The following is a 56,336-nucleotide window of genomic DNA, read 5'->3' as shown; positions in this document are numbered from 1 at the left end:
GGCAAGGGCATCACCTTCGACACCGGCGGCATCTCGATCAAGCCGGCAGCGAACATGGACCACATGACCTCGGACATGGGCGGCGCGGCCGCGGTCATCGCGGCCACCATCCTCGCCGCGCGACTCGAGCTCGACGTCTCGGTGACGGCCACCGTGCCGATGGCGGAGAACATGCCGTCGGCGACCGCGCAGCGACCGGGCGACGTGCTCACCCAGTACGGCGGCACCACCGTCGAGGTCCTCAACACCGACGCCGAAGGCCGGCTCATCCTGGCCGATGCGATCGTGCGGGCCTGCGAGGACGAACCGGACTACCTCATCGACACCGCCACGCTGACCGGGGCGCAGATGGTGGCCCTGGGGGCGCGCACCCCGGGTGTGATGGGCACCGACGACTTCCGCGATCGCGTCGCGGCCTTGTCGCGCGAGGTCGGCGAGAACGGTTGGGCCATGCCACTGCCCACCGAGTTGCGCGGTGACCTCAAGTCGCGGGTGGCCGACCTGGCGAACGTGACGAACCACCGGAACGGCGGCATGTTGTCGGCCGGACTGTTCCTCAAGGAGTTCGTCGCCGAGTCCGTCGGGTGGGCTCACATCGACATCGCGGGTCCGGCGTTCAACACGTCCGGCCCCTGGGGCTACACGACCAAGGGCGGGACCGGCGTGCCGGTCCGCACCATCGCCCGGGTGCTCGAGGACATCGCCGAGCACGGCTGAGCACGCCGCGCGTCGGCGAGTCGATCAGGGTTGCAGACCCTCGACCATGCGCTGGGTGCCGAGGACTATCGCGAGCGCGAGCCGTTCGGCGTCCTCGGTGCCGGGCTCCGCGGTGTAGATCATGATCCGGATGTCGTCGGCGGCGACGATCATGGTGTCGCAGTCGAGTGTGATCAAGCCGACGTCGGGGTGATCGATCGTCTTTCGCCTCCCTGGATCCGCTTGCCGCCCGACCTCGCCCGATTCCCAGAGGTCGACGAAACGCGGGCCCAGCACCGACAGCTCGGCGACGAGGTCGCGCAACCGGTGATCGGCCGGATAGCGAGCGGCGGTCAGACGCAGATCGCCGATCAGGCCGGCCTCGAATTCCGCCTGCTCGTCGGGCGAGTGGACCGCTCGTGTTCCCGGCCCGACGAGGTTGCGCCAGACACTGTTGCGTTCGATCCCCCGCAAGTCCGTCGTGGCACCCATCAATGCGTCATACGGCGCATTGGCGACGATGAGTGTCCAGGTCGCGTCGTAGACGGCGACGGGGGTGTTGGCCAGCCGGTCGAGCAGTCGTTGCACACTCGGCGTGATGCGCGCCGACACCACGTCCCGACCCGGCGTGGCATGCCCGGCCAGGCGGAACAGGAGATCCCGTTCGGCATCGCCGAGGCGCAGCGAACGGGCGAGACTCTCCACGACCTGCACCGAGGGTGATGTCGATCGACCTTGCTCGAGTCGCGTGAGGTAGTCCACGGAGATACCGGCCAGCCAGGCGAGTTCCTCTCGCCGCAGCCCGGCCGCACGTCGGCGGCCGGCCACCGGGACGCCCACGGCCGACGGCTCGAGCCGGTCGCGCCACTGACGGACCATCCGGCCGAACTCCCACGATTGCACCCTTCGAGTGTGCACATCCGCGACGGTCGTTGTCCTGGCCCTGGCAGTCCTACGAAAAGTCGACGACTGCCTGTCCGCCACCGCGTGGGTGAGTCTCGATCTCGGGACTCACCCACGACGAACGGAGACGACAATGACCACGACAACACCGGGCACCGTGTTGATCACCGGCCCGACCGGCGGTCTCGGACGAGCCACCACGATGGCGATCGCGAACCGCCCGGCGGCCGGCCGCCCGGATCTGCTGCTGGTCGGGAGACCTGGTCGGGCACTCGGCGAGATCGCCGATGCCGCCCGCGCGACCGGGACGAACGTCCATGAGATCGGTGCCGACCTCGCACGCCTGGCCGACGTGCGGGATGCAGCGAGGACGGCCCGGCAGCTGATCGACGACGGCGCAGTACACCCGCTGCACGCCCTGGTGGCCAATGCCGGGATATCGGTGGTCGACACCCGCGTCGCCTCCGCCGACGGGTTCGAGATGACCTTCGCCGTGAATCACCTCGCGCATGCACAACTGATCGGCGACCTCCTCGAGACCTTCGCACCACCTGCGCGCATCGTTTTGCTGGGATCGAACACATACCACCAGAACATCTTCCGCCGAGTTCTCCACGTCCCGGCCGCAGCATGGCGTGATCCGGTCGAGCTCGCCCGCGCCGCCACGCCCGGGACGTCGGCGTCCCTCGAGGCAGGTGGCGTCGCCTACTCCGACTCCAAACTCGCGATCCTCTACTACGCACACGAACTGCAGCGGCGTGTGCGGCCCGGGATCTCGGTGATGGTGTTCGAGCCGGGATTCATGCCCGGCACCGGTTTGTCGCGGCAGCACGGACCGCGCACGCAGCAGATCGGCCGCGCGATCGAACGGATCCCGGGGGTTTCATCGCCCACGAAATCCGGTCCCGCACTCGCGTCGATCGTCCTCGATGACCGCTGGGCGCACCTGAAGGACGGCGCGTTCGTGGTCGTCGACGCCGAATGCGACGTGAAACCCTTCGCGACCGATCCGGCCCGCGAGGCGAGGTTGTGGGAGGCCACAACAGAACTCCTGAACGCCGCTGAGCGGGCCGGCGCGTGACGCGCGGCAAATGTCCGGGCACACCCGGTCCGTGTGACGCGTGCCGGGTAGGGTAGCTCAGGGACGGACGGCTCACCCGCCACAGCCCGTCCCCGTGCACCGACGGCGCACACACCGCGGCGCGCAGACCTAGTGACCACACGTCGAGTTCAGGAGTCAACAACGATGGCCTTCTCCGTCCAGATGCCCGCCCTGGGTGAAAGCGTCACCGAAGGGACAGTCACCCGGTGGCTGAAGGAGGAGGGCGACACCGTCGAGGCCGACGAGGCATTGCTCGAGGTGTCCACCGACAAAGTCGACACCGAGATCCCCGCCCCCACTTCGGGAGTGCTGACGAAGATCGTCGCCCAGGAAGACGACGTCGTCGAGGTCGGCGGCGAACTCGCGCTCATCGGTGAGGCCGGCGAGCAGTCCGGTGGCGACGATGCCGCCGACTCGAGCGGCGACGAACCCGCCGAGCCGGAAGCCGCAGCCGCGCCGTCCGAAGCTCCGTCGACCGACACCGAGGCGCCCGCCGAGAAGCCTTCTGCGGAGTCGACGTCGGGCGGTGGATCCGCCGAGGGCACCGATGTGGTGATGCCCGAACTCGGCGAGTCGGTCACCGAGGGAACAGTCACCAACTGGCTCAAGTCCGTCGGTGACGAGGTCGCCGCCGACGAGCCGCTCCTCGAGGTGTCGACGGACAAGGTCGACACCGAGATCCCGTCGCCGGTCGCCGGCACATTGCTCGAGATCGTCGCCGAAGAGGACGACGTCATCGAGGTCGGTGGCAAGCTCGCCGTGATCGGGGACGCGTCGGCCGCGCCGAGCAAGAAGCCTGCCCCGCAACCAGAGGCCGAGAAGGCACCTGAGCCGGAGCCCGAACCAGAACCTGAGCCAGAGCCAGAGCCGGCAAAGCCTGCGTCCGCCCCCGAGCCCGCACCGGCCGCGAAGTCAGAGAAGCCGACCGCGGCCGAGCCGAAGACGGTCGAGTCGACCCCGTACGTGACGCCGCTGGTCCGAAAGCTGGCCGCGGAGAACGACATCGACCTGAACAGCATCAAGGGCACCGGCGTCGGTGGCCGCATCCGCAAGCAGGACGTGCTGGCCGCGGCAGATGCCGCGAAGGCACCCGCCGAGACAGCTGCGCCCGCGGCGTCGGCTCCCGCTGCACCGCAGGCACCCGCCGCATCGGCGGCACCGGAGGTCAATCCCGAGTTGGCCGCGCTGCGTGGGACCACGCAGAAGATCAATCGGATCCGGCAGATCACCGCCAAGAAGACCCGGGAATCGCTGCAGACCAGCGCACAGCTCACCCAGGTGTTCGAGGTCGACATGACCAAGATCGTGACGCTGCGCAAGCAGGCGAAGGAGTCGTTCAAGGCGTCCGAGGGCGTCAATCTGACCTTCCTTCCGTTCATCGCGAAGGCCGTCGTCGAGGCACTCAAGGCACACCCGAATGTCAACGCGTCGATCGACGAGGACAAGAAAGAGATCACCTACTACGACAAGGTGCATCTCGGCATCGCGGTCGACACCGAGCAGGGCCTGCTGTCGCCGGTGATCCACAACGCCGACGACCTGTCGATCGCGGGGCTCGCCCGCGCGATCACCGACATCGCGGGCCGTGCCCGGACCAACAAGCTCAAGCCCGACGAGCTGGCCGGCGGTACGTTCACCATCACCAACATCGGCAGCCAGGGTGCGCTGTTCGACACTCCGATCCTGGTGCCGCCGCAGGCGGCGATGCTCGGGACGGGCGCCATCGTGAAGCGTCCCGTGGTCATCTCCGGTGACGACGGTTCGGAGTCGATCGCGGTGCGTTCGATGTCGTACCTGCCGCTCACCTACGATCACCGCCTGATCGACGGCGCCGACGCGGGCCGGTTCCTCACCACTGTGAAGAAGCGCCTCGAGCAGGCCGCGTTCGCCGCCGATCTCGGCCTCTAGGACGCGATGCGGGTAGCCGTTGCCGGCTCGCAGGGGTTGATCGGCTCCGCGGTGGTCTCCGCGTTACGCAACGCCGGCCACACCGTGGTCCGGCTGGTTCGCCGCGAGGCCCTCTCCGATGACGAGTTCTCCTGGGACCCCGAGACCTTCGGGGTCCCAGAGGAGAGTCTGCGGGGTGTGGACGCGGTGATCGGCCTCGGCGGGGTCGGCGTCGGCGACCACCGCTGGACCGGGCGTTTCAAACAGGAACTCCGGGATTCCCGCATCACCCCGACCGAGGTGCTCGCCGACGCGGTCTCCGGGGCCGGTGTGCCGACCTTCATCAGCGCCTCGGCGAGCGGTTTCTACGGCGACACCGGCGACCGGGCGGCCGACGAATCCGCTGCGGCCGGAGAAGGATTCCTCGCCGGTCTGGTCACCGACTGGGAGCACGCGGCGACCGCGAACGCCGGCGACGACACCCGCGTGGTGTTGTTGCGCACCGCGCCGGTGCTGTCGCGCAGGGGCGGGTTGTTGTCCCGCCTGCAGCCGGTCTTCTGGCTCGGCCTGGGCGGGGCCATCGGTGACGGCGAACAGTACTTCTCCTGGATCACCCTGCCGGACGAGGTCCGCGCCATCGCGTTCCTGCTGGAGTCGACGATCAGCGGGCCGGTCAATCTGTCCGCGCCCGGAGCCGTGCCGTTTGCCGAGTTCGCGTCCGCTCTCGGCCGCGCGATGCATCGGCCGGCGATGCTCAAGGTGCCGGCGTTCGCGGCCAAACGGGTCGGCGGCGAGATGGCCGAGGAAATGATTCTGTTCAGTCAGAGCGTTGTACCCGGTGTGCTGACCGACAACGGCTTCTCGTTCACCTATCCACAGATCGACGACGCATTGGGGTACACCCGTGCGTGACCGATCCATCCGCAGCTCCGCCGCGCCGATCGAGGTGCGCCGTCTGGGCACGCTCGACTACCCGGCGGCCTACGACCTGCAGCACCGGCTCGCTGCCGAACGCGCTGACGGCACGCTCGACCACGACGTCCTGTTGCTGCTCGAACATCCGTCCACGTACACCGCGGGCAAACGCACCGAGGACTCCGACCGGCCCACCGACGGCTCACTGGTGATCGACGTGGACCGCGGTGGGCGCATCACCTGGCACGGGCCGGGACAGCTGGTGGGGTATCCGATCATCCGTCTCGCCGAACCGCTCGACGTGGTCGAGTACGTCCGACGACTCGAAGAAGCGCTGATCACGGTGTGCGCCGACCTCGGCGTGGCCACGAGGCGGGTCGAGGGCCGGTCGGGTGTCTGGGTGACCGACCAGAGCGGAGAACGCAAACTCGGTCAGATCGGGATCCGGGTGGCGCGCGGCGTCGCGCTGCACGGCTTCGCCCTGAACATCGACCCGGACATGTCGGCATTCGAGGCGATCGTGCCGTGCGGCATCGCCGATGCCGGCGTGACGTCGCTGAGCCGCGAGCTCCAGCGGCCGATCGCCGTCGGCGACACACTCGCACCGGTCGCCGCGGCCGTGGAGTCGGCACTCGACGACGACCACCGCGCACTCGGTGCGCCAACGACCGCAAGCGTAGGATCTGTGCAGTGACCGCGTCTCCCATCACCCCCTCAGACCCCGCTCCCAACGGCCGCAAACTGCTGCGCCTCGAGGTACGGAACGCGCAGACCCCCATCGAGCGCAAGCCGAAATGGATCAAGACGCGCGCGACGATGGGACCCGAGTACACCGAACTCAAAGGCCTCGTGAAGCGCGAGGGCCTGCACACGGTGTGCGAGGAAGCGGGCTGCCCCAACATCTACGAATGCTGGGAGGATCGCGAGGCCACATTCTTGATCGGCGGCGAACAGTGCACGCGCCGTTGCGATTTCTGCCAGATCGACACCGGCAAGCCGGCCGAACTGGACCGCGACGAGCCGCGGCGGGTCGCCGAGAGTGTGCAGGCGATGGGCTTGCGCTACTCCACCATCACTGGTGTCGCCCGCGACGACCTGCCCGATGAGGGCGCCTGGCTCTACGCCGAGACCGTCCGCGCCATCCACCGGCTCAACCCGGGTACCGGTGTGGAAAATCTCATCCCTGATTTCCACGCCAAACCGGATCTGTTGGCCGAGGTCTTCGAGGCCCGTCCCGAGGTGCTGGCCCACAACCTGGAAACGGTTCCGCGGATCTTCAAGCGCATCCGGCCGGCGTTCCGCTACGAGCGATCGCTCGACGTGATCACCCAGGCCCGTGACTTCGGTCTGGTGACCAAGTCGAACCTGATCCTCGGCATGGGTGAGACACCCGAAGAAGTGCAGAGCGCCATCGTCGATCTGCACGAGGCCGGCTGCGACATCCTCACCATCACCCAGTACCTGCGGCCCTCGCCGCGTCACCACCCCGTCGAGCGGTGGGTCAAGCCCGAAGAGTTCGTCGACCACTCCGAGTTCGCGACGGAGATCGGGTTCGCGGGCGTCATGGCAGGACCGCTGGTGCGCTCGTCGTACCGCGCCGGACGTCTGTACGCCCAGGCCATGGCTCGTCACGGTCGAGAGCTCGCCCCGGCGATGGCGCACCTGGCTGACGGCGGCTCGGCCAGCCAGGAGGCCACGAGCCTGCTGGAACGACTCGCACGATAGAGATCGACCGCCGGGTCCGACCTCCGAAACCTGCGACGTAAACTGGTCAGCATGGCAAAGGCGCAAGACAAAGAGGCGAAGGCCGAAGCGAAGAAGGCCCGCAGGCAGGCGTCACGGGAACGCTACAAGCAGCTGTGGCAGGCCTTCCAGATGCAGCGCAAGGAAGACAAACGGCTGATCCCGTACATGGTCGGGCTGTTCGTCCTGATCGTCGCGGTCTTCGTCGTCCTCGGCCTCGTCTTCGGTTCGGTCTGGCTACTGCTTCCGCTGGGCATCGTGCTCGGCCTGCTCGCCGCGTTCATCCTGTTCGGGCGGCGCGTACAGCGCACCGTCTACACCAAGGCCGAGGGCCAGGCGGGTGCTGCCGGCTGGGCGCTGGGCAACATGCGTGGTCAATGGCGGGTCAAGCAGGCGGTCTCGGGCAACGCCCACCTCGACGCGGTCCATCGGGTGATCGGAAAACCCGGTGTGATCCTCGTCGGCGAAGGTTCACCGACTCGCGTCAAAACCCTGCTCGCGCAGGAGAAGAAGAAGGTCGCCCGAGTGGTCGGCGACACACCGATCTACGAGATCGTGGTGGGCAACGACGACGGTCTGGTCCCGTTGAGCAAGCTGGAGAAGCACATCAACAAACTCCCGCGGAACATCGATGGCAAGCGGATCGATGCCCTCGAGGGTCGTCTCGCCGCGCTGGGCGGTCGCAACCAGCAGGGCCCGGGCATGCCGAAGGGACCGGTCCCCGGCAACGCCAAGGTCCGCGGGATGCAACGCACAGCCCGACGTCGCGGCTGAGAGCCCGACCCGCACGGGGTGCCGGCGGTCAGTCCAGAAACCCGTGCAGCAGGGTCGCCGTGCCCTCGATGTGAGCGCGCATCGCTTCTGCCGCACCGTCCGGATTACCCGTCAGGATGGCGATCACGATCGCCTCGTGTTGCTCGTCGGAATGCGCGATGTTCGGTTCGAGTTGCGGGATGCGATCGAGTAGCCGATTGATCCGCATCCGGTTGTCGGCGACCAGGCTCACCAGCGACGGCGCACCCGCCGCCTCCGCGATCGCGAGGTGCAGTCGGGAGTCGAGTCGGCGGTAGTCGTCGCCGGTGGTGTCCCGGATGTCGCTCAGGCGGGTCCACAACGCCTCGCGTTCGGTGGCCGAGAAGGTGCGGCCGGCGGCCACCCGGGCGGCTCCCTCCTCGAGGATCTCGCGGAGCCGGAGTACATCGTCGAGTTCGGCGCCGGTGATCGGCTCGTCGTCGTCCCCCGCCGGACCGACGGTGTGATCGGCCACCCCGGGCGCAGGCAACACGTCAGTGAGGAATGTGCCGCCGTATCGCCCCCGCTTGGACACCAGGAATCCGGCGTCGGCCAGCGCCTTGATCGCCTCTCGGACGGTGTCCCGACTGACCCCCAGACGCACGGCCAGCTCTCGCTCCGGCGGGATCGACTCCCCCGGCTCGAACACCCCGAGCCGGATCAGCTGTAACAACCGCCCGACAGTCTCTTCGAAGGCGTTGGCCGGGCGCACCGGTGCCAGGAGCGTATCCGCGAGTTGTTCGGAACGGGCCGGAATCGTCATCGCATACCTACAGTCGTCATCGCAAACCTATAGGGGTGTCACATACGCCGAGCTGATTCCGCCATCGACCAGGAACGACGACGCCGTGATGAACGACGCGTCGTCGCTGGCGAGGAACGCGACCGCGGCGGCGAGTTCCTCGGGTTCGGCGAACCGCCCGACCGGGACGTGGATCAAACGTCGCGCCGCGCGTTCGGGATCCTTCGCGAACAGTTCCTTGAGCAGCGGGGTGTTCACCGGACCGGGGCACAGCGCATTGACCCTGATGCCCTGCCGGGCGTACTGCACACCGAGTTCGCGCGACATCGCCAGCACGCCACCCTTGGAGGCGGTGTAGGAGATCTGTGAGGTGGCCGACCCCATCACGGCGACGAACGATGCGGTGTTGATGATCGATCCACGGCCGACCGGACCCATGTGGCGCAGTGCCGCGCGGCAGGAGAAGTAGACCGACGTCAGGTTCACCTGCTGGACCCGATCCCAGGCATCGATTTCGGTCGTCTCGATGAGATCGTCTTCGGGTGGCGAGATCCCCGCGTTGTTGAAGGCGATGTCGACCGAGCCGTAACGCTGTGCCGCCGTGTCGAACAGCGCGTCCACCTGTCCCTGATCGGCGACGTCGACGTCGACGAACAGACCGTCGACCTCGTCCGCCGCCCGTCGGCCGGCGTCGCGGTCCAGATCTCCGATGACGATCTTCGCCCCCTCCGCCCGCATCCGGCGGGCCGAGGCCAGGCCGATCCCACCGGCTCCGCCGGTGACCACGGCGACCTTGCCGGACAGACGCTGGGTCAGATCGACTGTGCTGCTCATGATGTCCCTTCTGCCTGCGGGTCGGGGTCGACCGCGATGAAGACGTTCTTGGTCTCAGTGAAGGCCGACGGCGCATCGGGCCCGAGTTCCCGTCCGATCCCCGACTGCTTGTAGCCGCCGAACGGCGTCGAATACCGCACCGCCGAATGCGAATTCACAGACAGATTCCCGGCGGCCACCGCCCGTGAGACCCGCATCGCCCGCGACAGGTTCTCGGTCCAGATCGACCCGGACAGTCCGTACGGCGAATCGTTCGCCATCGCGACGGCCTGGGCCTCGTCATCGAACGCCTGGACCGTGACCACCGGACCGAAGATCTCCTCGCGCACACTGCGATCGTCCGGTTGCGGCGTCAGCACCGTCGGCGGGAACCAGAACCCGGGCCCGTCGGGGGCGCTGCCACGGAAAGCGACCGGCGCGCCGTCCGGCACGTAGGACGCGACCTTCTCCCAATGCGGCCGCGACACGAGGGGGCCCATCTCGGTGCCGTCGTCGCGTGGATCTCCCACCCGCACCGCGGACACGGCCGGCTCGAGCCGCTCCATGAACTCGTCGTAGACACTGCGCTGCACCAGGATTCGACTCCGCGCACAGCAGTCCTGGCCGGCGTTGTCGAAGACCCCGTACGGCGCGGTCGCCGCGGCGCGAGCCAGATCGGAGTCGGCGAACACGATGTTGGCGCTCTTGCCGCCGAGTTCCAGGGTGACCGGTTTGACCGACTGCGCAGCCTGTTCCATCACTCGCCTGCCGGTACGCGTGGACCCGGTGAAGACGACCTTGCCGATGCCCGGATGGCCGATGATGGCCTCTCCGACCACATCACCGCGCCCGGGCAGCACCTGCAGCAGGCCTTCGGGCAGACCGGATTCGACCGCGATTTCGGCGAGGCGGATCGAGGTCAGCGGCGTCCACTCGGCCGGTTTGACGATCACCGCGTTCCCGGCCGCCAGCGCCGGCCCGAATCCCCAGGAGGCGATCGTCATCGGAAAGTTCCACGGCGTGATCACACCGACCACGCCGATGGGCTCGGCAAACGTGATGTCGATCCCACCCGAGACCGGGATCTGGCTGCCGGCCGATCGTTCTGGTGCCGCCGAGTAGTAGGTCAGGACGTCGCGCACATGTTCGGCCTCCCACATCGCCTGTCCGAGCGGATGACCGGAGTTGGCGACCTCGAGATCGGCGAGCTCCCGGCGGTGCGCGTCGACACGAGCTGCGAATTCACGCAGGGCCATGCCGCGCGAGGCCGGCGTCGCCTCGGCCCAGGACCGCTGCGCTCGCCGGGCATCCGTCACCGCCCGGTCGACCGCTGCCGCGTCGAGCATCTCGACGTCGGCGAACACCTCGGCGGTCGCCGGGTTCACGAGTTCCATCACCGTCATGTATCCGCCTCCGATCGTCGTGTCATCCACACACGCCCCGCGTCGACGATCGCCGCGAACAGACGCAGATCGTCGAGGCGCTCCTCCGGATGCCACTGCACGGCGAGGACAAACGGCTCCCCCGGGCCTTCCACCGCCTCGATCACCCCCTCGTCGTCGCGCGCGCACACGACGAGACCCTCACCCACACGGTCGATCGCCTGATGGTGATAGCACTCCGCCGACGTCTGTTCGCCCATCAGGGATGCGAGGCGCGTTCCCGGCGTCACCGAGATCCGGGTCGTGGTGAACACCGCATTGCCTGCCTGGTGCCGCGAATGCCCGACGACATCGGGCAGGTGCTGATGCAACGTCCCGCCGAAGGCCACGTTGACCACCTGCGCTCCGCGACAGATGCCGAGCACCGGCACGCCGGCCCGCAGTGCGGCATCGAGCAGGGCGAACTCCCAGGCATCCCGGTCCACCCGGGGTTCATCGGTCGACGGATGCGGTTGCCGGCCATAGGAACCCGGATCGAGGTCCTTGCCCCCGGTCAGCACCAGCGCATCCAGGCCGTCGACGACCCGATCAGCCACCGCCTCGTCCACCGGTTGCGGGGGCAACAGCGTGGCGATACCACCACACCGGGTCACCCCGTCGAAATAGACCCGGGGCAAGAAGCTCGCCTGCACATCCCAGACCCCGGTCCGCGACGGTTCGAGGTATGTCGTCATCCCGATGATCGGCCCGGCCGCCCCAACTCCACGAGCCGAGGTCTCACAGTCGCTCAAAGCCACGCACCCTCTCCCAATCGGTCACGGCCGCACCGTACGCCGCCAGCTCGACCCTTGCGTTGTTGAGGTAGTGCTCGACCACGTCCGCACCGAACGCACGCACAGCCAGGGCAGAGCCGGCGAACAGCTCGGCGGCCTCGGCCAACGACGTCGGCAGCCGCTGCGCCGACCCCAGATAGGCGTTACCCGTGGCGATCTCCGGCAGCGGTAGCTCGCGGTCGATGCCGTCGAGACCGCCCGCGATGAGGGCGGCGACCGCCAGATACTGGTTGACGTCGCCGCCGGGCGCCCGGCATTCGACCCGCATCCCCCGGCCGTGCCCGACCACCCGCAGCGCGCAGGTGCGGTTGTCGAGACCCCAAGCGATCGCCGTGGGGGCGAAACTTCCGTCGACAAAGCGCTTGTAGGAGTTGATGTTCGGGGCATAAAGCAGCGTCAGCTCCCGCAGCGAGGCGATGATGCCCGCGATGAAGTGCCCGAACATCGGCGACATTCCGTTCGCGGCGTCGGCGTCGGCGAAGACCGGGGTGCCGTCCGGCTCCCGCAGCGAGATGTGGATGTGACAGCTGTTGCCCTCGCGCTCGTCGAACTTGGCCATGAAGGTGAGGCTCTGGCCATGCTGGTCGGCGATCTCCTTGGCGCCGTTGCGATAGATCGTGTGGTTGTCACAGGTGACCAGCGCATGGCCGTAGCGGAACGCGATCTCCTGCTGACCGAGATTGCATTCGCCCTTGACGCCCTCGCAGTACATCCCGGCACCGCTCATCCCCCGCCGAATGTCACGCAGCAGCGGCTCCATCCGGGTCGATGCGAGCATGGCGTAGTCGACGTTGTAGTCGGTCGCAGGCGTCAGCTCGTGATAGCGCTTCGCCCACGCCTCCCGATAGGTGTTGTCGAACACCATGAACTCCAGCTCGGTTCCGACGAAAGGCACCAGTCCGCGCTCGTCGAGCCGATCGAGCTGTCGGCGGAGGACGTTGCGTGGAGCCACGGTCACCGGCGAACCGGAGGTCGTGTTCAGATCCGCCAGCACCAGTGCCGTTCCCGGGAGCCACGGCACCCGACGCAACGTCGAGGGGTCGGGGGTCATCACCATGTCGCCGTACCCGGTGTCCCAGCTCGACGTGGCGTAACCGGCGACGGTGTTCATCTCGACGTCGACGGCCAGCAGATAGTCACAGCATTCCGACCCGTGTGCGGCGACATCGTCGAGAAACAGGCGCGCGGAGATCCGCTTACCGGTGAGTCGTCCCTGCATGTCCGGGAACGCCACGATCACGGTATCGATCTCATCGGCCGCGACGAGCTCCTGCAGATCGGTCAGGTCCAGCATGCCGTCGGTCATCCCGTACTCCTCTGTGCGCGCTCGTGACCGGACTCTCCGCACCGGTCTGCCACAGTCAACCATTGGACGATTGCCCAACTCTCGGTCACCGCCTGATTTAACCCGATTGTTTCGTTTAAAGGTGGGTGAGCCGACCATTGAGGTCATATTCTGCCTTATCAGTTGCTCGGGCGTCCCGCCCCGCACACGATCCGGTCCGAGTGAGAGCGAGCACCGCGATGGCAGATGTCCCGAACCCGGCGATGAAATCGGCGGGCGCCACCTACACCCACGCCGAGGACGGCTACTTCGAGAAGCGCCAACTCAAGCGCAGTGCCGGCTTCTGGGGCATCTGGGGTATCGGGATCGCCGCGGTGATCTCGGGCGACTTCTCCGGCTGGAACTACGGCATCGGCCAGGCGGGCTGGGGCGGGCTGGGCATCGCCGCGCTGATCATCATCGTCATGTACTTCGGCATGCTGTTCTCGATCGGCGAGATGTCGGCGGCCATGCCCCACACCGGTGGTGCGTATTCGTTCGCGCGTGCGGCGATGGGCCCGTGGGGCGGCTTCGTCACCGGCTTCGCCGAGACCATCGAGTATGTGTTCACCACCGGCGTCGTGGTCTATTTCTCCGCTTCCTATGCCGATGCCATCACCGACGACATGTTCGGCCTGAGCATGCCCGCATGGGTCTGGTGGATCATTCTCTACGCGATCTTCATCGCGCTGAACTCCTGGGGCGCCGAGGCGTCGTTCAAGTTCGCGATCGTGGTGGCGGTCGTGTCCATCGGCATCCTGGTGCTCTTCGCCATCCTGGCGTTCGTCAACGGTGCCGTCGATTTCGGCAAACTCCTCGACATCGATCCGGACAGCTCCAAGGCGGGTTCGAGCGACTTCCTGCCGTTCGGCGTGATGGGCATCCTCTACGCGCTGCCGTTCGCGATGTGGTTCTTCCTGGGCATCGAAGAACTCCCGCTGGCGGCCGAGGAGGCCCACGAACCGACCCGCGACATCCCGCGTGCGGGCCTCTGGGGCATGGTCACCCTCGTCGGGTGCGCGGCCATCGTGTTCTTCCTCAACCCGGCCGTCACCGGATCCGCCGCCCTGGGCGACTCCGGGGAGCCATTGCTCGACGGATTCCGTGCCTTCCTGCCGTCGGGCTGGGCGTCAGTGTTGTCAGCGTTCGCGCTGATCGGATTGCTGGCGAGCCTGCAGGGCATCATGTACGCGTACGGCCGCAACCTCTACTCGCTGAGTCGGGCCGGCTACTACCCGAAGATGCTCTCGCTCACCGGGTCCCGCCAGACTCCGTACATCGCCCTGGTCGCAGGGGCCGTCGTCGGCTTCATCGCACTGCTGGTCATCGAATACTGGATCTCGGGCGCGGGCGCGATCGTGCTGAACATCGCGGTGTGGGGCGCCGTGCTCGCCTACATGCTGCAGATGATCTCGTTCGTACTGCTGCGCCGGAAGTTCCCGAACGCCCGCCGCCCCTACCAGAGCCCGACAGGGATCACCGGCGCGGTGATCGCGTTCGTCATCGCGGCCATCACCTTCATCGGCGTCCTGATCAACCCGGATTACCGGGACGCGGTGATCGCGATCGTGGTGTTCTACGCGATCGGGCTGCTCATCTTCGGGCTGTACGGGCGGCACCGACTGGTGCTCTCACCCGAGGAGGAGTACGCGGTGAGTGGTGGCCTGCACGGATTCGACCCGGAAGCCGAGGGCCTCGGCGGGACCATCGAGGACGAGATCCTCAAGGGGCACACCGACTGAGCAGGAACACCCCGACACTCGTGGACGCCCGGCACCGCGCCCCGTCAGCGGGTGCGGACCAACGCCGTCCCGGTGGCCCGATCGTGTAAGGCCCGGCCGTTGTAGTCGTTGATCACCGCCGGGACCAGGAACACGATGAGCACCTGCCGGCCGAGGGTCCGCAGGATGCCGACGGCCGCGAACGGGACCTCGCCGGTCGCTTCCGCCTCTCCGCGGTCGGGACCGAGGTCGACCCGGGCAACCCGCAATCCGAGGGCGAACTGGCCCGGGGTGAAACCGAAGAAGGTGACCGCGACCACCCCGAGGACGAACCAGACGCCGAGCACGGTCGTCCCCAGCGTCGGCGAACCGAAGGACACGAAGAGCAATGAGATCCCGCCGGCGAGCAACCAGTCGACGAGGAGGGCTGCGGTGCGCTGCCAGCCGCCCGCGAGCGCGCCCGGGCCGGATTCGGGGAGACCGAGGTCTTGGCCTCGATACTCGACGTCGGCGCCGCTGGGCCCGACTGGCGGGCCGGACAGCCAGGAGCCGGTTGCCCTGCCCATCATCGGACCCCCGGCTCGCCGCGCTGCGTGCTGCCTCTACTCGCCTGACCCATGACCGCCATGGTAGTCGTGGCAGTTCACCGGCCCACCATCGTCCACCCCGGGCCGATGTTTCCGGGGTATCGATGGTGCTCCGTCGGCGGACATGGCATCGTTGCGATCCGGGACGATAGTGCGTCGCCCGAGCATCGACCGCGTGTAACACAGGAGAAACACGGCCTTGACGCGCGGGCAACTTCGCGTCCATACGGTTCTGCAGAGATCCGCTGCTGCAACTCGGTGGCGGGTGAGGCGGGCCAGGTGATCTGGCCACCCGAACAAGTTAAGGAGTCACCGCACGGTGTACAGCAGCAAAGAAGAACTTCTCGAGGGCATCAAGAAAGAGGGCGTCGAGTACGTCGACATCCGTTTCTGCGATCTGCCCGGCGTGATGCAGCACTTCTCGATCCCGGCCTCCGCGTTCAACGAGGACGTGTTCGAGGACGGGCTGGCGTTCGACGGGTCGTCCGTTCGCGGCTTCCAGTCGATCGACGAGTCCGACATGATGCTGCTGCCCGACCCGGCCACCGCACGGATCGATCCCTTCCGCAAGGCGAAGACGATGAACATCAGCTTCTTCGTCCATGACCCGTTCACCCGCGAGGCCTACAGCCGCGACCCGCGCAACGTCGCCCGCAAGGCCGAGGACTACCTGGCCTCCACCGGCATCGCCGACACCTGCTTCTTCGGCGCCGAGGCCGAGTTCTACATCTTCGACGGGGTCTCGTTCGACTCCCAGATGAACGGCACCTTCTACGAGGTCGAGTCGGAGTCGGGCTGGTGGAACACCGGTTCGCCCACCGATCCGGACGGCAGCCCGAACCTCGGCTACAAGGTCCGTCCGAAGGGTGGCTACTTCCCCGTCGCGCCATACGACCACTACGTCGACCTGCGCGACGAGATGTCGACCAACCTCACCAACGCCGGGTTCGAACTCGAGCGCGGGCACCACGAGGTGGGCACCGGCGGTCAGGCCGAGATCAACTACAAATACAACACCCTCCTGCACGCGGCCGACGACGTACTGCTGTTCAAGTACATCATCAAGAACACCGCGTACGGGAACGGCAAGACTGTCACCTTCATGCCGAAGCCCCTCTTCGGCGACAACGGCTCGGGCATGCACGCCCATCAGTCGCTGTGGAAGGACGGCAAGCCACTGTTCCACGACGAGGCCGGCTACGCGGGCCTGTCGGACCTGGCGCGCTACTACATCGGCGGCATCCTGCACCACGCGCCGTCGCTGCTGGCGTTCACCAACCCGACGGTGAACTCCTACAAGCGTCTGGTCCCGGGCTACGAGGCACCGATCAACCTGGTCTACAGCCAGCGCAACCGCAGCGCCTGCGTGCGTATCCCGATCACCGGCAACAACCCGAAGGCCAAGCGCCTCGAGTTCCGTTGCCCGGACAGCTCGGGCAACCCGTACCTCGCGTTCGCCGCGATGATGATGGCCGGACTCGACGGCATCAAGAACAAGATCGAGCCGCACGAGCCCGTCGACAAGGACCTTTACGAACTCCCGCCGGAGGAGGCCAAGGGCATCCCGCAGGCCCCGACCTCGCTGTCGGCGGTCATCGACAAGCTCGAAGAGGATCACGAATACCTCACCGCCGGTGGCGTGTTCACCGAGGACCTCATCGAGACCTGGATCGCGCTCAAGCGTGAGAACGAGATCGAGCCGGTGCAGATCCGTCCGCACCCGTACGAGTTCGCGCTCTACTACGACTGCTGAGCGGATCTCGAACCGAACAGGCAACCGAAGGGCGGCCGGGACATCCCGGCCGCCCTTCGGCGTCTGTCGGTGGCAGTGTTCACATCGGTGATTGGTGTCACGTCTGGGCCTTTGTACCCTGCCGTTTCACATCATTTGCCTTTATTTTGAGAGCATGACTCGCACCAGATTTGTCGAAGACCTCGCCCCCGGGGACCGCATCAGTGTCGACGGCCTCCGCGCCGTGGTCCGGACCACCACCCCGACGGGCACCGATCAGCACCTCGTGGAACTCGTGAACAGTTCGGACGACCGTGACGCCATCGTCCTCGGACTGGGCACGAAGGTCGAGATCCTCTAGAAGCATCCCCGAGGCGTCCCATCCCGGACTAGTCTGCGGACAGGAGGTCGCCATGGACATCGGAAGCCTGATCGCGGCGTTGCTGCTCGGATTCGTCTGCGGGGCCATCGCCCGGGCGCTCGTGCCGAACGACGCCTTCAAGAGCATGAGCGGATGGCAGTCGTGGCTCGCCTCGACGGTCCTCGGCCTGCTCGGTGCGCTGCTCGGCTATTGGGTCTTCACCGGCCTGTTCGGTATCGGCGACGACGACAAGTTCGACTGGGGCGGCATCATCGGCGCCCTGATCGGCTCGATCATCGTCGTCGCGATCGGCTCGGCCATCATCAAGCGGTCCCGCGCTCCGCGCGCCTGACGTACCGCCCGTCGCCTCGAGGGTTCGCTCGCCCGAGCGTGCCCGCAGTCCCCAGCCGGCCAGTACCGCCGAGCACACCAAGATCGCCGCACCCGTCCACGCGGCCACCACGAGACCGTCGACAAACGCTCGCCGCGCCGCATCGAGCACCGTCGCCGCCTGCCCCGCCGGCAGGTGCGGCACCGCCGCCACCGCGCCCGCAAGACTCCGCGATGCCTCTCCCCCAGCCAGGTCCGCCGGGAATCCCAACCGGAACACCGCGTTCACCACACTGCCGAGGACCGCGATACCCAGCGCGCCCCCGAGCTCGCTCGAGGTCTCGAGCAGTCCGGAAGTGGCACCCGCACGATCGGCCGGTGCCACCCCCACCACGTAGTCGGCGATCATCGACGTGGCCGCGACGACCCCCGATGCCAGCAGCGTGGCGCCGATCAGCACCATGGCCAGCGAGTGAATCCCGGTGAAGGCGCCCAGGACTGCGAAACCCGCGGCACCCGTGCCCAATCCGCCGACGATCACCGCAGGCCGACCGATGCGCGCGGCGATGACCGCGGTCAGCGGCGCGACGGCTCCGACCGCCACCGAGGGCGCGAGACTCCAGAGGGCAGCGCGCAGCGGCGAGTACCCCAGGACCGATTGCAGATATTGCGTCATCAGGATGGAGTTGCCCAGCAGGGCGAACATGCAGATGAGGTTCGTCCAGATCGACGTCGCGAACCGGCGCTCGCCGAGGAGCCCGAGATCGACCATGGGATCGTCGATGCGGCGTTGCCGCATCACGAAGATCATGCCCACCAGCAGACCTGCCGCCAGCATCGCGGCCCGGGATATCGACCATCCGTCGGCAGCCAGATTCTTGATCGCCGCGACGCCGGGCAGCATCGCCCCGAGCACCAGAAAGCCGCTGACGACATCGACCCGCCGGCTCGGCGTCGCGGTGTCGCCGGGCAGCACCAGCGGCGCCGCCAGCATCAGCACCACCATGATGGGCACGTTGATCAGGAAGACCGACCCCCACCAGACGTGTTCGAGCAGCAGACCGCTGACGATCGGACCGACCGCCACCCCGCCGGCGAGCACCGCGTTCCAGGTGGCCACCGCCTTGGCACGCTGGGCGGCGTCCTCGAAGATGTGGCGGATCATCGCGAGGGTCGACGGCATCAGCGTCGCGCCCGCCACGGCCAGCAGGGCGCGTGCACCGATGAGCATCTCCGCCGACGTCGCGAACGCCGCGGCCAACGAGGCCGCACTGAAGCCCGCGGCACCGATCATCAACAAGCGACGATGGCCGATCCGGTCGGCCAGCGAGCCCATCGACAACAGCAGCCCGGCCAGCACGAATCCGTAGATGTCGAAGATCCACAGCTGCTGTTCCGGGGTCGGCGACAGATCGGCCGCGATATACGGGACGGCGAAGAACAGGACCGAGACATCCATCGACACGATGAGCATCGGCAGACACAGGACGAGCAGGCCGAGCCAGGGGGATCGCCGGTTCATGACGACACCACCACCTTTCTGTGTACAACATCGACTGTTTATTTGGTACACAGATATTAAAGCCGTAACTGTGTATATGGCAAGCAATTAGTACGATGTCGGAATGACCTCGACGGACGACACCGCGCAACCCGCGATCCCGCGCTACCTGGCACTCCTCTGGGGACGCGAGGATCCCACGCCGCGGCGTGGTCCGCGCCCGACGCTGACCGTGCACGACATCGGCACCGCTGCCGTCGCGATCGCCGACGAACACGGGGTCGAGGCGGCGTCGATGAAGGCCATCGCGGCCGCCCTCGGACTCACGACGATGTCGCTGTACCGGTACGTCGACAGCAAGGACGATGTCATCGAGGTGATGGTCGACACCGCCTTCGGGCCGGCGGACCCGGACCTGACGTCGACCGGCAGCTGGCGCGAGCGATTGACCGCGTGGGCGCTCGCGGCTTCGGCACGACTCCGGCACCGGCCATGGCTCGCGGCGATCCCGCTCCGCAGGCCACCGGTGGGACCGAATGTGTTGTCCTGGACCGATTCCGGGGTGCGGGCGTTCGCCGAGACCGGCCTCACAAGCCAACAAAAGCTCAGCGCATTGCTGCTGGTGGACGGCTTCGTCCGACAACATGTGCGCCAGGCGAGTCAGATGGGGATGCTCGACGCAGCCGACGTCGCGACCGGTAGCAGTTATGAGGCGATGGTCGCCGAGTTCGTCGACCACGACCGATTGCCGTACCTGGCTGCCGTCATCGCCGGCGAAGGCCATGACGACGACGACTTCTTCACCGCCGAACTCACCTTCGGGCTCGGAGTCATCCTCGACGGCCTCGACGCGCTCATCGGCTCGGTCTGAATGCCGACACCGACCGTCGACACGACGCAACCACCCTCGGGATCCGGCACCGGGAGCTTACGATTAGCTCATGATCCGCATAATCATCCGTACGCTCGTCTACTTGATCTCCGCCGCCCTCGGGCTGCTGGTGGCGACGTGGATTCTCGATGACATGCACGTCCACGCAGGCGGATTCCTCCTCGCGGTGGTCATCTTCGCGGCTGCGCAACTCATCCTCAGCCCGTTCATCGTGAAGTTCGTCCGGCGCAACGCCGAGGCCTTCCTCGGCGGGGTCGGGCTGGTGTCGACCTTCGTGGCCCTGCTGCTCGCGAATCTGCTCGGCAGCGACGGCATCGAGATCCACGGCATCCCGACCTGGATCGGGGCCACGGTCATCACCTGGCTGGTGACCGCGGTCGGCACGCTGCTCGTGCCGTTCTTCCTCGCGAAGGCGGGCGTCGAGCGTGCACGCGAGAACCGGGCGGATTCCGCCCGCTAGCACGTCCGTCCGGGAAGCGGTTCCGGCCGGGGTCAGCCGGCGAGTTCGGCGAACAGCCGTTCGTTGTGCCCGAACGCGGCAACCGCCTCGTCGATGAGCGACACGATCTGCTCATCGTCGAGCGGTAGGCCGTCGAGCGTGTCGCGGTAGGAGTCCTTGTAGCGCTTGAGCTTCCCGATCTCGTCGAATGTGTAGAAACTCAGTGCGGCCTCGGTGAGCCCGTAATGCAGCTTCATGCGGCTGCGGATGACCTGGCCGCCACTCAGATCCCCGAGATAGCGCGTGTAGTGGTGAGCCACGAATCGAGGCGGGTCGTCGCGGGTGGCCTCGATCGCGTCCACGTACGCGGACACTCCGGGCAGCGGCGTGAGGGTCGCCGGATCGACACCGAGCATCGCGAGGTCGGCGGCGAGCCGAGGAAGACGGCGTAGTCGTTCGTCGACGAGGGGCCCCGCCACCGTGTCGCCGGACAGGGTGTCCCCGACGGATTCCAGCGCCCGGTAGACGAAATAGAGCTGAGAGGCCATCCGCCGATATCCCCCCGCGTCGAGCCGGCCCGACATCAGGTCGTCGACAAAGGTGGCTCCCTCGGCACGGTCGTGTGCGTCCGAGGTGGCCGCACGGAGGCTCTCGGACAGCAACCGCCGGGGTTCGGCCTGCACGGCGTGGCCGGTCTCTTCGAATGGAATCGTCATGTTGGCACCAGTGTTACCACCACTCCGCGATGATCGGAACCCGGCAGGTCGAAGGTCCGCAACGACGTCGCGACGAATCCGCGACTGATGACATGATCGATGGCGATCACCGGGCGTCCACCGAAGCGGTCCGTCGGATACGTCGGCCGGAACCCGGCACCCGCCTGATCCGTCGCATCGACGATCCCGCCCTGCAACAGGTTGCGGTAACCGGCGTGGTCCCAGGTCGCGTTGAAGTCGCCCGCCGCGATCATCCGGCCCGGCGGCAGTGCTCGCAGGTACGTCCCGAGTAGGTCGAGGTCGCTGCGCCAAATGTTCGTGCGTCCCGGCAAGGGTGCGCCGGGGTGCACGGCGAGGACGTGTGTGCCTGATGCGCCCGGTAGATCGGTCACCCCCGCGAGGTTGTGCAGCGCAGTGCCCTCGAGGTCGACCTGACCGGACAGCGGTGTGCGACTGAACATCGCGGTGCCGATCGCGGTGGACCCCGGCAGCGCGAAGGAGAACGGCAGCCGACGACCGATCGGGCTCGCCCGCAGTCGCGTCAACGCGTCCGGCGTCACCTCCTGCACCGACAAAAAGTCCGCGTCGGCCGCGCCGACCTCGCGGGCCAGCGCGTCGACATCGGCACCACCGAACAGCATGTTCGCGGTGACGACGGTGACCGGTTGACCCGCCGGCGCATCCTGCGCCCGCGCCAACGGCACCTGTGTGTAGCAGAGCGCCGCCGACACCAGGATCGCGAGCGTCAGCAGAATCCATCGCCGGGTAGCCGCGAAGATCACCAGTGCCGATACCGCGGCAACCAGCGCGAAGGGGACGGCGCTCGTCAGGTACAGGCTGAGTTCCCCTCGTGACGGGAAGTGGTGCAACCAGACCGCTACCGCGGCGGCGGCGAGCAGAACCCATCCGGCGAGCATCAGGACGAACCGGATGAGTCGGCCGATCACGCCCCGAACACCTTGCGCACCACGGCCTTTGCCCGGCGAGTGACGCGCAGATAGTTCTCCAGGAACTCCGCCGCCTGATCTTCGGGCCAGCCGGCGGCATAGGCGACGGCCCGCAACTGCCTGCCCGGTGCGGGGAGCTGATCGATCGGCTTGCCGCGGACCAGCACCAGGGCATTGCGCGCATTGGTCGCGGTCAGCCAGGCTTCCTTCAGGAGCGTTACGTCGTTCTCCCCCAACAACTCCGCGGCACCGATGGCGTCGAGGGACTGTAGGGTCGACGTGTTGTGCAACGACGGGTAACTGTGGGCATACCGCAGCTGGATGAGCTGCACGGTCCATTCGATGTCCGCGAGCCCGCCACGACCCAGTTTGGTGTGGGTCGCCGGATCAGCGCCGCGCGGCAGCCGCTCGGAATCGACGCGGGCCTTGATCCGGCGGATATCCTTGACCGCCTCAGCCGACACCCCGCCCTCGGGGTAGCGGATACGATCGGCCATGTGCAGGAAGTCGATTCCGAGCTGATCGTCGCCGGCGACCTGATGTGCCCTGAGCAACGCCTGGATCTCCCACGGCTGCGCCCACTGGTCGTAGTAGGCCGCGTACGCGGCGAGCGTCCGCACCACCGGGCCGTTGCGGCCCTCCGGGCGCAGTCCGGTATCCACCTCGAGCGGCGGATCCTCGCTGGGTGATCCCAGCATCGAGCGGACCTTCTCCGCGATCGTCTGCGACCAGCGGACCGCGAGCGCCTCGTCGACATCCGGCTCCGGTTCGCAGACGAAGAGCACGTCCGCGTCGGACCCGTAACCGAGTTCACCGCCGCCCAATCGGCCCATGCCGATCACCGCGATGCGGGCGGGGGCCGGGAGCCCGCGGTCACGCTCGGACTCGGCGATGACGACGGTGAGGGCGGCGTTGAGCACCGATGCCCACACCGACGACAAGGCTGCGCACACCGCCGGTACGTCCATCATGCCGAGGATGTCGGCAGAGGCCACCCGCGCGAGTTCGAAGCGTCGGTGCGACCGGGCCGCGGCCACCGCACGTTTGAGATCCGGTTGGCGCACCGTCGACGCGATGAGCCCGCGGGCGACATCCTCGGGCTGCACCTCACACAGTTTGGGGCCGTTGGCACCATCCGAATAGAGGTGGATCACCTCCGGTGACCGCATCAGCAGGTTGGCGATGTATTCCGACGTGCCCAGGACGTGCATCAGCCGCTCGGCGACCACACCGTCGTCGCGCAACAGCCGGATGAACCACTCCTCTTTGTCCATCACATCGCACAGTCGGCGATAGTTCAGCAGGCCGGCGTCGGGGTCCGGGGTGTTCCCGATCCACTCGAGGAGCGATGGCAGGATCAACAGCTGGATCTGTCCCCGACGACCCGGCGAGGATGCCAGTGCGCGGATATGATTCAGTGCGCGTTCGGGTTTCGCATAACCGAGCGCCGACAGTCGACGTTCGGCCGACTTGTCGGAGAGCGTGAGCTCGTCGGTGTTGAAGCGCGTGGCCGCATCGAGCAGCGGACGATAGAAGAGCTTCTCGTGCAGCCTGCGGATACGTGACTTGTGGCGCTTGAGTTGGTCCCGCAGCACACCCGTCGCATCGCGGTCGCCCTCCTGACGAATATGCGCGGCCCGGGCGAGCCAGCGCATGTTCCCCTCGTCCTCGAAGGCCGGCAGCAGATGGGTCCGCGACAGTCGCTGCAGCTGCAGCCGATGTTCCAACGCACGCAGGAACTGATAGGAGGCGGTGAGATTCGCACCGTCGTCGCGACCGACATAGCCGCCGGCGGTCAGCGCACTCAGTGCATCGACGGTCGCCTTGACACGGATCTCCTCGTCGACGCGGCCGTGCACCATCTGTAGGAGCTGGACCGCGAACTCGACGTCGCGCAGGCTCCCGCTGCCGAGCTTGAGGTTGCGCTCACGCAGTTCCTCCGGGACGAGTGACTCGACGCGGCGGCGCATCGCCTGGGTCTCCGGCACGAAGTCCTCGCGTTCGGCCGCCGTCCACACCATCGGACTGAGCGCGGCGAGGTAGTCGTCGGCGAGGCCCATGTCGCCGGTCATCGCGCGAGCCTTGAGCAAGGCCTGGAACTCCCAGGTCTTGGCCCAGCGGCGGTAATACGCGACATGCGAGTCGAGGGTGCGGGTCAGCGCGCCGGCCTTCCCTTCCGGCCGCAGCGCGGCGTCGACCTCGAAGAAGGCCAACGACCCGACCCGCATCACCTCGCCGGCGATCCGGGCGGCCACTCCGTCCGCGGGCTCACTGACGAACACGACGTCGACGTCGCTGACGTAGTTCAGCTCACGCGCACCGCATTTGCCCATCGCGATGATCGCGAGCCGCACCGAGAGCGGATGGTCGCCGCACACCTCGGCGACGGCCACCGCCAGTGCGGCGGTGAGGGCCGCATCCGCGAGATCCGAGAGGAACCCGCCGACCTCGGGCAGATAGATCACCGGCTCGTCCTGCACGGTCGGCGCGACGTCGTGGGCCGCCAACTGCAGCAGCAGATTCCGATAGGCGGTGCGCAACGCGACCACCGACTTGGGTCCGGTGACCGTCGCACGGTAGACCTTGTTGCCCGCCTCGAGCGCGCCCGGTTCCGGGGCGGCCCCCACCGACGCCAGCATGCGCTCGTTCATCTCGTCGACGGACGGCAGGGTCGAACCGATCAGCAGACGCCAGGTCGACGGTTCGGCCACCATGTGATCGCCGAGGGCATCGGAGGCGCCGAGTACCGCGAACAGCCGGCCGCGAAATCCGGTGTCGGTGCGGACCCGGTCGTCGGCCTCGGCCCACTCGTCCACACCGGCCGCACCCTTGAGACGGATCAGCGCCCGGAGGGCCAGATCGGCGTCGGGCGCACGGGACAGGGCCCACAGCACGTCGACCGAATCGTCGTTGTCCCACTCCAGTTCGGCGAGGTGACCCGGGGCGGTGGTCTCGAGCAGCCCGAGGCGCCCGGCACTGGGAACGCGGCCGCGGCCGCGGCCGCGAAGTGAAGTCACACTCCAAAAGGTAGCGGTCGCGAGCGGTCAGGTGTGCACCAGGGCACAGCTACAGCGGCAGGTAACTCTTCAGCTCGTACGGCGTGACCAGGCTGCGGTAGCTCGTCCACTCAGCCCACTTGTTGCGGAGGAAGTAATCGAAGACGTGTTCGCCGAGCGCCTCGGCCACCAACTCCGACTTCTCCATCTCCACGAGCGCATCGGCGAGGCTGCCCGGCAGCTCCCGATAGCCCATCGCCCGTCGCTCCGCCGGCGTCAGCGCCCACACGTCGTCCTCGGCCTCGTCGGGCAGCTCGTAACCCTCGCTGATGCCCTTCAGCCCGGCGGCCAGCAGCACCGCGAAGGTCAGGTACGGGTTGCAGGCGGAGTCCGGGCTGCGGACCTCGATGCGCCGCGATGACGCCTTGTTCGGCGTGTACAGCGGCAGGCGGATCAGCGCCGACCGATTGGCACCGCCCCAGGTGGCCGCGGTGGGCGCCTCGCCGCCGTGGATCAGGCGTTTGTAGGAGTTCACCCACTGGTTGGTGACCGCGCTGATCTCACTGGCGTGGTGCAGGATCCCGGCGATGAAGCTCTTTCCGGTGCTCGACAGCTGCATCGGGTCGTCGGGGTTGTGGAACGCGTTGGTGTCGCCCTCGAAGAGGCTCATGTGGGTGTGCATCGCCGAACCGGGATGCTCGCTGAACGGCTTCGGCATGAAGGTCGCCCAGGTGCCCTCGTCGATGGCCACCTCTTTGACGACGTAGCGGAAGGTCATCACGTTGTCGGCCATGGACAGCGCATCCGCGTACCGCAGGTCGATCTCCTGCTGACCGGGCGCGCCCTCGTGATGGGAGAACTCGACCGAGATCCCCATCGACTCCAGGGCCTCGATGGCGTGGCGACGGAAGTTGGGCGCCGAGTCGTGTACGGCCTGGTCGAAGTAGCCGCCCGAGTCGGCCGGGGTCGGCACCGTGCCGTCGAGCGGCGCGTCCTTGAGGAGGAAGAACTCGATCTCCGGATGGACGTAGCAGCTGAAGCCCTGATCGGCGGCCTTGTTGAGCTGGCGCCGCAGGACATGTCGAGAATCCGCCCAGCTCGGGGTGCCGTCGGGCATCGCGATGTCGCAGAACATCCGAGCCGAGTGATGACGACCCGTCGAGGTCGTCCACGGCAGGATCTGGAAGGTCGACGGATCGGGCTTGGCGACCGTGTCCGCCTCGGACACGCGCGAGAATCCCTCGATGGCCGAGCCGTCGAAACCGATACCCTCGGCGAAGGCTCCCTCGAGTTCGGCGGGTGCGATCGCCACGGATTTGAGGTAGCCGAGAACGTCGGTGAACCACAGCCTCACGAATCGGATGTCGCGCTCTTCGAGGGTCCGCAGCACGAATTCCTTTTGGCGATCCATGCCCCGGACATTAGAAGTAGCCTGTTAAATCCGTGTTACATGTTCAAGTCGAACTCAGCATCCTGCGGTTTTACGGAACAAATCTCAGCATCCGAGAGTGGCATGCGGCACTGTGGGATCGCTGAGATACCGGGTCACCGTCCTGTCGACGCACTCGTCGCCCCGGAACACCGCGGTGTGCCCGGGCCGGTCGACGCTGATGCGCCCGGCACCGATCCGTCGCGCGACCGCCATCGCCGTGGGGTACGGAGTGGCCGGGTCCCCGGTGGACGCCACCACGAGGGCGGGTGGAGTCCCCACGCCCGGCGTGCCGTCGACCGGCGGACCGCCCGCGGGGTGAACCGCAGGCGTCCAGAACTCGCAGATCCCCAGCGGCCCCCGTCCGGTGCCGCGCCCGTCGTCCCGAAACGGTGCGGCGCTACGCGCGCGGAGCTCCGACTCGTCGTATCGCGCACGGTCGGGCACTCTCCGATCGTCGGCACAGCTGATCGCGACGAAGGCGTCCTGCGACGCGTCGTAACGGCCGTCGACGTCCCGTCCCTCGAAGGCGTCGGCGAGCCGCGTCATCCCGGTGCCGTCACCCGCCGCGAGCGCGATCAACGCCGCCCGCAGGTCGTCCCATCCCGATCGCTGATACAGCGCGGCCACCGTGGCGATCTCGGCATCCTCGACCGACAGGGTCCGTCCACCCGCAGGCGCCGGATCGGCGAGCAGCGGATCGACCATCGCCCGATAGCGCGCGACCGCGTCCTCGACACGATCACCCAACGGGCAGCCCGGCCGCTGCACACAGTCCTCGGCGAAGGCGTCGAAGGCCTGCTGGAATCCCCTTTGCTGATCGATCGATGCGTCGATCGGGTCCTCGACGGGATCGACCACGCCGTCGAGGACGAGCCCTTCGAGCCGGGACGGATACCGCGCCGCGTACTCGAGGCCGAGGCGGGTGCCGTAGGAGTATCCGAGAAAGGCGATCGCGTCCTCATCGAGCGCGGCACGGAACCGGTCGAGGTCGCCCGCCACGAAGTCGGTACCGACCCGCGACAGGACGTCCGCACCGACGCGCGCGCGGCACTCGTGCGCCATCGCTTCCCGGTATCGCTCGACACGCCCGATGCCTGCCGCCGATCGGTCGCCCAGGTCCATCGCACGTTCGGTGTCGCGTTCGGCGTCGGTGCGGCATCGGATGGCCGGCCGTGATGCGCCCACGCCACGCGGATCGAAGGAGACGATGTCATGGGTGTCCGCGATCGCCGACTGGGCCAGATTCGCGGCCGAGCCGACGAGATGGCCCACGCCGGAGCCGCCGGGACCGCCCGGATTGATCACCAGCGTCCCGGTCGCGGGGCCCGCGGCGCCCAGTCGCGCGACCGCGAGCGAGATCGTGCCCAGGCCGGGATCTCGGGGATCGAGGGGAACCGACAACCGTCCACACGACACCCGGCCGGCGACCGACCCGGGAATCGCGGCGCTCACCACCCCGTCGTCGGAACCGCAGGAATGCCAATCGATCCCGGATCCGGACGACAGGAGACGGCACCCGTCCAGCACCGCGAGGACCGCGACCAACGCGACGACGACAACCCGTCGCACCACGGTCCGGCCGATGATCGCCATGCGGTGATCGTACGGTCCGAAGGATGCGTCCCCGTGTTGCCCATGTGAGCAAAGCCACAGGTCATGGGCGTTCAACCGTGCGCGCACCGGTGACACAATGGATGGCGTCCAGCCCAACCCGGGTACCTGCTTGGCAGGACTCGAGGCAGAAAAGAGACAACGATGTCCGATTCCTCGGTGTATGGCGCGTCCGAATCCACTGTTGCGTCTGATTCCTCCGCATCCGCTCCCCGTCGCCGCGCCACCCGCGTGCACCATCTGGCCCAGATGAAGGCCGATGGCGAGAAGTGGTCCATGCTGACCTGCTACGACTACTCCACCGCCCGCATTTTCGACGCGGCCGAGATCCCGGTGCTACTCGTCGGCGACTCGGCGGCGAACGTCGTGCTCGGCTACGACACCACCATCCCGGTCACCGTCGACGAACTCATCCCGCTCATCCGGGCGGTGGTCCGTGGTGCACCGCACGCGCTCGTCGTCGCCGACCTGCCGTTCGGCAGCTACGAGGCGAGCCCCCAGCAGGCCCTCGAATCGGCCGTGAAGGTGTTCAAGGAGACCGGCGCACACGCCATCAAGATCGAGGGTGGTGAGCGCGTCGCCGATCAGATCGCCGCGCTGACCGCAGCGGGGATCCCGGTGATGGCACACATCGGCTTCACCCCGCAGAGCGTGAACGGCCTCGGCGGTTACCGGGTCCAGGGCCGCGGCGACGCGGGCGACCAACTCGTCGAGGATGCGATCGCGGTTCAGGAGGCCGGCGCGTTCGCCGTGGTGATGGAGATGGTGCCCGCCGATCTGGCAGGCCAGATCACCCGCAAGCTCACCATCCCGACCGTGGGCATCGGCGCGGGCAACGAGACCGACGCCCAAGTGCTCGTCTGGCAGGACATGGCCGGGCTCACGCACGGCAAGACCGCCAAGTTCGTCAAGCGCTTCGGTGATGTCGGAACCGAACTACGTTCCGCGGCAGAGCAATACGCCGACCAGGTCCGGCGCGGAACCTTCCCCGCCCCCGAACACAGCTACTGACGGGAGCGCTCGCGCATAGGGTTGTGACCATGCGCGACTTCTACCCCAGCATCGAACCGTACGACCAGGGCCACCTCGACGTCGGGGACGGCCAGCAGATCTATTGGGAGACCTCCGGCAACGCCGACGGCAAGCCCGTCGTGTTCGTGCACGGCGGCCCCGGAGGTGGCACCGCCCCGGATCAGCGTCGGTTCTTCGACCCGGCGCGGTACCGGATCGTGCTCTTCGACCAACGCGGATGCGGTAGGTCGCGCCCGCACATCGCCGACGGCGCCGAGCTGTCGACGAACACCACCGGACACCTGATCGCGGACATGGAATTGCTGCGCACCCACCTCGGTATCGACCGGTGGCAGGTATTCGGCGGCTCATGGGGGTCGACGCTCGGCCTCGCCTACGCGCAGGCACATCCCGAGCGGGTCACCGAACTGGTCCTGCGCGGGATCTTCCTGCTACGACGCAGCGAGATCGACTGGTACTACAACGGCGGTGCGGCGCACATCTACCCCGACCTCTGGGAGTCCTATCTGGCGCCTATTCCCGACGGAGAGCGCGACGGTGACCTGGTCGCCGCCTACCACCGCCTGCTCACCTCCCCCGATCGATCCGTCGCCCAGGCCGCCGCGAGCGCATGGACCGGCTGGGAACAGGCGACCAGCCACCTGCTGCCCCGCCCACCCGGCGACGACCGGGACGGCGCCGACAAACCCCGTTTCGACCTCGCGTTCGCGACCATCGAGAACCACTACTTCGTCAACCACGGATTTCTCGAGGACGGACAGCTACTGGCCCGGATCGACCGCCTCGCCGACATCCCGGGCGTGATCGTCCAGGGGCGCTACGACGTCGTCTGTCCCACGCGCAGCGCATGGGATCTCCACCGAGCGTGGCCGAGCGCGGAGTTGCACATCGTCGACGACGCGGGGCACGCATCGTTCGAACCGGGCATCAAACATCATTTGATCACCGCGACGGACGGTTTCGCGGATCGGGCATTCTGAGACCGGCCTAGAATGCACAGACACAGCACACGTCGGGCGCGTGCATCGACCCGCGCCCAGGGACACAGGAGGACCGGGTGCCGGCATCCGAGCAGCTCGAAGTGGAACTGAAGTTCGATGTGGATGCGGGGCACACCGCACCCGACCTCCGAGTCCTGCCCGGCGTCATCGGTGCGACGGAACCCGAGACGTTCAGTCTCGATGCCACCTACTTCGACACCGAGAACCTCGACCTGGCCGGTAACCGGATCACCTTGCGCCGCCGCACCGGTGGCCACGACGCCGGATGGCATCTCAAGCGCCCCGCCGCCGCGCGCGGCGCGCGGCGGGAGCTCCAGCTCGGCTTCGACGAGGCGCCGGCCGATGGCGAGGTCCCGACCGACCTGATCTCCCCCGTGGTGGCACTGACCCGGACCCGCAGGCTCATCCCGGTCGCGGCCGTGTCCACGACACGGACCGTGACGACGCTGCTCGGGGCCGATGGGCAGCCCGTCGCCGAGTTCGCCGAGGATCTGGTCACCGCGCAATCGCTGCTGCCCGGTGGACATTTCCAGGAGTGGGCCGAGTGGGAGTTCGAACTCCTGGGCAACGACCCGCACCCGCGCCTGCTCAAGACCGCGGAGAAGACCCTGCGTGGTGCGGGCGGTCGCGAACCGTCGTCGGCATCCAAACTCGCACGTGCGATCGGTTCCACTCCGACCGTGGTCGAACCGCACCTCGGCAAGCGGCCGACCGCGCTGGAACTCGTGGTCACCGACATCGCCATCCACCGCAACTCGCTCATCACCCAGGATCCGCTCGTGCGCACCGACGCCGACGACGCGGTGCACCAGATGCGGGTGGCCTGCCGACGGCTCCGCAGCGTGTTCTCCGGATTCCCGACCGTTCTCGACGCCGAGCGCACCGATCACATCGGTGGCGAGCTGAAGCTCCTCGCGAGGATCCTCGGTGATGCCCGCGATTCGGAAGTCCAGCTGGCACTCGACGAGAACCTCCTGAAGGCCGAGAACGCCTCGCAGTCGCTGATCGCCGAGCTCGCCGGCACGGAGATCGCGATCCACGACCGGGCGATCAAGGCCGCGCATGCCGCGATCGACTCCGACAGGTACTTCGCCCTACTCGACGCGATCGACGAGCTCATCGCGTCACCACCGCCCGGACCCGACGCCGATCTCGACGCGACGATCGCCGTGGACCGCGCCATTGCCAAGAGCCGCAAGAAGATCCGCAACGAGCAAAGCGTGTTGTCGAGCCTGACGGAGGGCTCCGAGGAATGGGCAGAACAACTGCACACCATTCGTAAACGCGCGAAGCGGCTGCGTTACAGCACCGACGCCGCCGAGCCTCTCGACAGGAAGCGGTACCGCAAGGTCGCCACGATCGCCAAGCGCGTGCAATCCGCGCTCGGCGACTACAACGACAGCCGGATCAATCGCGCTCGGGTGGCCGAGATCGCCGGGTCCGGGAAGCTCTCCGGCCCCGACATGTTCGTACTCGGGCGCATCGATGCCCGGCAACAGGCCGACGGCGAGCGGGCCATCGATGCCTACCGCAAGGCCGCCAAGGACATCTGACCACGGCACGAGCGGCCCGCGATTCCGGCGAACGTGCACAGTATCCCGTCGAACGTGCACAGTATCCCGTCGAGCGGGCCCACGTCGTCGTCGCGGGCCACCCCACGCGCACGATCGGCGCGAAAGTGCGCACGGTCGACGAGGTTGTGCGCCCGGTCGGCGAGTGGCGACGGCGCAGCACCACCGCGAGATGCATCGTTCACCCGCCGGCGGGGACGAACAGCACCTTTCGGGCCGACGGGTCGGCGACCGTGAGGACCACCGAGATCCCGCGCCCCTGCGCCGGATCTCCGTCGCACGGGGCGATCACCGCGGGGTCGGCGAGGAAGACCTGCGCGGCTCGGTGTTCGGTCGCCGCGTGCAGGACGACGGCGTCGAAGGTCTCCCCCACCCGGCCCGCGAGTACGACGGCCTCGGTCAGATCGATGCTCGCGCGGTCGGCCGACGAGGCGAGGGAATCCGCCGCCCGCAGGATCTTCGGAAGGGTCGGCAAGGCCCGGGTCACCCAGTCCGGCACCGGGTTCCCAGAGGTGACGGCGAGGCACACCTCGGTGGCGAAACGATCGCCGAGCCGTCGCAACGGTGCGGTGACGTGAGCGTAGAGCCCGGCAATCGCCGCGTGGCGCAGCCGGTCGGGCGACGGCGTTTCGCGCACATCGCCGTCGCCATTGCTCCCCAGTGCCAGATAGTCGGCACCGCGCATCAGGGTCGCGCCCACCGACGTCAACGCGAGGGTCGCCGGTTCCTCCCTGGGCAGCCCCGCGAGGAACTGGCCGGGTGTCACGTCCGCGGGCCAGTCGACGTCCAGCGACGTCGCCGTCGCGCGCAGCGCGGACACCGCACGAGGATCCGCGGGCGGCAGGGTGCGCAGCAGGCCGATCCCGGCATCGGCCATGATCTGCCCGGCGCACATTCCGGTGAGCAACGACAGCTGCGAGTTCCACAGGTCCGCCGGGGTGTGCGGGGCGAGCCGCAGGGTCCACCCGGCGCCGGGAGCGGAGCGAGCGGGCCGAATCGAACCGGCGCCGGGAGCGGAGCGAGCGGGCCGAATCGTACCGGCGCCGGGAGCGGAGCGAGCGTCCCCGCCGTCCCGGACAACTTCTTGATCGGGCAGATCGAGTTCGACCGCACCACGATCGAGTGCGACTCGATGCCGCAGTTCGCCGAACGCGGGCAGGGCATCGATCGACGGATGCAACCGCCCCGCCGCGGCATCGGCCGACACCCCCGCATAGTCGAGCTTTGCGACCGACCGCACCGTGGCCCGGGCAATCGACACGTCGGCGGGCTCGCCGTCGGCGCCGACCCGGATGGTCCACAGCACGCACGGCCGGGTCTGGTCGGGCAGCAGCGATCCCGCGCCCTCCGACAGCGATCGCGGATGCAGCGGGACCGAGCAGTCCGGGAAATAGACGGTCGTGCCGCGCCGGCGGCTCTCCGCGTCGAGCGCCCCCTCCGGTTCGATCAGGGCCGCGACGTCGGCGATCGCGTAGTTCACCACGAAACCCTCGCCATCGGCGACGATGTGCACCGCCTGGTCGAGATCCATCGAGGTCGGCGGATCGATCGTGACGAACGGGAGGTCGGTCCGGTCCTCGCGAACGGCGGCGAACCGGTCGACGGGGTGATCGGCCTCCGCCTGCGCGGTCGCGCCGTAGTCCTCGCTGACGCCGAGTTCGTTCCGTACCGCGTCGAAGTCGAGGTCGGGGGCGGACAGTTTGCGCTGCACGTCACCGACTGTAGGGGCGAACGAGCCGGCGTGTAAGCCGGATCCTGTACCCGGTCTCGCGGTTCTCACCACGAGGCGGGCGGCGACCATCCATCTGGGTACTCCGTCGCCGGGTACCTCGAGCGGCCCACCCGCGGGCTCGGGCGAGCAGCCCTCGAACACCCGCGCACCCGCACTCCCGGTCACCCCGGGGTGCGAGCTTCGGCCTTGCTCCGGGTGGGGTTTACCTAGCCGACGCGGTCACCCGTGTCGCTGGTGCGCTCTTACCGCACCGTTTCACCCTTACCGCCCCGACGGATCGGGGCGGCGGTCTGTTCTCTGTGGCACTGTCCCGCGGGTCACCCCGGGTTGCCGTTGACAACCACCCTGCTCTGTGGAGTCCGGACTTTCCTCGGCGAGCGGCGTACCCAGAGGTCTGGGCCGTTCCGACCGCCGCGGCCGCCCGGCCGACTCGTTCGCCCACACAGAATAGCGGGCCGTGGTCACGAGTCAGTCGAGGTGGCCGGTGTCGTTCACCAGTCGCACGACGGATCCGCCGTCAGGATAGAACTCCGCGATGGACAACGATGCCAGGTCCAGATGCAGCCGGAACAAGAGTTCGGGCCCGGTTCGCAGTGCGTCCCGGAGCATTGTCTTGATCGGGGTGACATGCGATACGACGAGCACGGTGGCACCCGGATAACGCTGCAGCACAGCATCTCTGGTGGTGGCAATCCGCTCGGAGACCTGGGCGAAACTCTCCCCGCCGGGTGGCGCAACCGTCGTGTCGCCGAGCCATCGGGCGTGCAACTCGGGATCACGCTCGGCGGCCTCGGTGAATGTCAGGCCCTCCCAGTCACCGAAGTCCGTCTCGATGAAACCGTCGTCGATCTCGACAGCGAGTCCCAAGCGGTCGGCAACCGCCTCCGCGGTCGACCGTGCGCGCTGCAGCGGCGACGAGATCACCGCCGCGATCTCTGTGTGCACGCCGAGCCGCTGCGCCGCAGCCGCCGCCTGCCGACGTCCGAGTTCGGTCAACGCCGGGTTCCCGCGCCCCGAGTAGCGACGCTCCACCGACAGTTCCGTCTGCCCGTGCCGCAGCAACAAGATCCGGGTCGGGTGGGCCCGTTGGCCCTGCCACGTCGGCGCCCGGCCGCCAGATCGCGCAGCCGTCGCCATCAGAGACCCGATTCGGCCGTCCGGACCAGGACTGCGCCGCATTCCTCACAGCGGACCACCTCGTCGGCGGGTTTCGCCGCGATCGAGGCGATGGTGCCGCGATCCAGCTCCATCCGGCATGCACCGCATCGGCGGGCCCTCAGCAGGCCCGCGCCGATCCGGCCGGTCGCGCGCTGCTTCTCGTACACCGCAAGGAGTTCCGGTGTGATCTCGGCCGCGACCGATTCCCGCCGTGCCGCGACGGCGTCGTGATCGGCCGCGATCCCCGACAATGCGGTGTTCCTGCGCTCACGGGTGGACGCGACCTCGCTGTCCAGGTGTTCGATGGTCGCGGCGGCCCGCTGCTCTTCGGCGGTGACCGCCTCCTGCTGCTCCATGACGCCGAGCAGATCGTCTTCGAGAGACGCGCGACGACGGGCCAGGCCGGACAACTCGTGCTGCAGTTCGGAGAGCGCCTTGGGCGCGAGTCCGCCCGCGGTCAGCTGCGCGGAATCCTTGGCCTCCCGCGAAGCCATCCCCGACACCTCACTGTCGATCCGCCGATACTCGCGAGTCAGGTCCTCGGCGGAGATCTCGGCGCGGACCAGATCATTGCGCGCGGATTCGATCCGCTGGTCCAACTCGGTGATCTCGGTGTCCTCGGGCAGGTGCGTCCGACGATGATCCAGCCGAGCGAGTTCGGCGTCGGCGTCGGCCAGGTCGAGGAGTTGTCGCTGGATTCCTGCGTCCACCTTCACTGTGCAAACCTCCGCGATACGCGCACGCGATGTGCTCTCGTCACCAATGCCTCATCCCTCTGCTGTTCTCGTGCCCGATCGCCGCCGACAGCGGCAGATGGGTGCCCCACACGGTACGCGCCCGGCCACGGCCGGGAACACCGCGTCACGGCCGGCCGACGACGGCGAACGGGTCGGTCGGCTCGCGGTACACCGCGACGTCGACAGCGAGGGACTCCGACAGCAGGGTCGCCGCCTGCCCACACCACGGGAACTCGGTCGCCCAGTGCCCGGCGTCGACGAGAGCCGGCCCGCCGCGGCGGCGACTCTCGTCGGCCGGGTGATGCCTCAGATCCCCGGTCAGGTACACGTCGGCACCGACCGCTGTCACCGTGTCGAGCAGTGAATCGCCTGCACCGCCGCACACGGCGACCAGCTCGACGCGGGCGTCGAGGTCTCCCGCCACCCGGACGCCGGACGGACTGCTCAGACGCTCTGCCGCGCGTTCGGCGAACTCTCGCACCGTCATCGGGGAAGCCAGTCGTCCGAATCGTCCGAGACCCACGACGTCTGCGGTCTCGGCCAGTTCGAGGATGTCGAAAGCCGGTTCCTCATACGGATGTGCACCGCGCAACGCGGCGAGGACCGCTGCCCGCAGACCTCGCGCCGCGACCATCTCGATCCGGTCCTCATCAACGCGAGTGCGCTCCCCGATGACCCCGATCGCCGGATTGGCCGCGTCCTGGGCCTCGAACTGTCCGGTGCCGACCACCGACCACGAGCAGTCGCGGTATTCTCCGATCGCACCGGCGCCGGCCGCGAACATCGCCTCGCTCACCTGCTCGGCGTTGCCCTCTGGCACCATCACAACCCATTTGTCGATGGGCGCAGCAGGTTTCGGGTCGATCGGGACGGTGTCGACGAGGCCCATGAGTTCGGCCAGCGCATCGGACACCCCGGGCCGCGCGCTGTCGGCGTTGGTGTGCGCGGTGAACAGAGCGATCCCCGAACGGATCAGACGATGGATCAGCCGTCCCTTGACGGTGTCCGCCGCAACAGAATCCACTCCGCGAAGCAACAGCGGATGGTGGGCGACCACCATCTGTGCACCCGATTCGACGGCCACGTCCACCACGGCGTCGGTGACGTCGACGCACACCAGCACCGATCCGACGGGCTCGGTCGGATCCCCACAGACGGGGCCCACCGAGTCCCATGGCTCGGCGAGCCGTCGGGGGTACGCGCGATCGAGCACCTCGATCACGTCCGCACCGGTCACGTTCGCAGCGGCGGATATGGTCATGATCCGAGCTCCTCTCGTACTTCGTCGATGGCCGCGATCAACGACCGGGTGGTCGCCGCATCGCGCACCGCAAGCCGCAGGTGCCGGTCGTCGAGCCCCACGAAATTCGCAGCGCTCCGGACGGCGAATCCCTTGTCGCGCAATCGTCTCTTCATCTCGAGGGCGTCGGGCATCGCAGTCAGCACAAACGACGCGCTCGGTGCCACGCAGACCTCGATCCCCGCGGCGGTCAACTGCGCCACCATCTCCGCCCGGTCTGCCGCGATCACCTCGGCCTGCTCGCGGGCATACCGTTGCCCCTCGGGGCCGACGCATTCGGTCAGCGCGGTCAGTGCAAGGGTCCCGAGCGGCCACGGACGACGGCCGACGGTGAGCCGCCCGATCACCGCCGCCGCGGCGAGCAGATAACCGGCTCGCAGGCCGGCCAAGCCGAATGTCTTTGTCACGCTTCGGATGACGATCACGTCTTCGGCGCGGTCGCCGGCGATCGACGCAGGCTCACTCTGCCGGGTCCCTGGATCGAGGGTGATGTCGGCGAATGCCTCGTCGACCACCACCAGCCGCCCCGGCCTCCGCAGACTCTCGATGGCGGACACCGGATGCAGCACCGACGTCGGGTTGGTGGGGTTGCCGAGCACCACCAGATCCGCGTCGTCGGGCACCGCGTCGGGCACCAATTCCCACGGCGGCGGCAGGACCACGTCGGTGATCGGTACCCCCGCGGACCGCAGGGCGAGTTCGGGTTCGGTGAACGACGGCTGGATCAAGGCGGCATGCCGGGGCGCCAGGCGCGGCAGCAACTCGAACCCCTCGGCGGCGCCGGACAGCAGGAGCACCTCGTCGCGCGGCCTGCCGTGCGCCGCCGCGATGGCGGTAATCGCCTTCTCCTGATCGGAGATCGACGGATACTGCGCCAGATCGCCGATCCGACGTGCGATCGCGTCACAGATGAACTCCGGCGGGCCACTTCGCACGTTGACCGCGAAGTCGACCAGGCCGGGTTCGGCGTCGGCATCGCCGTGACGATGCCGCGCGAACAGCCCCGATGTCATAAATCACCAGCCTACGTGCACGATGGAACAGTGACCGACATGCCTGAGGCCGCCGACGTCCTGCCCGCCCGACCGGATCCCGCAGACCCGGCCACCGTCCTGCTCATCGATCTCGACGGCACCATCACCGACAGCTTCACGGGCATCGCCAACAGTTTCCGGCATGCGCTGGCCGAGGTCGATGCCCCTGAGCCGGCCCCGGAAGTGATCGCGGGCATCGCGGGCCCACCGATGATCGACACCCTCACTGCCATCGGCCTCGATCAGGAGACCGCCGATGCGGCCATGCGCGCATATCGCCGGCGTTACACGGATGTCGGTTGGCTGGAGAACTCCGTCTTCGACGGCATGCCCGGTCTCCTCGAAGATCTGGCCTCGACCGGACGCACGCTGGCCGTGGCGACCTCGAAAAACGAAGGCACCGCCCGAGCCATCCTTGATCATTTCGGGCTGGCCCACCATTTCCGGTTCATCGCGGGCGCCAGCGACGACGGCACCCGTCGCGCCAAGTCCGACGTAATCGCGCATGCCCTCGCCCAATTGGGGATCTCGGCAGACCCCGCCACACATGTGACCGATACGCCGGTGGTGATGCTCGGTGACCGGGCCCACGACGTCGAGGGCGCAGCGTTGTTCGGTATACCGGCGATCCTCGTGCGTTGGGGCTACGCTCTGCATGGGGAGGACGACGCGGCCGCATGGACGGTCGGGTCGATCGCACATCTGCGCGAGGTACTTGGTGTCTGAGCAACTACACGTGTGTTTCGTGTGCACCGGCAACATCTGCCGGTCGCCCATGGCACAGAACATCTTCCGCTCGGCGCTCGACGACGCCGGGCTATCGGACCGCGTCCGGGTGACCAGCTGCGGCACGAGCGGGTGGCACACCGGCGAACCCGCCGATAATCGAGCGCGCACGGAGTTGCTCGCCCACGGCTACTCCGATGCGCACGTGGCCGCACAGCTCTCCCCCGTCCATTTCGACGCCGACCTGCTGGTGGCGATGGACGCGGGGCACGTCCGCGAACTGGAGCGCAAGCGTCTCGGCGACCGCGTACGACTGTTGCGCAGCTTCGACCCGACCGCCGGACCCGACGACCTCGACCTCAACGATCCCTTCTACGGGACGGGTGAGGACTTCGCGATCACCCGCGAACAGATCGAGAGCGCCGTCCCGGGACTGTTGGCGTGGGTACATGCGACGCTCGAGGAGTCCGAGTAGTCCGCGGTGGACCCGCCGCGGCTCAGCCGGGCAGAACGAGGTTGTGGACGAACCGGATCTTCTCGAGGACCCGCTCCGGAAGGACGAACGGGTAGAGATCGGGATGCCCCATCGAGCGGTTGATCTGGTTCAACGCCCAAGTGAGCGGTAGCCACCACTCCACCAGCTGATCGAAACCGACGTCCCCCGGCAGGACACTGTCGAGCGTCGAACCGGACGGTGCCATCGCGAACGCCGCCGCGGTGTCCAGGGTGTCGCGGATGTGCAGATAGTGCGCGAAGGTCTCGGCGAAGTCCTCCGCGGGGTGCATCGTCGCGTACGACGACACGAAGTTCTGATGCCATCCCGTCGGTGCGCCCTCGGAATAGTGCCGGTCCAACGCCGCCTGGTAGTCGTCGTTGGGATCGCCGAACAGGTCCTCGAACGCCTGCCGAACCGTGTCGTCGACCAGAACGGTCTGGTAGTAGTGGCCGATCTCGTGCCGAAAGTGGCCCAGCACGGTGCGGTATGGCTCGTCGAGTTCGACGCGCATCTGCTCGCGGTGCACATCGTCGCCCTCCGCGAGGTCAAGCGTGATCACCCCGCTCGCATGTCCCGTGGTCACCGGTTGCGTGGCACTCGACAGCAGGTCGAACGCGAGCCCCGTCGCTGGTTCCTCGTCGCGCCCCTGGATCGGAAGGCGCAACTCGTCGAGTTCGAGAACCACCCGACGCTTGGCCGTCTCCGCCCGGCCGAACTCCACCAGCGCGTCGGTGTCGTGGTCACCCGGCCGCGTCCGGGTGAGCCGGCACGATGTGCACAGACTCGGCACGCCCGACCACGGAACCAGCCAGTTGCACTGTGCCACTTTGTTGTTCGTGCATCGCTCGAGAAGCTGGCCGTCGACTTCGACGCGGCCCTCGTCGTCGAGCACATAAATGGTGCGTGCCGGGAGCCAGAATCCCAATGCGCTCTTGCAGTGCAGACACAGGCTGTTCTCGAAGGAAAGACGCTGGCCGCACTTTCGGCAGAGGAAATCTCGCATTTCGTCCACGCTACCCTGGGCAGCCCTGTTTTCGGTGGTGGCCGCGTATGTGCGGCCTCGGCGGCTCGGTACCGTTGAGGTGTGCGCGTGGTTCGGATGTTCCTACGCCCCGGGTGGATCGCCCTGGGTCTGGTCGTCATCGCCTTCGCGGTCCTCTGCTTCACCCTCCTCGCCCCGTGGCAGCTGGGTAAGAACAGTGCCACCGAGGAGCGCAACGACCTGATCAAGTCCGCGATGTCCACGCCCTCGGCGACCTTGGGATCACTCGCACCTCCGGGTGCGGCGTTCAAGCCCACCACGGAATGGCGCGAGGTGACCATGACGGGTCACTACCTCACCGATCGCGAGGTCCTGGTCCGCCTACGTTCGGTGGACGAACGGCCCGCCGTGGAGGTCCTCACCCCGTTCGCCGCGACCGACGGTTCCCGCGTGGTGCTCGTCGACCGGGGATTCGTGCGACCGGACCAGGGCGCACTGCCCGACGTTCCCACCGCGCCGAGCGGCGAGACCACCATCACCGCACGCATCCGTGCGAGCGAGGGAACCAGTCCCGGCCGCGGCGCCCACGAGGAGGGTGGCACGCGGGCCGTCTACACGATCGATCCCGCCGAGGTGGGCCGGGCCGTCGACACCACCTTCGACCCGTTCTATCTCCAACTCTCCCCCGACCAGCCCGGCTCGCTGGGCGAGATCCCGCTACCGCAGCTGGAATCCGGCCCATACCTGTCCTACGGGCTGCAGTGGCTGGCCTTCGGCATCATGGCGCCGCTCGGTGCCGGGTACTTCATCTACTCCGAGATCCGCCAGCGCCGGCGCAACACCGCGGCCGCCGTGTCCACCGACGAACAACCCGACGGGACCTCGCCCGTCGCTCCCGCGGCCGAGGACGCCGAGTCGGCGGCGCCGCGGAACCGCCGGGCACGCGTCCGCGCCGACCTCCGTGAGGCAGGGGCCGCGTCGGGGGCCCGACAACGCGGCCAGATCGGCTCCGGTCCGGACGCCGAAGACACGTCGGCCGACGTGCGCGCCAAACTCAGCGACCGCTACGGCGGCTGACCAGGAGCACCACCGCCGCCGCCCCGACGGCCGCCGCGGTCTGGACACGGCGGGACAGGACGACAGCGGCACGCAGGTCAGATGTCCGGGGCGCGGGTCCGTCGCCCAGCAACGGCCGCTGCTCGACACCGTAGGGATATTCGGTGCGCCCACCCAGCGTGACCCCGAGCGCGCCCGCGAACGTGGCCTCCACGACGCCGGCGTTGGGACTCGGATGTGCACCCGCGTCGCGGCGCCAGGCCCGCACGGACCTGGCGGGAGCTCCGCCCAGCACGACCGTCAACGCTCCGGTGAGCCGCGCGGGCGCCAGATTCGCGAGGTCGTCGAGACGCGCCGCCGCCCATCCGAACCGCCGGTACCGTTCGCTACGGTGCCCGACCATCGCGTCGAGTGTGTTGACCACGCGATACCCGATCAGCCCGGGCATCCCGGCGAATGCCGCCCAGAAGAGCGGCGCCACCGTGGCGTCGGACGTGTTCTCGGCAATCGATTCGAGAGCGGCACGGACAATCCCCGCCTCGTCGAGAGCCTCGGGATCTCGTCCACAGAGGCTGGGAACCAGCTGTCGCGCGCCCTCGATGTCCTCGGAGTCGAGCGCATCGGCCACCGCGTCACCGACCCGGATGAGCGTGGTGCCACCGAGCACCGACCAGGTGGCGAGTGTCGTGATGACAGTCCTGGTCCCGACCGCGGGCACCCGGTCGGCCAGCTCTCCGACCGCCCAGCCGGCCCCGAGACACACGCAGGCGAAGACCGCCCCCGCCGGGCGATTGTCCCGGTAGAGCACCCGTTCGGCCGCGCCCGCCGCGCGCCCGATCCCGGCCACCGGGTGCCACCGCCGCGGATCGCCGAGCAGGCGGTCGGCCGCGACCCCGGCAAGCAGGCCCAGCGCGACTCCCGCATCGCGGTGGCGGGTCAGCGATGGACCACGACGACGGGTCTTGATGCGGCCGGACACGGAGGCGATCGTATCCGCGGGCGAGCCGGCGTCTCGTCCGGCCCGCATAGACTCACGGGCGATGGCCAGAACCCGCCCAGAACCCGTCGCCGGGAGGCACTCGATCGACACCGGGGTCGCCGAGTTGTCCCGCGATCCCATCGCGGGCGGGTGGTTGCTCACGATCAACGGGGCCCAGAGTTCACACATCCACCCGGACCCAACGGTTCTCGATTTCGAGTACATGCGCCAGATGGCCGCGGTGATGGCAGACCGCTACGGCGCCGACGCGTCATTGCGCGTCCTGCACCTCGGTGCCGCCGCGTGCGCCCTGCCGCGGTACCTCGCGGATCGTCAGCACGCCACACGCCAGGTCGCCGTCGAGATCGATGCCGAGCTGGCGCGGCTCGCCCGCGAGTGGTTCGACCTCCCGCGAGCACCTCGGCTACGAATCCGCGTGGGTGACGGCCGCGAGGTCCTGACCACCCTGACCGAGCACACCCGCGACGTGATCGTCCGGGATGCGTTCGCGGCCGCCCGCACACCGCGGCACCTGACGACAGTGGAGTTCACCGAACAGGTCCGTCGGGTCCTCGCGCCCGGCGGACTCTACCTGGCCAACTGTGGCGACGGCCGCGACCTCACTCTGGCACGCGCCGAGGTCGCGACCGCGGCCGCCGTTTTCCAGGATGTCGCCCTCGTCGCGGATGCCGCGATGCTCAAGGGTCGCCGCACCGGCAATATCGTGCTGGTCGCCGCGGACAGCCCGATCGACGACACCCCGGAACTCATCCGCGCGCTGCTCAGCGATCCCCAACCCGCGAAGATTCTGACCGGCCGGCGGGCGCGCGAGTTCGCCTCGGGCGCGATCATCCGCGACGATCACTGACGGCTTCGCGCCCGGCGCGGCTCGCGCAACGTCAGCGCATCGCAGGCGCGACCTGGACGTTTGTCCCGGTCGTCATCCGGCCGGATGACAAGGGATTTCCTCTGGTGAAGTGCCACGTCTGGACAGCGGATTCGTATCGAACAGACGTTCGCCCGGACAGACGTACGCCCGAGCAGGGCGACTGCCCCGGGTCCAACCTCAGATGACGTAGTCGAGGTTGTCGAGGATCGCGGTACCGAGCGCCCGGTCGCCGTCGATGGCCACCCGCCCGGGGTCGGCGGTGCGCCGCCCCCCGGCCAGTCGGGCGAGGTCGCGCGCATCGAGAGTGAGCGCCACGTCGGCCGACTGATCGCCGCCGGCGAACTCGTCGACGGCCACCGCGCGATCCCCCACCTCGATACGTATCGCGCGCGAGACCACGCCGCCGATCCGCATGAGCACCGACGTCCCTTTCGGCGTGGCGGCCCGCTTACCCACCACGAACGGCAGGGACGCGGCGATCTCATCGAGCGCGAGCTCCGCGGGAACGGCATCGGTCGGGGCCGACCCGTCGGTGCTGTCGCGGATGTCGATCTCGTGCATCCAGCAGTCGAAGACCCGGATCCGCATGAATCTGCCGTAGCTTTCCGGGCCCGCGGGGGTCACCGAGTCGGCGTCGAACTCCTCCTGGGTCATCCGCGTCAGCATGTCGGTCCGGACCGCGACGATCTCGCGATAGGCGGCCATCACCTCACCACGCGACGAGCCACGGAAATGGTCGAGCCATCTCTCGTTGAGTTCGCCGATCGGGTTGCGCACATGGTCGAGCGCGCCGACGTCGCGGCGCGGTTCCACCTCACGTCCGGCGAGCATGCTCTCGGTGCCGATCACGTGCGCGATGACGTCGGCCATCGACCAGCCCGGCAGCACCGAGGGCGCCGACCACTGGTCGTCGGACAGCGACGTCGTCAACGCGTCGAGTGTCGCCCATTCGGCGGTCAGGGCGGTGACGATGGATGAGATGGGCAGTGAGGTCTTGGCAGCCACAGCCGTCCTCCTGGTGATGTCGGTCGATCGGACGGCGTGTGGGCTGACGCTGTCCGCGGATCAGTGCACGGGTTCGACGCAACTGGCCGGTGCGGCGACGAGCGAACAGTACTCGGCCGGACGCGTCGGACGATAGTTCGGTGGCACGCCGTTGTCGGCGGTGATGCGCCGGTAGGTGGCCACCGCGTCGGTGGGTCGCCGCGTCAATGTCGGGTCCGACGTCACGTTCACCGTGTAGAGCCCGAATCTCGGTGTGTAGCTTCCCCATTCAAAGTTGTCGGTCAGACTCCAATAGTTGTACCCGATCACGTTCATACCGTCACCGCGGGCCCGCTGCAGCCAATAGACGAGGTCGCGCAGGTGATCGCCACGGCGGTAGCCATCGGCTCGGGCGGCACCGTCGCGGGTGGGCATGCCGGACTCGACCACATACAGCGGCTTGCTCGGATACCTGCGGCTGTAGTGCCGTAGTGCGTAGTACAGACCGTCGGCCGACACGGGAGCCAGCCAACTGTCGTCGGTGAGCGCATGCCAGGCACCGGTGTTCGCGGGTGAGATCGAGTAGTAGTAATCGATGCCGATGAAATCGAGGGTGTCGGCGACACGATCGACGAACTGCGTGTCGAGCACCGGTTCGACCGTCGGGACGTAGGCGACGTTCGACGACACCATCGCCGAAGCGTCACGGCCGTGGATGTAGCGATAGATCTCCCGATGCACCCCGACGAGACGATCGAGCATCGCCGGGACCTCGGGCGCCGCGATCGCACCGGTCCGGAGTTCGTTCGTCACGTACACGGTGGGTTCGTTGATGGTGATCCAGATCGGGTGATACCGGCTGTAGCGGTCGACCACGCGGCGCGCGTTGCGCAACCACCATGCCGGGGTCGCCGGGTTCGCCCAGCCGCCACGATCGGCCACCCAGCCCGGATACACCCAGTGATCGAGGGTGATCATCGGTCGCATACCCGCGGCGACGATGGCGGCGATCATCGCGTCGTAGTAGGCGATCTCGGTGCGGTCGAGCACGCCCGGGCGGGGCTCGATGCGCGCCCACTCGATGCCGACGCGATACACCTTCACACCGAGCGCCTTCGCCAGCGCGATGTCGCCGCGGTAGCGGTGCCGGAAGTCGACCGAGGTGCCGACCCGATCATGCGTGGCACCCGAGGCGACATAACGCCGCCAGTTGCTGTCCGGCGAGAAGCCCTCGCTCTGGAACCCCGATGACGAGACGCCCCAGTCGAAGTCGCGGGGCAACGCCGCGGGCGCCGACGATCCGGCGATCACTGCGGGCGCGCCGATCGCGGCCGGGATCCCCGGTGCGGCGACCATCACGATCGTGGCGGTCACCATCGCAATCAGCACGGCCAGGCGGGGATGGCGACCCAATGGGGTGTCGGCGGTGAGCACGCGCTCAGAATGTCAGATCGCATGCACCGAGGTACGGATTTGGGCGTCCGGACCACTTCCCGCCACCCGTCGCATGCCCGACAACTACAGTGATGCGGTGCACGACAACCCCCGCACTCGTCGACGGCGCGGCACGTTCGTCTGGAGCGTTCTCGTGGCGGTGGTGACGATCGTCGGGGCCGGTGCAGCATCGGCCCCGGGAGTGACGGGTCAGGCCTCGGCGTCTCCCGCCGATCCGCGGCCGGCGGCCGGGTGCCCCTCGCTGCGAGCGGGCGACACACTCAGCAGGTCGGTCACCGTGCGTGGGGTGCGCCGGACGTACCGGATGCACGTTCCGACGACCTACAGCGGCCGGCCGGTGCCGTTGGTCCTCGCCTTTCACGGCCGCGCCGAGCGCGGTGCGACCTTCGAGCGCTACACAGGTCTGTCCTCTCTGCCCGCGATCACGGTGTACCCGGACGGGCTGAGCGGCGCCGACGACAGCACCGCCTGGGAGGGTGCGCCGTACTCGTCACCGCGCGCCGACGACATCGCGTTCACGCGCGCCATCCTCGGCGCGGTGCGATCGAGCGCCTGCGTCGACCGGAATCGCACCTATGCGGTCGGACGATCCAATGGCGGCGGCCTGGTGGCGATGCTGGCCTGCCGGATGCCGCGTGAATTCGCCGGCTTCGCCACGATCAGCGCGGCGATCTACACCCGCACATTGCAAGGATGTTCGCACGGTCCGCCGATCTCACTGGTCGACTTCCACGGCACCGCCGACGGGGTCATCCATTACGGCGGCGGCACCAGATTCCACGCGCGCTATCTCTCGACGCCGGCCTGGTTGCGGACCTGGTCCGCCCGGGCCGGGTGTGCCGACACCACGGTGACGATCCCGCTGAACTCCGTCGTCGATCGTGTTTCGTGGCCGTTCTGCGCGCATTCCGGTCACGAGATCGTGCACTACCGGATCCGCGGCGGAACCCACCGATGGCCGGGTTCGATGGGGAATCGAGTGCTCGGAAGTGCCGCCGATACCGTGTCGGCAACACAATTGCTGTGGCAGTTCTTCATGACTCACCCCCTCTACGGTTCGTCGTGATCCGACGCTTCCGGCCTAGCCTGGAGGCATGAGTACAGATCTCCCGACCATCGAGCTCACCACCGGCGCCCTGATCCCCCAGCTCGGTCTCGGCGTGTGGCAGGCCGACGACCGGGACACCGAGCACGCCGTCGGGTATGCCATCGGCACCGCGGGCTACCGCCACATCGACACGGCAGCCGCCTACGACAACGAGGCGGCCGTGGGGCGCGGGATCGCGACGTCGGGAGTCGACCGTTCCGAGATCTTCGTGACCACCAAACTGTGGAATGCCGACCATGGTGCCGATCGGGCACACGCGGCGATCGACGCCAGCCTCGACAGATTGGGCCTCGACCACGTCAACCTCTACCTGATCCACTGGCCACTGCAGGACACCGCACGGATGGTCGAGACCTGGCGGGCCCTGATCGAGATCCGGGACTCCGGGAAGGCCACGTCGATCGGTGTCTCCAACTTCGAACCGCACCATCTGACCGCGATCATCGACGCGACCGGCCAGGCACCCGCGGTCAACCAGGTGGAGCTGCATCCCCGTATGGCGCAGCGAGAACTCCGTGCGTTCTGCGCCGACCGTGGGATCGCGGTGGAGGCCTGGAGTCCCCTCGGCGGCAGCGGTGCCGGCTGGGGCGTGGATTCCATCCCGAACACACTGCTCACCGACCCCACGGTGACCCGGGTCGCCGAACGCCACGGCCGCTCGACCGCCCAGGTCATGATCCGATGGCACCTGCAGTCCGGCGTCATCGTGATCCCGAAATCGGTGCACGACGAGCGCATCTCCGCGAACATCGACGTCCTCGACTTCGAGCTCGACGACGACGACATGGCCGAGATCGCGACACTCGACACCGGTGAGCGGGTCGGCGCCCACCCCGACGAGCTGAACCTGGGCGCTCCCGACTAGGGGGTGGCATCGGCGACGCGTCGGCATTGAGGTCACCATCTGTCCGCAAAAGGCGGCAGGATGAATCCATGTTGGAAACGTCGGCCCGATTGCTGGCTCTGCTGACCTTGTTGCAGACGCGGCGCGACTGGTCGGGCGCGGATCTCGCCCGGCGCCTCGAGATCACCACCCGCACGGTCCGGCGGGACATCGACAAACTCCGTGAGCTCGGCTACCCGGTCGACGCGACGGTCGGCGTCGGCGGCGGGTACCGACTCGGCGCCGGAGCGGAGATGCCGCCGCTACTCCTCGACGACCAGGAGGTCCTCGCCGTTGCCCTCGGGCTCAACGAGATCACCACGGGGTCGGTGGCCGACATGGCGGATGCGTCGGCCGGCGCCCTCACCAAACTGCGTCAGGTGATGCCGTCGCGGCTGCGCCACCGACTCGATGCCCTGACCATGGAGGCGGTCCCGCGCGAATCGCGCACCTCGGTGTCGGGGGACGTGCTCACCGAGATCGCGACCGCGTGTCATCGCAGCGAACGCCTGAGATTCGACTACCGGCGCGGCGACGGGGCGGAGAGCCGCCGGGAGGTCGAACCATACCGATTGGTGCGGAGCGGTTTGCGTTGGTATCTGGTCGGCTGGGACCTCGGTCGTGAGGATTGGCGATCCTTCCGCGTCGACCGGATGGAACCCAAGACGCCCACCGGACCGCGTTTCATTCCCCGGGACCTGCCAGAAGGGGGTGCGACCGGGTATCTGACGCGCAGCCTTGGTGCGGTGTACCGGAAGGCGTCGGCGCGCGTGCGGATCCACGCACCGATGGACGTGGTCGAACCCATGGTCGACGCGGCATGGGGCACCATCGAGGCCGGCGACGATCAAGGCTGCGAACTCGTGCTGTTCAGCACGTCGTTGGTGAGCATCGCCCGCTGGCTGCGGGCGTTCGAGGCCGATTTCACCGTACTGGGCCCGCCGGAGCTGGTGGACGAATGCCGAGTGGCGGCGCGGTATCACGATGACCTGGCCGCGCGCTATCGACGAGCCGTGGACGGGGCAGCTTCCCGGTGAACCACGCGTCCGCAGAAACCTTGTCTCGCACCGTCTCCCGACTGCGAGACGCGGGCTGCGTGTTCGCCGAGGAAGAAGCGGACCTGCTCATCGGCGACGCCGCCGACGACGCCGAACTGGAGGACCTCCTCGGGCGGCGGGTCGCAGGCGAACCGCTCGAGGTGGTGCTCGGATGGATGATGTTCCGAGGCCTTCGGATCGAGGTCGATTCCGGCGTCTTCGTCCCCCGGCAGCGGACCGCATTCCTCGTCCGGCAGGCGCTGGCCGTCACGCGGCCGGGTGCGGTGGTCGTCGACCTCTGCTGTGGCACCGGTGCGATCGGCCTCGCGATCGCCACCGAACTGCCCGGCATCGAACTCCATGCCTGCGACATCGACCCGGTCGCCGTCCGGTGCGCATCGCGTAACCTATCGACCGTCGGCGGTGCGACGTGGTGCGGGGACCTCTTCGATCCGCTACCGGGTCGGCTCCGCGGCAACGTCGACGTCGTCGTGGTCAACGCTCCCTATGTGCCGACCGCCGAGATCGCGATGATGCCGCCCGAGGCCCGCGACCACGAGCCCCGGCACACGCTCGACGGCGGTGGTGACGGTGTCGATGTCCATCGTCGGGTCGCCGGCTCCGTCGGTCGCTGGCTGCGGCCGGGCGGGCACGTGTTGATCGAGACAGGTGATGTGCAGTCCCGACTGACCGCCGAAGCGCTCTCCGCTGCGGGACTCGCGACGACGATCGCATCGTCGGAGCAGATGTGGGCGACGGTCGTGATCGGGCAGGCCTGAACGATGCCGACGTCGGGTAAAGGATTGAGTCAGTGTCGTAGCTTCCGTTAGCCTCGGTCGGCTATGTCGATGAACGCCTGCCGACGTTCGGCAGGACGGCCTTCTCCCTCGCGCCGCTTTGCCGCCTCCCTGAACGCGGTCAGTCTCGGGTGGAAGGCGTTCGCCTTGTTGCCCATCAGGTTTAGCGGCAGATCAAGTTTCTCGATCAGCTCGTCCTCGAGTACCCACGGCTCCGGCCTATTGGTCCACGACACGAAGGCGTGCTCGGCCATCCACTCGGATAGCACCCACTCCCCCATGTGAAAGTGCATCCTGTTCCTGACCAACGCGGCGAAGCTCGATCCCCAGCGTGGGGGCGAGCAAGCACCCCAGAGACAGCCGAAGGGGCGAGCCGGCCGCATTGCCCATGTAGTGGTAACGGATACGTTTGCGGATGTTTCTGCCGGCTCGGCGGCTTCCCGTTGGCCGGCGACTTGCTCGGACTGATCCCCGCGTAGAGCAGCACGAGACCGTCCCGCTTCTCGCACCGAGCCGTGTCGATCTCATCGAACGGCAACGCGTCGAACCACCAGCCGTAGACACCAGGTGCCGCCTGGGGCGGGTTGGCCAGCACCTGGTCGCGCCGACAGATCCTTGCCCCGAGGTAGTCAAAGTGCGAGTCGATCATGTTGAGCATGTTGTCACGGGCCGCTGACTGATCTGGTGGTACAACCTCACCGTGACTGACGACCGCATTCCATCTGTCTGACCAACAACGTCCCGCCGAAACAGGTCCACACGTGGATGGGACTCCACAGCCTGAAGCTCACGGGCTAGTCAACGGACGGGTGTTGCCGTCAGAAACCGACTGCGGACTGACACTCGTCGATCGGGCAATCGGCGACGATGAGAGCAGCAGGTAAGGGCAAGTAATGATCTGCGCAGGTTTCGCTCCGCGGTCCAGCTGCGGACTGCGAGCCAGCACGGCGACACGTTTGCGGCGCGTTAGGGAGTTCAACTGCACTCATTTGGTGCGCGCAAAGGGATTTGAACCCCTGACCGCTGGTGTGTAAGACCAGAGCTCTACCGCTGAGCTATACGCGCGTGACTGAACACCGATGTCGAGACCGGCGAACACCAAGACATGAATGTAATGGCTCACGGGCCCCAGCCCAAACCCAGAGCCCAAAGCTCCGGCCCAACCGGCGGCCGAGTCACCGATCAACCGGGCGGCTCGCTCAACACCCGACCCGCGCGGGCGAGCAACGCGCGCAGCTCGTCGAGGCCTGCCGCCCCGATCTCGTCGCGAAGCCGGCCCTCGACGAGCCGGACCTGTTCGGCATACTGCGCGACCGCCTCGAATCCACGAGGCGTCGCCCTCACCAGCCGCGCGCGACGGTCGGCCGGGTCGGTCACCACCTCGACCAGGCCCAGCTCCCGCACCTTCCCGACCATCTCCCCCATTGCCTGCCCGGTCATCCCCGCCGCCGTCGCCAGATCACCGATGCGGCTGCCCTCCGGATCCAGGTACCGGAACACGGAAAAGTGGGCAGGGCGGATCCCGTCGACTGCCAGATCATCGAGCACCCGGTCCTCGAACCCACGGGTCACCTCCACCAGGAGTCGCAAGAGCAGTCGGGGCGGATCTTTCGTCGCCATAATTATCAAGGTAGCCTTGGTAATTATGGACGGCAACACCCTGACCTTCCGTGACGGACACGTCATCGAGGTCATCGGGACGACCTCGGACGGCGACGGGACCGTCCTCACCCTGCGCCATGAGATCCCGACGCCGGGCCGGATGGCCGGGCCGCACTGGCATCCGAACCTCACCGAGTCATTCCAGGTGCGACGCGGACGGATGCGCTTCCGGATCGACAAGAACGACCTCGAGCTCGGCCCCGACGACGAGGTCACCATCCGGCCACGCCAGGTGCACGAGTTCTGGACCTTGGATCACAACGTCGAGGTCGAGCATGCGATCCGCCCACCCGCGCATCATCGCGAGATGTTCGAGACCTGGCATCGACTGGACGCCGAGGGCCGCACCAATCGGTACGGCATCCCTCGCAATCCGCTCGACCTCGCGACCCTGTGGGAACTCCAGGACGGCTACCTCGCCGGCATCCCCGCGTGGCTTCAGCGGCTGGTGTTCCCACCGCTCGCACGGCTGGCCCGGCGCACGGGACGGGTCTCGATCGCCTGATCCGAGATGGGTGCCGCTACCGCGCGGCGAGCAGCGCCTTGTCCCACAACGCCTGCTCGCGTGCTTCGCCCGGGCCCACCACATCGGCGAACGCGACCGTCCCGTCACTCTCGATCAGGAAAGTCCCGCGGTTCGGGTAACCGTTGTGTTCGTTGAAGACGCCGAACGCCTCGGCGACCGCACCATGCGGCCAGAAATCCGACAAGATCGGGAACAGGAACCCCTGCGCCGACGACCACACCTTGTGTGTCGGCGGCGGCCCGACCGACACGGCGACCGTTCGTAGCCCCTCGTGGTCGAACTGCGGTTGGTGATCCCGGATGTAGCCGAGTTCACCCTGGCATGTCCCGGTGAACGCCAGCGGGAAGAACACCACCAGCACCTTGCTGTCGGCCCGGAGGGCAGACAGCAAGGTTCGCTGGTTGTTCTGGTCGCGGAGTTCGAAGTCGGGAGCGGCATCTCCCACGCGCAGCGGCGACGTCGGGAGGATCGTGCCCTCCCCGCTCATGTGCGTTTGCGGGTCTTCGGCTGCACCAGCCGTGACCCCGACCATCCCCCGAGACTCATCACATTGGTCTGTGTCAGGCCGGCCGTCGGCGCGGACTCGGCGATCTCGCTGGGATCGACATGTCCGTCGGTGCCGGTCTTCGGTGAGAAGACCCAGACGTATCCGTCGTCGGCCAAAGGTGAGATGGCGTCCATCAGTGCATCGACCAGGTCACCGTCGCCATCACGCCACCACAGCACGACGACGTCGACGACGTCATCTGCGTCCTCATCGACCATCTCACCGCCGATGACGTCTTCGATGTCGGCCCGCAGGGCGTCGTCGGTGTCTTCATCCCAACCCAGTTCCTGCACCACCATGCCGGACGTGAATCCCAGCTGGTGGGCGTTGTTGCCCCCAGCGCTGCTGGACTCTGTGGCGGCTACCACCGCGTGCGACCTCCCTGCCATGCGAATTCGACTGTCAGCTTAGGGAACAGCCTAAATGCTCAGAGTGCAACCCGAACAGGGGGCAGGCCGAATGCGTCTCACGGGGTGGCCGAGGTCGTGGGCGGCGCAGCGGGCGCCGACGACGGGCCGGCGCCGGCCGCATCGGACGTGGGCACCGGGGACGCCGCGACGGCCGGCGGCAACGGGAGGTAGACCGAGCATGCGTTCAGCGTGGCCTGCTTGTCCCGGGTCCATTGCACGGCAATGGGATTGAGACCGTCGAGCTGACGCTGTCCGATGGCGGCACCCAGTCGCCCGGTGGAGTCGAGGAACCGGTTGGTCGGGGCCGCCACGTCGGTGGGAGTCGCCTCGGTCACCTGTTCCCGGATCAGGTCGGCCCCGGCGATCAGGCTCGCGCGCGCCTTGTCGTCGAGGTCTCCCACGTCGCTGTAGGCGTGGACTTCGGTGAGTCGACGCACGAACGTGTTGTACCCGCGGACCATCACGACCATCGACGACATTGCCTGGCGGCACAGTTTGCTCGCGTCGTCGCGGCCGGCGGACTGACGCGACGCGGCGACGTCGGAGCTGTAGGCGGCCACCTCGCCGGGGGCCGCGGACCCGCTTCCGTCCACCGACGACGAGCATCCCGCCGCGGATGCCGCGAGGAGGATCACGGCGCAGATCATCGTCGCCGCAGTTGCCCCCGGCCGTCGTCGACCGGCCCTGCGCGCGGTGCTGCTCCTGCCGGTGTCCCGCATTGCGCTCCTGACCCACGAGTAACCAACACCAGAACGCTACCGCAGGTCGCGGCGGGTGGCAGCAAGGTTGACCACCCGATGCCAGCACAAGTGACATGGGGCACGATGTGAGGGGGACGCCGCGGTCCCGACATCATGGGAGCGGCCCCGTGTCATCGCACGCCGGACACCACCGTGAATCCGGCCGACCGAGGGAGTAGGCATAACAGTGACCGACCAGGCAGACCGTACAACGACCGCCAATCAGGCCAATGGCTCCAAGCCGGCAAAAACCCCCGCCGGCGGTGATCGCAACCGCGTTCGCGTCATCCGCGAGGGAGTCGCGTCGTACCTGCCGGACATCGACCCCGACGAGACCGGGGAATGGCTCGAATCCTTCGACGACCTGCTCGATCATGCGGGCCCGGCTCGCGCCCGTTACCTCATGCTCCGACTCCTCGAACGCGCCGGCGAGAAGCGTGTCGCGATCCCGTCGCTGACATCGACCGATTACGTCAACACCATTCCCACCGAGAACGAGCCCTGGTTCCCCGGCGACGAGGAGGTCGAGCGACGTTTCCGCGCCTTCATCCGCTGGAATGCCGCGATCATGGTGCACCGCGCCCAGCGACCTGGTGTGGGAGTGGGCGGACACATCTCCACCTACGCGTCGTCGGCCGCGCTCTACGAGGTCGGCTTCAACCACTTCTTCCGCGGTACCGATCACCCCGGTGGCGGTGATCAGGTCTTCATCCAGGGTCACGCCTCCCCGGGCATCTATGCCCGCGCCTTCCTGGAAGGTCGCATCGACGAGGCCCGCATGGACGGCTTCCGTCAGGAACACAGCCATGCCGGAGAGGGCGGCGGCCTGCCCTCGTACCCTCACCCGCGGCTCATGCCGGAGTTCTGGCAGTTCCCGACGGTGTCGATGGGTCTCGGCCCGATGAACGCGATCTACCAGGCTCGTTTCAATCACTACCTGCACGACCGCGGCATCACCGACACCTCCGACCAGCACGTGTGGGCCTACCTCGGCGACGGCGAGATGGATGAGCCGGAGTCACGTGGTCTGGCCAGCTTCGCTGCCACCGAGGGCCTCGACAACCTCACCTTCGTCGTCAACTGCAACCTGCAACGCCTCGACGGCCCGGTCCGCGGAAACGGCAAGATCATCCAGGAGCTCGAGTCGTTCTTCCGGGGCGCGGGCTGGAACGTCATCAAGGTCGTGTGGGGCCGCGAGTGGGACTCGCTATTGCACGCTGACAAGGACGGCGCACTGGTGAACCTGATGAACAGCACCAACGACGGCGACTACCAGACCTACAAGGCCAATGACGGCGCGTTCGTCCGCGAGCACTTCTTCAACCGGGATCCGCGTACCAAGGACCTCGTCAAGGATCTCTCGGACGCCGAGATCTGGAATCTCAAACGCGGTGGTCACGACTACCGCAAGATCCACGCCGCCTACGCCTCGGCGGTAGCCCACAAGGGCCAGCCGACGGTGATCCTCGCCAAGACCATCAAGGGCTACACGCTCGGCAAGCATTTCGAGGGGCGCAATGCGACCCACCAGATGAAGAAGCTCACCCTCGACGACCTCAAGGACTTCCGCGACAGCACCCGAATCCCGATCACCGACGCACAGCTGGAGGAGAATCCCTACCTGCCGCCCTACTACCACCCGGGGCCGGACTCGCCGGAGATCCAGTACATGCTCGACCGGCGCAAGACCCTCGGCGGTTTCCTCCCTGCACGGCGTACCACGTCCAAGGTGCTGAAGCCCGACGTCAGCCGGGCGCTGAAGACCGCGGGCAAGGGATCGGGCAAGCAACAGGTCGCCACCACCATGGCCCTGGTACGAATCTTCAAGGATCTGTTGCGCGACAAAGAGATCGGCAACCGAATCGTGCCCATCATCCCGGACGAGGCGCGCACTTTCGGGATGGATTCGTGGTTCCCGACCCTGAAGATCTACAACCGCAACGGACAGCTCTACACCTCCGTCGACGCCGACCTCATGCTCGCGTACAAGGAGAGTTCAGAGGGCCAGATCCTGCACGAGGGCATCAACGAGGCCGGGTCGGCGGCGTCCTTCACCGCGGTGGGCACGTCGTACTCGACCCACGACGAACCGATGATCCCGCTCTACATCTTCTATTCGATGTTCGGTTTCCAGCGCACCGGTGACAGCCTGTGGGCCGCAGGTGACCAGATGGCCCGGGGGTTCGTCATCGGCGCGACCGCCGGACGGACCACCCTGACCGGCGAGGGACTCCAACACGCGGACGGCCATTCGCCGCTGCTGGCCGCCACCAACCCCGCGGTGGTGTCGTATGACCCCGCGTTCGCGTTCGAGCTCGGCCACATCATCGCCGACGGGCTCAAGCGCATGTACGGTGACGAGCCCGAGAACGTCTACTTCTACCTGACCGTCTACAACGAGCCGATCAGCCAGCCCGCGCAGCCGGAGAATCTCGACGTCGCGGGCATCCTCAAGGGCATCCACCGATTCACCGACGCCCCGCAGGGCAAGGAGTATCCCGCCAGCATCCTGGTGTCGGGCGTGACGATGCCCGATGCGCTGCGCGCCTCGGAGATCCTCGCCGAGGAGTGGAACGTCGGCGCCAACGTCTATTCGGTCACCTCGTGGAGTGAACTCGCCCGCGACGGCATCCGGGTCGACCGCGCAGCGGTGCGCGAACCCGCGGTCGATCACCCACGGCCCTACCTGACGGAGCTCCTCGCAGAAGTCGCCGGCCCGGTGGTCGCGGTGAGCGATTACATGCGCGGGGTGCCGGAGCAGATCCGGGCCTACGTACCCGGCACGTATCTCACCCTGGGCACCGACGGCTTCGGCTTCTCCGACACCCGGCCCGCGGCCCGGCGGTTCTTCAACGTCGACGCGGAGTCCATCGTCGTGGCGGTACTCGTGGCGCTGGCCCGCGACGGACACATCCCGTTCACCGTCGCGGCCGAAGCTGCGGAGAAGTATCAGATCACCGATGTCGCCGCGGCCCCGGAACAGACCAGCGATCCGGGCGTGGCCTGACGGCAATCGCACGTTTGCCCATGCGTCGGGCGCCGCGGCCCGGGGACGGGGGCGCCGCCGGGGGGGAGGGATTGTCGGGGGGCGCGTGGA

53 protein-coding genes, 1 tRNA gene, 1 other RNA gene and 1 pseudogene (1 of these 56 only partly in view) are annotated in these 56,336 nt (G+C 67.8%); 26 read left to right on the top strand and 30 right to left on the bottom strand.

Annotation, left to right across the window (positions count from 1 at the left end; all coding sequences use genetic code 11):
- Positions 1-717: the final stretch of a leucyl aminopeptidase gene (locus ACPXCG_RS10780; RefSeq protein ID WP_425791824.1), read on the top strand. 828 nt of this gene lie to the left of the window's left edge; the window shows 717 of its 1,545 coding nt (coding positions 829-1,545); its start codon lies beyond the left edge, outside the window; it ends in the stop codon at positions 715-717.
- A gap of 24 nt (positions 718-741) precedes the next feature.
- Here the strand turns inward: ACPXCG_RS10780 and ACPXCG_RS10775 are convergent, their stop codons facing one another.
- Positions 742-1,599, bottom strand: coding sequence for a helix-turn-helix transcriptional regulator (locus ACPXCG_RS10775; RefSeq protein ID WP_425791822.1), 858 nt, complete (start codon positions 1,597-1,599; stop codon positions 742-744).
- 133 nt (positions 1,600-1,732) lie between these two features.
- Between ACPXCG_RS10775 and ACPXCG_RS10770 the strand changes: the two genes are divergently transcribed.
- The 6 genes from ACPXCG_RS10770 to ACPXCG_RS10745 all read left to right on the top strand — a co-directional run bounded on the left by ACPXCG_RS10770 (position 1,733) and on the right by ACPXCG_RS10745 (position 8,020).
- On the top strand, positions 1,733-2,680 hold the full coding sequence (locus ACPXCG_RS10770; protein ID WP_425791820.1) for an SDR family NAD(P)-dependent oxidoreductase: 948 nt from the start codon (positions 1,733-1,735) through the stop codon (positions 2,678-2,680).
- A gap of 165 nt (positions 2,681-2,845) precedes the next feature.
- Positions 2,846-4,609, top strand: coding sequence for a 2-oxoglutarate dehydrogenase, E2 component, dihydrolipoamide succinyltransferase (gene sucB, locus ACPXCG_RS10765; RefSeq protein ID WP_425791818.1), 1,764 nt, complete (start codon positions 2,846-2,848; stop codon positions 4,607-4,609).
- A 6-nt stretch (positions 4,610-4,615) separates the two neighbouring features.
- The gene (locus ACPXCG_RS10760; protein WP_425791816.1) at positions 4,616-5,500 is read left to right on the top strand and encodes a TIGR01777 family oxidoreductase; all 885 of its coding nucleotides are present in this window, start codon (positions 4,616-4,618) and stop codon (positions 5,498-5,500) included.
- On the top strand, positions 5,493-6,197 hold the full coding sequence (gene lipB / locus ACPXCG_RS10755) for a lipoyl(octanoyl) transferase LipB (RefSeq protein ID WP_425791814.1): 705 nt from the start codon (positions 5,493-5,495) through the stop codon (positions 6,195-6,197). Before ACPXCG_RS10760 ends, lipB begins: the two co-directional genes overlap by 8 nt.
- Entirely contained in the window at positions 6,194-7,228 is a 1,035-nt protein-coding gene (lipA, locus tag ACPXCG_RS10750; RefSeq protein ID WP_425791812.1) for a lipoyl synthase, read from the top strand. The genes lipB and lipA overlap by 4 nt, the downstream gene beginning before the upstream one ends.
- Before the next feature lie 51 nt (positions 7,229-7,279).
- Complete coding sequence (locus ACPXCG_RS10745) at positions 7,280-8,020, top strand: DUF4191 domain-containing protein (RefSeq protein WP_425791810.1); 741 nt, start codon at positions 7,280-7,282, stop codon at positions 8,018-8,020.
- Between the two features lie 28 nt (positions 8,021-8,048).
- Here ACPXCG_RS10745 and ACPXCG_RS10740 read toward each other — a convergent pair whose 3' ends face one another.
- The 5 genes from ACPXCG_RS10740 to ACPXCG_RS10720 are packed head-to-tail and all read right to left on the bottom strand — an operon-like array spanning position 8,049 to position 13,114.
- On the bottom strand, positions 8,049-8,801 hold the full coding sequence (locus ACPXCG_RS10740) for a FadR/GntR family transcriptional regulator (RefSeq protein ID WP_425791809.1): 753 nt from the start codon (positions 8,799-8,801) through the stop codon (positions 8,049-8,051).
- 27 nt (positions 8,802-8,828) lie between these two features.
- Complete coding sequence (locus tag ACPXCG_RS10735) at positions 8,829-9,614, bottom strand: 3-oxoacyl-ACP reductase (protein ID WP_425791807.1); 786 nt, start codon at positions 9,612-9,614, stop codon at positions 8,829-8,831.
- Positions 9,611-10,996, bottom strand: coding sequence for an aldehyde dehydrogenase family protein (locus ACPXCG_RS10730; RefSeq protein ID WP_425792105.1), 1,386 nt, complete (start codon positions 10,994-10,996; stop codon positions 9,611-9,613). Before ACPXCG_RS10730 ends, ACPXCG_RS10735 begins: the two co-directional genes overlap by 4 nt.
- Positions 10,993-11,709 (bottom strand): gamma-glutamyl-gamma-aminobutyrate hydrolase family protein, encoded by a 717-nt coding sequence (locus tag ACPXCG_RS10725; protein WP_425792104.1) that lies wholly within the window; start codon positions 11,707-11,709, stop codon positions 10,993-10,995. Before ACPXCG_RS10725 ends, ACPXCG_RS10730 begins: the two co-directional genes overlap by 4 nt.
- A gap of 43 nt (positions 11,710-11,752) precedes the next feature.
- On the bottom strand, positions 11,753-13,114 hold the full coding sequence (locus ACPXCG_RS10720) for a glutamine synthetase family protein (RefSeq protein WP_425791805.1): 1,362 nt from the start codon (positions 13,112-13,114) through the stop codon (positions 11,753-11,755).
- 218 nt (positions 13,115-13,332) lie between these two features.
- Between ACPXCG_RS10720 and ACPXCG_RS10715 the strand changes: the two genes are divergently transcribed.
- Positions 13,333-14,874, top strand: coding sequence for an amino acid permease (locus tag ACPXCG_RS10715; protein ID WP_425791803.1), 1,542 nt, complete (start codon positions 13,333-13,335; stop codon positions 14,872-14,874).
- A gap of 44 nt (positions 14,875-14,918) precedes the next feature.
- Here ACPXCG_RS10715 and ACPXCG_RS10710 read toward each other — a convergent pair whose 3' ends face one another.
- On the bottom strand, positions 14,919-15,419 hold the full coding sequence (locus tag ACPXCG_RS10710; RefSeq protein ID WP_425791801.1) for an RDD family protein: 501 nt from the start codon (positions 15,417-15,419) through the stop codon (positions 14,919-14,921).
- A gap of 340 nt (positions 15,420-15,759) precedes the next feature.
- Between ACPXCG_RS10710 and glnA the strand changes: the two genes are divergently transcribed.
- The 3 genes from glnA to ACPXCG_RS10695 all read left to right on the top strand — a co-directional run bounded on the left by glnA (position 15,760) and on the right by ACPXCG_RS10695 (position 17,885).
- A complete protein-coding gene (gene glnA / locus ACPXCG_RS10705; RefSeq protein WP_425791799.1) occupies positions 15,760-17,193 on the top strand; it encodes a type I glutamate--ammonia ligase in 1,434 nt (477 codons plus the stop codon).
- Positions 17,194-17,347: 154 nt separating this feature from the next.
- Entirely contained in the window at positions 17,348-17,533 is a 186-nt protein-coding gene (locus tag ACPXCG_RS10700) for a hypothetical protein (protein ID WP_267629316.1), read from the top strand.
- A 52-nt stretch (positions 17,534-17,585) separates the two neighbouring features.
- Positions 17,586-17,885 carry a GlsB/YeaQ/YmgE family stress response membrane protein gene (locus tag ACPXCG_RS10695; protein ID WP_425792103.1) on the top strand — a complete coding sequence of 100 codons (300 nt, stop codon included), beginning with the start codon at positions 17,586-17,588 and terminating at the stop codon, positions 17,883-17,885.
- Here ACPXCG_RS10695 and ACPXCG_RS10690 read toward each other — a convergent pair.
- A pseudogene (locus ACPXCG_RS10690) lies at positions 17,883-19,385 on the bottom strand (MFS transporter); the annotation flags it as partial. The gene ACPXCG_RS10695 and the pseudogene ACPXCG_RS10690 overlap by 3 nt on opposite strands.
- Positions 19,386-19,488: 103 nt before the next feature.
- Between ACPXCG_RS10690 and ACPXCG_RS10685 the strand changes: the two are divergent.
- A complete protein-coding gene (locus ACPXCG_RS10685) occupies positions 19,489-20,235 on the top strand; it encodes a TetR/AcrR family transcriptional regulator (RefSeq protein ID WP_425791796.1) in 747 nt (248 codons plus the stop codon).
- Between the two features lie 70 nt (positions 20,236-20,305).
- Complete coding sequence (locus ACPXCG_RS10680) at positions 20,306-20,716, top strand: hypothetical protein (RefSeq protein WP_425791794.1); 411 nt, start codon at positions 20,306-20,308, stop codon at positions 20,714-20,716.
- A gap of 32 nt (positions 20,717-20,748) precedes the next feature.
- On the opposite strand, the gene ACPXCG_RS10675 is transcribed toward ACPXCG_RS10680, so the two are convergent.
- The 5 genes from ACPXCG_RS10675 to ACPXCG_RS10655 all read right to left on the bottom strand — a co-directional run bounded on the left by ACPXCG_RS10675 (position 20,749) and on the right by ACPXCG_RS10655 (position 28,379).
- Positions 20,749-21,411, bottom strand: a complete 663-nt coding sequence (locus tag ACPXCG_RS10675; RefSeq protein WP_425791793.1) for a heme oxygenase (biliverdin-producing) — start codon at positions 21,409-21,411, stop codon at positions 20,749-20,751.
- Positions 21,408-22,355, bottom strand: coding sequence for an endonuclease/exonuclease/phosphatase family protein (locus tag ACPXCG_RS10670; RefSeq protein WP_425792102.1), 948 nt, complete (start codon positions 22,353-22,355; stop codon positions 21,408-21,410). Before ACPXCG_RS10670 ends, ACPXCG_RS10675 begins: the two co-directional genes overlap by 4 nt.
- Positions 22,355-25,375, bottom strand: a complete 3,021-nt coding sequence (locus ACPXCG_RS10665) for a bifunctional [glutamine synthetase] adenylyltransferase/[glutamine synthetase]-adenylyl-L-tyrosine phosphorylase (RefSeq protein ID WP_425791791.1) — start codon at positions 25,373-25,375, stop codon at positions 22,355-22,357. The genes ACPXCG_RS10670 and ACPXCG_RS10665 overlap by 1 nt, the downstream gene beginning before the upstream one ends.
- Positions 25,376-25,424: 49 nt before the next feature.
- Complete coding sequence (locus ACPXCG_RS10660; RefSeq protein ID WP_425791790.1) at positions 25,425-26,765, bottom strand: glutamine synthetase family protein; 1,341 nt, start codon at positions 26,763-26,765, stop codon at positions 25,425-25,427.
- Positions 26,766-26,849: 84 nt separating this feature from the next.
- The gene (locus ACPXCG_RS10655; RefSeq protein WP_425791788.1) at positions 26,850-28,379 is read right to left on the bottom strand and encodes an alpha/beta hydrolase; all 1,530 of its coding nucleotides are present in this window, start codon (positions 28,377-28,379) and stop codon (positions 26,850-26,852) included.
- A 162-nt stretch (positions 28,380-28,541) separates the two neighbouring features.
- On the opposite strand from ACPXCG_RS10655, the gene panB reads away from it, so the two are divergent.
- From panB to ACPXCG_RS10640, 3 genes are all read left to right on the top strand, one after another.
- Positions 28,542-29,408 carry a 3-methyl-2-oxobutanoate hydroxymethyltransferase gene (gene panB / locus ACPXCG_RS10650; protein ID WP_425791786.1) on the top strand — a complete coding sequence of 289 codons (867 nt, stop codon included), beginning with the start codon at positions 28,542-28,544 and terminating at the stop codon, positions 29,406-29,408.
- A gap of 29 nt (positions 29,409-29,437) precedes the next feature.
- Positions 29,438-30,409: a prolyl aminopeptidase gene (gene pip, locus ACPXCG_RS10645; RefSeq protein WP_425791785.1), complete on the top strand. Its 972-nt coding sequence runs from the start codon at positions 29,438-29,440 to the stop codon at positions 30,407-30,409.
- A gap of 77 nt (positions 30,410-30,486) precedes the next feature.
- Entirely contained in the window at positions 30,487-31,983 is a 1,497-nt protein-coding gene (locus ACPXCG_RS10640) for a CHAD domain-containing protein (protein ID WP_425791783.1), read from the top strand.
- A gap of 199 nt (positions 31,984-32,182) precedes the next feature.
- Here the strand turns inward: ACPXCG_RS10640 and ACPXCG_RS10635 are convergent, their stop codons facing one another.
- The 6 genes from ACPXCG_RS10635 to cobC form a co-directional block, all read right to left on the bottom strand.
- Positions 32,183-33,712: an RNB domain-containing ribonuclease gene (locus ACPXCG_RS10635; protein ID WP_425791781.1), complete on the bottom strand. Its 1,530-nt coding sequence runs from the start codon at positions 33,710-33,712 to the stop codon at positions 32,183-32,185.
- A 17-nt stretch (positions 33,713-33,729) separates the two neighbouring features.
- Positions 33,730-34,166: RNase P RNA component class A (rnpB, locus tag ACPXCG_RS10630), an RNA gene on the bottom strand.
- A gap of 35 nt (positions 34,167-34,201) precedes the next feature.
- A complete protein-coding gene (locus ACPXCG_RS10625; protein WP_425791779.1) occupies positions 34,202-34,870 on the bottom strand; it encodes a bifunctional RNase H/acid phosphatase in 669 nt (222 codons plus the stop codon).
- Complete coding sequence (locus ACPXCG_RS10620; RefSeq protein WP_425791777.1) at positions 34,870-35,607, bottom strand: zinc ribbon domain-containing protein; 738 nt, start codon at positions 35,605-35,607, stop codon at positions 34,870-34,872. The genes ACPXCG_RS10625 and ACPXCG_RS10620 overlap by 1 nt, the downstream gene beginning before the upstream one ends.
- 145 nt (positions 35,608-35,752) lie before the next feature.
- The gene (locus tag ACPXCG_RS10615; protein WP_425791775.1) at positions 35,753-36,889 is read right to left on the bottom strand and encodes a Nif3-like dinuclear metal center hexameric protein; all 1,137 of its coding nucleotides are present in this window, start codon (positions 36,887-36,889) and stop codon (positions 35,753-35,755) included.
- Positions 36,886-37,941, bottom strand: a complete 1,056-nt coding sequence (cobC, locus tag ACPXCG_RS10610) for an Rv2231c family pyridoxal phosphate-dependent protein CobC (RefSeq protein ID WP_425791774.1) — start codon at positions 37,939-37,941, stop codon at positions 36,886-36,888. The genes ACPXCG_RS10615 and cobC overlap by 4 nt, the downstream gene beginning before the upstream one ends.
- A 39-nt stretch (positions 37,942-37,980) precedes the next feature.
- Between cobC and ACPXCG_RS10605 the strand changes: the two genes are divergently transcribed.
- Together ACPXCG_RS10605 and ACPXCG_RS10600 are read left to right on the top strand one after the other, a co-directional pair.
- On the top strand, positions 37,981-38,688 hold the full coding sequence (locus ACPXCG_RS10605) for an HAD hydrolase-like protein (protein ID WP_425792101.1): 708 nt from the start codon (positions 37,981-37,983) through the stop codon (positions 38,686-38,688).
- Positions 38,681-39,163 carry a low molecular weight protein-tyrosine-phosphatase gene (locus ACPXCG_RS10600; RefSeq protein ID WP_425791772.1) on the top strand — a complete coding sequence of 161 codons (483 nt, stop codon included), beginning with the start codon at positions 38,681-38,683 and terminating at the stop codon, positions 39,161-39,163. Before ACPXCG_RS10605 ends, ACPXCG_RS10600 begins: the two co-directional genes overlap by 8 nt.
- 22 nt (positions 39,164-39,185) lie before the next feature.
- Here ACPXCG_RS10600 and ACPXCG_RS10595 read toward each other — a convergent pair whose 3' ends face one another.
- The gene (locus tag ACPXCG_RS10595) at positions 39,186-40,187 is read right to left on the bottom strand and encodes a zinc-binding metallopeptidase family protein (protein ID WP_425791770.1); all 1,002 of its coding nucleotides are present in this window, start codon (positions 40,185-40,187) and stop codon (positions 39,186-39,188) included.
- Between the two features lie 81 nt (positions 40,188-40,268).
- Between ACPXCG_RS10595 and ACPXCG_RS10590 the strand changes: the two genes are divergently transcribed.
- Positions 40,269-41,243 carry an SURF1 family protein gene (locus ACPXCG_RS10590; RefSeq protein WP_425791768.1) on the top strand — a complete coding sequence of 325 codons (975 nt, stop codon included), beginning with the start codon at positions 40,269-40,271 and terminating at the stop codon, positions 41,241-41,243.
- Here the strand turns inward: ACPXCG_RS10590 and ACPXCG_RS10585 are convergent.
- Positions 41,221-42,126 (bottom strand): cobalamin biosynthesis protein, encoded by a 906-nt coding sequence (locus tag ACPXCG_RS10585; RefSeq protein ID WP_425792100.1) that lies wholly within the window; start codon positions 42,124-42,126, stop codon positions 41,221-41,223. The genes ACPXCG_RS10590 and ACPXCG_RS10585 overlap by 23 nt on opposite strands.
- Before the next feature lie 136 nt (positions 42,127-42,262).
- On the opposite strand from ACPXCG_RS10585, the gene ACPXCG_RS10580 reads away from it, so the two are divergent.
- On the top strand, positions 42,263-43,069 hold the full coding sequence (locus ACPXCG_RS10580; RefSeq protein ID WP_425791766.1) for a spermidine synthase: 807 nt from the start codon (positions 42,263-42,265) through the stop codon (positions 43,067-43,069).
- Between the two features lie 198 nt (positions 43,070-43,267).
- Here the strand turns inward: ACPXCG_RS10580 and ACPXCG_RS10575 are convergent, their stop codons facing one another.
- Entirely contained in the window at positions 43,268-44,095 is an 828-nt protein-coding gene (locus ACPXCG_RS10575; RefSeq protein ID WP_425791765.1) for a maleylpyruvate isomerase family mycothiol-dependent enzyme, read from the bottom strand.
- 60 nt (positions 44,096-44,155) lie between these two features.
- Positions 44,156-45,451, bottom strand: a complete 1,296-nt coding sequence (locus ACPXCG_RS10570) for a family 1 glycosylhydrolase (protein ID WP_425792099.1) — start codon at positions 45,449-45,451, stop codon at positions 44,156-44,158.
- Positions 45,452-45,605: 154 nt separating this feature from the next.
- Here ACPXCG_RS10570 and ACPXCG_RS10565 point away from each other — a divergent pair, with 154 nt between their 5' ends.
- From ACPXCG_RS10565 to ACPXCG_RS10550, 4 genes are all read left to right on the top strand, one after another.
- Positions 45,606-46,595 (top strand): alpha/beta hydrolase family esterase, encoded by a 990-nt coding sequence (locus ACPXCG_RS10565; RefSeq protein WP_425791763.1) that lies wholly within the window; start codon positions 45,606-45,608, stop codon positions 46,593-46,595.
- Between the two features lie 28 nt (positions 46,596-46,623).
- Positions 46,624-47,502 carry an aldo/keto reductase gene (locus tag ACPXCG_RS10560; RefSeq protein ID WP_425791761.1) on the top strand — a complete coding sequence of 293 codons (879 nt, stop codon included), beginning with the start codon at positions 46,624-46,626 and terminating at the stop codon, positions 47,500-47,502.
- A 68-nt stretch (positions 47,503-47,570) separates the two neighbouring features.
- On the top strand, positions 47,571-48,557 hold the full coding sequence (locus ACPXCG_RS10555; protein WP_425791759.1) for a helix-turn-helix transcriptional regulator: 987 nt from the start codon (positions 47,571-47,573) through the stop codon (positions 48,555-48,557).
- Positions 48,558-48,577: 20 nt separating this feature from the next.
- Positions 48,578-49,336, top strand: a complete 759-nt coding sequence (locus ACPXCG_RS10550) for a putative protein N(5)-glutamine methyltransferase (protein WP_425791757.1) — start codon at positions 48,578-48,580, stop codon at positions 49,334-49,336.
- 47 nt (positions 49,337-49,383) lie between these two features.
- Here ACPXCG_RS10550 and ACPXCG_RS10545 read toward each other — a convergent pair whose 3' ends face one another.
- The 4 genes from ACPXCG_RS10545 to ACPXCG_RS10530 all read right to left on the bottom strand — a co-directional run bounded on the left by ACPXCG_RS10545 (position 49,384) and on the right by ACPXCG_RS10530 (position 50,974).
- Entirely contained in the window at positions 49,384-49,608 is a 225-nt protein-coding gene (locus ACPXCG_RS10545; protein ID WP_425791755.1) for a GIY-YIG nuclease family protein, read from the bottom strand.
- Positions 49,574-49,744 carry a hypothetical protein gene (locus tag ACPXCG_RS10540; RefSeq protein ID WP_425791753.1) on the bottom strand — a complete coding sequence of 57 codons (171 nt, stop codon included), beginning with the start codon at positions 49,742-49,744 and terminating at the stop codon, positions 49,574-49,576. Before ACPXCG_RS10540 ends, ACPXCG_RS10545 begins: the two co-directional genes overlap by 35 nt.
- A 600-nt stretch (positions 49,745-50,344) precedes the next feature.
- Positions 50,345-50,419: transfer RNA gene (locus tag ACPXCG_RS10535), tRNA-Val, on the bottom strand.
- Positions 50,420-50,536: 117 nt separating this feature from the next.
- Complete coding sequence (locus tag ACPXCG_RS10530; RefSeq protein ID WP_425791751.1) at positions 50,537-50,974, bottom strand: MarR family winged helix-turn-helix transcriptional regulator; 438 nt, start codon at positions 50,972-50,974, stop codon at positions 50,537-50,539.
- Between the two features lie 25 nt (positions 50,975-50,999).
- Here ACPXCG_RS10530 and ACPXCG_RS10525 point away from each other — a divergent pair, with 25 nt between their 5' ends.
- Positions 51,000-51,521, top strand: a complete 522-nt coding sequence (locus ACPXCG_RS10525; protein ID WP_425791749.1) for a cupin domain-containing protein — start codon at positions 51,000-51,002, stop codon at positions 51,519-51,521.
- Between the two features lie 16 nt (positions 51,522-51,537).
- On the opposite strand, the gene ACPXCG_RS10520 is transcribed toward ACPXCG_RS10525, so the two are convergent.
- The 3 genes from ACPXCG_RS10520 to ACPXCG_RS10510 all read right to left on the bottom strand — a co-directional run bounded on the left by ACPXCG_RS10520 (position 51,538) and on the right by ACPXCG_RS10510 (position 53,218).
- Positions 51,538-52,029: a peroxiredoxin gene (locus ACPXCG_RS10520; protein WP_425791747.1), complete on the bottom strand. Its 492-nt coding sequence runs from the start codon at positions 52,027-52,029 to the stop codon at positions 51,538-51,540.
- Entirely contained in the window at positions 52,026-52,457 is a 432-nt protein-coding gene (locus tag ACPXCG_RS10515; RefSeq protein WP_425791745.1) for a DUF3052 domain-containing protein, read from the bottom strand. Before ACPXCG_RS10515 ends, ACPXCG_RS10520 begins: the two co-directional genes overlap by 4 nt.
- Positions 52,458-52,555: 98 nt before the next feature.
- On the bottom strand, positions 52,556-53,218 hold the full coding sequence (locus ACPXCG_RS10510) for a hypothetical protein (protein ID WP_425791743.1): 663 nt from the start codon (positions 53,216-53,218) through the stop codon (positions 52,556-52,558).
- A gap of 208 nt (positions 53,219-53,426) precedes the next feature.
- On the opposite strand from ACPXCG_RS10510, the gene aceE reads away from it, so the two are divergent.
- Positions 53,427-56,246 carry a pyruvate dehydrogenase (acetyl-transferring), homodimeric type gene (aceE, locus tag ACPXCG_RS10505; RefSeq protein ID WP_425791741.1) on the top strand — a complete coding sequence of 940 codons (2,820 nt, stop codon included), beginning with the start codon at positions 53,427-53,429 and terminating at the stop codon, positions 56,244-56,246.
- Positions 56,247-56,336: the final 90 nt, after the last annotated feature.

Source organism: Gordonia sp. DT218 (assembly GCF_049847105.1).
GTDB lineage: Bacteria > Actinomycetota > Actinomycetes > Mycobacteriales > Mycobacteriaceae > Gordonia.
This window is presented reverse-complemented; position numbering and strand designations above follow the sequence as displayed.

What these genes read in the sequence shown, in the direction of transcription:
- ACPXCG_RS10730 (WP_425792105.1), bottom strand. Translation starts at nt 10,996, where the DNA reads ATGACGGTGATGGAACTCGTGAACCCGGCGACCGCCGAGGTGTTCGCC.
- ACPXCG_RS10555 (WP_425791759.1), top strand. Translation starts at nt 47,571, where the DNA reads ATGTTGGAAACGTCGGCCCGATTGCTGGCTCTGCTGACCTTGTTGCAG.
- ACPXCG_RS10655 (WP_425791788.1), bottom strand. Translation starts at nt 28,379, where the DNA reads ATGGCGATCATCGGCCGGACCGTGGTGCGACGGGTTGTCGTCGTCGCG.
- ACPXCG_RS10695 (WP_425792103.1), top strand. Translation starts at nt 17,586, where the DNA reads ATGGACATCGGAAGCCTGATCGCGGCGTTGCTGCTCGGATTCGTCTGC.
- cobC (WP_425791774.1), bottom strand. Translation starts at nt 37,941, where the DNA reads ATGACATCGGGGCTGTTCGCGCGGCATCGTCACGGCGATGCCGACGCC.
- panB (WP_425791786.1), top strand. Translation starts at nt 28,542, where the DNA reads ATGTCCGATTCCTCGGTGTATGGCGCGTCCGAATCCACTGTTGCGTCT.
- ACPXCG_RS10740 (WP_425791809.1), bottom strand. Translation starts at nt 8,801, where the DNA reads ATGACGATTCCGGCCCGTTCCGAACAACTCGCGGATACGCTCCTGGCA.
- ACPXCG_RS10560 (WP_425791761.1), top strand. Translation starts at nt 46,624, where the DNA reads ATGAGTACAGATCTCCCGACCATCGAGCTCACCACCGGCGCCCTGATC.
- ACPXCG_RS10720 (WP_425791805.1), bottom strand. Translation starts at nt 13,114, where the DNA reads ATGACCGACGGCATGCTGGACCTGACCGATCTGCAGGAGCTCGTCGCG.
- ACPXCG_RS10710 (WP_425791801.1), bottom strand. Translation starts at nt 15,419, where the DNA reads ATGGGCAGGGCAACCGGCTCCTGGCTGTCCGGCCCGCCAGTCGGGCCC.
- ACPXCG_RS10745 (WP_425791810.1), top strand. Translation starts at nt 7,280, where the DNA reads ATGGCAAAGGCGCAAGACAAAGAGGCGAAGGCCGAAGCGAAGAAGGCC.
- pip (WP_425791785.1), top strand. Translation starts at nt 29,438, where the DNA reads ATGCGCGACTTCTACCCCAGCATCGAACCGTACGACCAGGGCCACCTC.
- ACPXCG_RS10685 (WP_425791796.1), top strand. Translation starts at nt 19,489, where the DNA reads ATGACCTCGACGGACGACACCGCGCAACCCGCGATCCCGCGCTACCTG.
- ACPXCG_RS10605 (WP_425792101.1), top strand. Translation starts at nt 37,981, where the DNA reads ATGCCTGAGGCCGCCGACGTCCTGCCCGCCCGACCGGATCCCGCAGAC.
- ACPXCG_RS10530 (WP_425791751.1), bottom strand. Translation starts at nt 50,974, where the DNA reads ATGGCGACGAAAGATCCGCCCCGACTGCTCTTGCGACTCCTGGTGGAG.
- ACPXCG_RS10735 (WP_425791807.1), bottom strand. Translation starts at nt 9,614, where the DNA reads ATGAGCAGCACAGTCGATCTGACCCAGCGTCTGTCCGGCAAGGTCGCC.
- ACPXCG_RS10540 (WP_425791753.1), bottom strand. Translation starts at nt 49,744, where the DNA reads ATGGGCAATGCGGCCGGCTCGCCCCTTCGGCTGTCTCTGGGGTGCTTG.
- ACPXCG_RS10760 (WP_425791816.1), top strand. Translation starts at nt 4,616, where the DNA reads ATGCGGGTAGCCGTTGCCGGCTCGCAGGGGTTGATCGGCTCCGCGGTG.
- ACPXCG_RS10595 (WP_425791770.1), bottom strand. Translation starts at nt 40,187, where the DNA reads ATGCGAGATTTCCTCTGCCGAAAGTGCGGCCAGCGTCTTTCCTTCGAG.
- sucB (WP_425791818.1), top strand. Translation starts at nt 2,846, where the DNA reads ATGGCCTTCTCCGTCCAGATGCCCGCCCTGGGTGAAAGCGTCACCGAA.
- ACPXCG_RS10510 (WP_425791743.1), bottom strand. Translation starts at nt 53,218, where the DNA reads ATGCGGGACACCGGCAGGAGCAGCACCGCGCGCAGGGCCGGTCGACGA.
- ACPXCG_RS10675 (WP_425791793.1), bottom strand. Translation starts at nt 21,411, where the DNA reads ATGACGATTCCATTCGAAGAGACCGGCCACGCCGTGCAGGCCGAACCC.
- ACPXCG_RS10525 (WP_425791749.1), top strand. Translation starts at nt 51,000, where the DNA reads ATGGACGGCAACACCCTGACCTTCCGTGACGGACACGTCATCGAGGTC.
- ACPXCG_RS10570 (WP_425792099.1), bottom strand. Translation starts at nt 45,451, where the DNA reads ATGGTGACCGCCACGATCGTGATGGTCGCCGCACCGGGGATCCCGGCC.
- ACPXCG_RS10520 (WP_425791747.1), bottom strand. Translation starts at nt 52,029, where the DNA reads ATGAGCGGGGAGGGCACGATCCTCCCGACGTCGCCGCTGCGCGTGGGA.
- ACPXCG_RS10545 (WP_425791755.1), bottom strand. Translation starts at nt 49,608, where the DNA reads ATGGCCGAGCACGCCTTCGTGTCGTGGACCAATAGGCCGGAGCCGTGG.
- ACPXCG_RS10700 (WP_267629316.1), top strand. Translation starts at nt 17,348, where the DNA reads ATGACTCGCACCAGATTTGTCGAAGACCTCGCCCCCGGGGACCGCATC.
- ACPXCG_RS10715 (WP_425791803.1), top strand. Translation starts at nt 13,333, where the DNA reads ATGGCAGATGTCCCGAACCCGGCGATGAAATCGGCGGGCGCCACCTAC.
- ACPXCG_RS10580 (WP_425791766.1), top strand. Translation starts at nt 42,263, where the DNA reads ATGGCCAGAACCCGCCCAGAACCCGTCGCCGGGAGGCACTCGATCGAC.
- ACPXCG_RS10770 (WP_425791820.1), top strand. Translation starts at nt 1,733, where the DNA reads ATGACCACGACAACACCGGGCACCGTGTTGATCACCGGCCCGACCGGC.
- ACPXCG_RS10680 (WP_425791794.1), top strand. Translation starts at nt 20,306, where the DNA reads ATGATCCGCATAATCATCCGTACGCTCGTCTACTTGATCTCCGCCGCC.
- ACPXCG_RS10615 (WP_425791775.1), bottom strand. Translation starts at nt 36,889, where the DNA reads ATGACCATATCCGCCGCTGCGAACGTGACCGGTGCGGACGTGATCGAG.
- ACPXCG_RS10725 (WP_425792104.1), bottom strand. Translation starts at nt 11,709, where the DNA reads ATGACGACATACCTCGAACCGTCGCGGACCGGGGTCTGGGATGTGCAG.
- ACPXCG_RS10625 (WP_425791779.1), bottom strand. Translation starts at nt 34,870, where the DNA reads ATGGCGACGGCTGCGCGATCTGGCGGCCGGGCGCCGACGTGGCAGGGC.
- ACPXCG_RS10660 (WP_425791790.1), bottom strand. Translation starts at nt 26,765, where the DNA reads ATGGATCGCCAAAAGGAATTCGTGCTGCGGACCCTCGAAGAGCGCGAC.